49 protein-coding genes (1 of these 49 only partly in view) are annotated in these 56931 nt (G+C 72.1%); 23 read left to right on the top strand and 26 right to left on the bottom strand.

From position 1 onward, the window contains the following. Positions 1 to 90 carry the final stretch of a hypothetical protein gene (locus ACWDLG_RS42400; RefSeq protein WP_449930906.1) on the top strand. The gene continues 879 nt to the left of window position 1, outside the view, so only the last 90 of its 969 coding nucleotides appear in the window; its start codon lies beyond the left edge, outside the window; it ends in the stop codon at positions 88 to 90. Next, the gene (locus ACWDLG_RS42395; RefSeq protein ID WP_354920692.1) at positions 87 to 1256 is read left to right on the top strand and encodes a DUF6716 putative glycosyltransferase; all 1170 of its coding nucleotides are present in this window, start codon (positions 87 to 89) and stop codon (positions 1254 to 1256) included. Before ACWDLG_RS42400 ends, ACWDLG_RS42395 begins: the two co-directional genes overlap by 4 nt. A gap of 82 nt (positions 1257 to 1338) precedes the next feature. Here ACWDLG_RS42395 and ACWDLG_RS42390 read toward each other — a convergent pair whose 3' ends face one another. The 5 genes from ACWDLG_RS42390 to ACWDLG_RS42370 all read right to left on the bottom strand — a co-directional run bounded on the left by ACWDLG_RS42390 (position 1339) and on the right by ACWDLG_RS42370 (position 7991). Then, the gene (locus ACWDLG_RS42390) at positions 1339 to 2607 is read right to left on the bottom strand and encodes an alpha-2,8-polysialyltransferase family protein (protein WP_449930903.1); all 1269 of its coding nucleotides are present in this window, start codon (positions 2605 to 2607) and stop codon (positions 1339 to 1341) included. Continuing rightward, positions 2604 to 3566 (bottom strand): glycosyltransferase family 2 protein, encoded by a 963-nt coding sequence (locus ACWDLG_RS42385; protein ID WP_354920686.1) that lies wholly within the window; start codon positions 3564 to 3566, stop codon positions 2604 to 2606. The genes ACWDLG_RS42390 and ACWDLG_RS42385 overlap by 4 nt, the downstream gene beginning before the upstream one ends. Positions 3567 to 3572: 6 nt before the next feature. Then, positions 3573 to 5636: an N-acetylneuraminate synthase family protein gene (locus ACWDLG_RS42380; RefSeq protein ID WP_449930901.1), complete on the bottom strand. Its 2064-nt coding sequence runs from the start codon at positions 5634 to 5636 to the stop codon at positions 3573 to 3575. Between the two features lie 82 nt (positions 5637 to 5718). Next, positions 5719 to 6384 carry a response regulator gene (locus ACWDLG_RS42375; protein WP_354920680.1) on the bottom strand — a complete coding sequence of 222 codons (666 nt, stop codon included), beginning with the start codon at positions 6382 to 6384 and terminating at the stop codon, positions 5719 to 5721. Beyond that, entirely contained in the window at positions 6381 to 7991 is a 1611-nt protein-coding gene (locus ACWDLG_RS42370; RefSeq protein WP_449930898.1) for a sensor histidine kinase, read from the bottom strand. The genes ACWDLG_RS42375 and ACWDLG_RS42370 overlap by 4 nt, the downstream gene beginning before the upstream one ends. A 105-nt stretch (positions 7992 to 8096) precedes the next feature. On the opposite strand from ACWDLG_RS42370, the gene ACWDLG_RS42365 reads away from it, so the two are divergent. After that, positions 8097 to 9431: a cation:dicarboxylate symporter family transporter gene (locus tag ACWDLG_RS42365; protein WP_449930896.1), complete on the top strand. Its 1335-nt coding sequence runs from the start codon at positions 8097 to 8099 to the stop codon at positions 9429 to 9431. 16 nt (positions 9432 to 9447) lie between these two features. Here ACWDLG_RS42365 and ACWDLG_RS42360 read toward each other — a convergent pair whose 3' ends face one another. From ACWDLG_RS42360 to ACWDLG_RS42350, 3 genes are all read right to left on the bottom strand, one after another. Next, positions 9448 to 10776: a sensor histidine kinase gene (locus ACWDLG_RS42360; RefSeq protein WP_449930952.1), complete on the bottom strand. Its 1329-nt coding sequence runs from the start codon at positions 10774 to 10776 to the stop codon at positions 9448 to 9450. Positions 10777 to 10895: 119 nt separating this feature from the next. Continuing rightward, the gene (locus tag ACWDLG_RS42355) at positions 10896 to 12032 is read right to left on the bottom strand and encodes an FAD-dependent oxidoreductase (protein WP_449930894.1); all 1137 of its coding nucleotides are present in this window, start codon (positions 12030 to 12032) and stop codon (positions 10896 to 10898) included. Between the two features lie 84 nt (positions 12033 to 12116). Further along, complete coding sequence (locus ACWDLG_RS42350) at positions 12117 to 13613, bottom strand: glycoside hydrolase family 13 protein (RefSeq protein WP_449930892.1); 1497 nt, start codon at positions 13611 to 13613, stop codon at positions 12117 to 12119. Between the two features lie 278 nt (positions 13614 to 13891). Between ACWDLG_RS42350 and ACWDLG_RS42345 the strand changes: the two genes are divergently transcribed. The 5 genes from ACWDLG_RS42345 to ACWDLG_RS42325 are packed head-to-tail and all read left to right on the top strand — an operon-like array spanning position 13892 to position 20685. Continuing rightward, the gene (locus ACWDLG_RS42345; RefSeq protein WP_449930890.1) at positions 13892 to 15175 is read left to right on the top strand and encodes a sugar ABC transporter substrate-binding protein; all 1284 of its coding nucleotides are present in this window, start codon (positions 13892 to 13894) and stop codon (positions 15173 to 15175) included. A gap of 3 nt (positions 15176 to 15178) precedes the next feature. Further along, a complete protein-coding gene (locus ACWDLG_RS42340; protein WP_449930888.1) occupies positions 15179 to 16747 on the top strand; it encodes an ABC transporter permease subunit in 1569 nt (522 codons plus the stop codon). After that, positions 16744 to 17583, top strand: coding sequence for a sugar ABC transporter permease (locus tag ACWDLG_RS42335; protein ID WP_449930886.1), 840 nt, complete (start codon positions 16744 to 16746; stop codon positions 17581 to 17583). Before ACWDLG_RS42340 ends, ACWDLG_RS42335 begins: the two co-directional genes overlap by 4 nt. 16 nt (positions 17584 to 17599) lie before the next feature. Then, positions 17600 to 19387 carry a glycoside hydrolase family 13 protein gene (locus ACWDLG_RS42330; RefSeq protein WP_449930884.1) on the top strand — a complete coding sequence of 596 codons (1788 nt, stop codon included), beginning with the start codon at positions 17600 to 17602 and terminating at the stop codon, positions 19385 to 19387. 56 nt (positions 19388 to 19443) lie between these two features. Next, on the top strand, positions 19444 to 20685 hold the full coding sequence (locus ACWDLG_RS42325) for a hypothetical protein (protein ID WP_449930882.1): 1242 nt from the start codon (positions 19444 to 19446) through the stop codon (positions 20683 to 20685). Between the two features lie 137 nt (positions 20686 to 20822). Here the strand turns inward: ACWDLG_RS42325 and ACWDLG_RS42320 are convergent, their stop codons facing one another. Next, the gene (locus ACWDLG_RS42320; RefSeq protein ID WP_449930880.1) at positions 20823 to 21983 is read right to left on the bottom strand and encodes a thiolase family protein; all 1161 of its coding nucleotides are present in this window, start codon (positions 21981 to 21983) and stop codon (positions 20823 to 20825) included. 188 nt (positions 21984 to 22171) lie between these two features. Between ACWDLG_RS42320 and ACWDLG_RS42315 the strand changes: the two genes are divergently transcribed. Then, positions 22172 to 22789, top strand: a complete 618-nt coding sequence (locus ACWDLG_RS42315) for an ACT domain-containing protein (RefSeq protein WP_354920648.1) — start codon at positions 22172 to 22174, stop codon at positions 22787 to 22789. Between the two features lie 225 nt (positions 22790 to 23014). On the opposite strand, the gene ACWDLG_RS42310 is transcribed toward ACWDLG_RS42315, so the two are convergent. Next, positions 23015 to 24298 (bottom strand): ABC transporter ATP-binding protein, encoded by a 1284-nt coding sequence (locus ACWDLG_RS42310; RefSeq protein ID WP_449930878.1) that lies wholly within the window; start codon positions 24296 to 24298, stop codon positions 23015 to 23017. Between the two features lie 385 nt (positions 24299 to 24683). Between ACWDLG_RS42310 and ACWDLG_RS42305 the strand changes: the two genes are divergently transcribed. Genes ACWDLG_RS42305 through ACWDLG_RS42295 form a run of 3 tightly spaced genes read left to right on the top strand, consistent with a single transcriptional unit; the run spans position 24684 to position 28157 of the window. Continuing rightward, complete coding sequence (locus ACWDLG_RS42305; RefSeq protein ID WP_449930877.1) at positions 24684 to 26189, top strand: glycoside hydrolase family 13 protein; 1506 nt, start codon at positions 24684 to 24686, stop codon at positions 26187 to 26189. Positions 26190 to 26199: 10 nt separating this feature from the next. Beyond that, complete coding sequence (locus ACWDLG_RS42300) at positions 26200 to 27225, top strand: LacI family DNA-binding transcriptional regulator (RefSeq protein WP_354920639.1); 1026 nt, start codon at positions 26200 to 26202, stop codon at positions 27223 to 27225. Positions 27226 to 27281: 56 nt separating this feature from the next. Then, positions 27282 to 28157: an adenosine kinase gene (locus ACWDLG_RS42295; protein WP_449930875.1), complete on the top strand. Its 876-nt coding sequence runs from the start codon at positions 27282 to 27284 to the stop codon at positions 28155 to 28157. On the opposite strand, the gene ACWDLG_RS42290 is transcribed toward ACWDLG_RS42295, so the two are convergent. Further along, entirely contained in the window at positions 28147 to 28536 is a 390-nt protein-coding gene (locus tag ACWDLG_RS42290) for a PPOX class F420-dependent oxidoreductase (RefSeq protein ID WP_449930874.1), read from the bottom strand. The two genes, ACWDLG_RS42295 and ACWDLG_RS42290, sit on opposite strands and share 11 nt — an antisense overlap. A gap of 54 nt (positions 28537 to 28590) precedes the next feature. Between ACWDLG_RS42290 and ACWDLG_RS42285 the strand changes: the two genes are divergently transcribed. From ACWDLG_RS42285 to ACWDLG_RS42275, 3 genes are read left to right on the top strand one after another with little or no spacing between them, the layout of a single operon-like run. Then, positions 28591 to 29043: a MarR family winged helix-turn-helix transcriptional regulator gene (locus ACWDLG_RS42285; protein ID WP_449930872.1), complete on the top strand. Its 453-nt coding sequence runs from the start codon at positions 28591 to 28593 to the stop codon at positions 29041 to 29043. Between the two features lie 49 nt (positions 29044 to 29092). Beyond that, the gene (locus ACWDLG_RS42280) at positions 29093 to 29632 is read left to right on the top strand and encodes a hypothetical protein (RefSeq protein WP_449930870.1); all 540 of its coding nucleotides are present in this window, start codon (positions 29093 to 29095) and stop codon (positions 29630 to 29632) included. Continuing rightward, positions 29629 to 31989, top strand: coding sequence for a bifunctional polysaccharide deacetylase/glycosyltransferase family 2 protein (locus ACWDLG_RS42275; protein WP_449930868.1), 2361 nt, complete (start codon positions 29629 to 29631; stop codon positions 31987 to 31989). Before ACWDLG_RS42280 ends, ACWDLG_RS42275 begins: the two co-directional genes overlap by 4 nt. Before the next feature lie 245 nt (positions 31990 to 32234). On the opposite strand, the gene ACWDLG_RS42270 is transcribed toward ACWDLG_RS42275, so the two are convergent. Next, on the bottom strand, positions 32235 to 34154 hold the full coding sequence (locus ACWDLG_RS42270; protein ID WP_449930866.1) for a protein kinase domain-containing protein: 1920 nt from the start codon (positions 34152 to 34154) through the stop codon (positions 32235 to 32237). A 78-nt stretch (positions 34155 to 34232) separates the two neighbouring features. Further along, complete coding sequence (locus ACWDLG_RS42265; RefSeq protein ID WP_449930864.1) at positions 34233 to 34736, bottom strand: winged helix-turn-helix transcriptional regulator; 504 nt, start codon at positions 34734 to 34736, stop codon at positions 34233 to 34235. Positions 34737 to 34851: 115 nt separating this feature from the next. Between ACWDLG_RS42265 and ACWDLG_RS42260 the strand changes: the two genes are divergently transcribed. Beyond that, positions 34852 to 35874 carry a hypothetical protein gene (locus tag ACWDLG_RS42260; RefSeq protein WP_449930862.1) on the top strand — a complete coding sequence of 341 codons (1023 nt, stop codon included), beginning with the start codon at positions 34852 to 34854 and terminating at the stop codon, positions 35872 to 35874. Positions 35875 to 35959: 85 nt separating this feature from the next. On the opposite strand, the gene ACWDLG_RS42255 is transcribed toward ACWDLG_RS42260, so the two are convergent. Then, positions 35960 to 37288 (bottom strand): serine hydrolase, encoded by a 1329-nt coding sequence (locus ACWDLG_RS42255; RefSeq protein WP_449930860.1) that lies wholly within the window; start codon positions 37286 to 37288, stop codon positions 35960 to 35962. A gap of 111 nt (positions 37289 to 37399) precedes the next feature. On the opposite strand from ACWDLG_RS42255, the gene ACWDLG_RS42250 reads away from it, so the two are divergent. Both ACWDLG_RS42250 and ACWDLG_RS42245 read left to right on the top strand, forming a co-directional pair. Then, complete coding sequence (locus ACWDLG_RS42250) at positions 37400 to 39124, top strand: ATP-binding protein (protein ID WP_449930858.1); 1725 nt, start codon at positions 37400 to 37402, stop codon at positions 39122 to 39124. Continuing rightward, on the top strand, positions 39117 to 39785 hold the full coding sequence (locus ACWDLG_RS42245) for a response regulator transcription factor (RefSeq protein ID WP_354920606.1): 669 nt from the start codon (positions 39117 to 39119) through the stop codon (positions 39783 to 39785). Before ACWDLG_RS42250 ends, ACWDLG_RS42245 begins: the two co-directional genes overlap by 8 nt. A 4-nt stretch (positions 39786 to 39789) precedes the next feature. On the opposite strand, the gene lepB is transcribed toward ACWDLG_RS42245, so the two are convergent. The 5 genes from lepB to zwf form a co-directional block, all read right to left on the bottom strand. Then, positions 39790 to 40509, bottom strand: a complete 720-nt coding sequence (lepB, locus tag ACWDLG_RS42240; protein WP_449930950.1) for a signal peptidase I — start codon at positions 40507 to 40509, stop codon at positions 39790 to 39792. Between the two features lie 374 nt (positions 40510 to 40883). After that, positions 40884 to 41495: a bifunctional 4-hydroxy-2-oxoglutarate aldolase/2-dehydro-3-deoxy-phosphogluconate aldolase gene (gene eda, locus ACWDLG_RS42235; RefSeq protein WP_449930856.1), complete on the bottom strand. Its 612-nt coding sequence runs from the start codon at positions 41493 to 41495 to the stop codon at positions 40884 to 40886. Beyond that, positions 41492 to 42457: a glucokinase gene (gene glk, locus ACWDLG_RS42230; protein WP_449930854.1), complete on the bottom strand. Its 966-nt coding sequence runs from the start codon at positions 42455 to 42457 to the stop codon at positions 41492 to 41494. Before glk ends, eda begins: the two co-directional genes overlap by 4 nt. Before the next feature lie 79 nt (positions 42458 to 42536). Continuing rightward, on the bottom strand, positions 42537 to 44438 hold the full coding sequence (gene edd / locus ACWDLG_RS42225) for a phosphogluconate dehydratase (RefSeq protein WP_449930852.1): 1902 nt from the start codon (positions 44436 to 44438) through the stop codon (positions 42537 to 42539). Positions 44439 to 44440: 2 nt separating this feature from the next. Continuing rightward, positions 44441 to 45922, bottom strand: a complete 1482-nt coding sequence (zwf, locus tag ACWDLG_RS42220) for a glucose-6-phosphate dehydrogenase (protein WP_449930850.1) — start codon at positions 45920 to 45922, stop codon at positions 44441 to 44443. Between the two features lie 120 nt (positions 45923 to 46042). Here zwf and ACWDLG_RS42215 point away from each other — a divergent pair, with 120 nt between their 5' ends. Next, the gene (locus tag ACWDLG_RS42215; protein ID WP_354920588.1) at positions 46043 to 47230 is read left to right on the top strand and encodes an ROK family transcriptional regulator; all 1188 of its coding nucleotides are present in this window, start codon (positions 46043 to 46045) and stop codon (positions 47228 to 47230) included. 33 nt (positions 47231 to 47263) lie between these two features. Here the strand turns inward: ACWDLG_RS42215 and ACWDLG_RS42210 are convergent, their stop codons facing one another. Both ACWDLG_RS42210 and ACWDLG_RS42205 read right to left on the bottom strand, forming a co-directional pair. Further along, positions 47264 to 47791: a hypothetical protein gene (locus ACWDLG_RS42210; protein ID WP_449930847.1), complete on the bottom strand. Its 528-nt coding sequence runs from the start codon at positions 47789 to 47791 to the stop codon at positions 47264 to 47266. 59 nt (positions 47792 to 47850) lie between these two features. Beyond that, complete coding sequence (locus ACWDLG_RS42205) at positions 47851 to 48573, bottom strand: DUF2470 domain-containing protein (RefSeq protein ID WP_449930845.1); 723 nt, start codon at positions 48571 to 48573, stop codon at positions 47851 to 47853. 78 nt (positions 48574 to 48651) lie between these two features. Here ACWDLG_RS42205 and rpsD point away from each other — a divergent pair, with 78 nt between their 5' ends. Further along, on the top strand, positions 48652 to 49266 hold the full coding sequence (gene rpsD, locus ACWDLG_RS42200; protein ID WP_354920757.1) for a 30S ribosomal protein S4: 615 nt from the start codon (positions 48652 to 48654) through the stop codon (positions 49264 to 49266). Here the strand turns inward: rpsD and ACWDLG_RS42195 are convergent. Genes ACWDLG_RS42195 through ACWDLG_RS42185 form a run of 3 tightly spaced genes read right to left on the bottom strand, consistent with a single transcriptional unit; the run spans position 49263 to position 51228 of the window. Then, complete coding sequence (locus tag ACWDLG_RS42195; protein WP_449930843.1) at positions 49263 to 50075, bottom strand: ion transporter; 813 nt, start codon at positions 50073 to 50075, stop codon at positions 49263 to 49265. The two genes, rpsD and ACWDLG_RS42195, sit on opposite strands and share 4 nt — an antisense overlap. A 41-nt stretch (positions 50076 to 50116) precedes the next feature. Further along, entirely contained in the window at positions 50117 to 50596 is a 480-nt protein-coding gene (locus ACWDLG_RS42190; RefSeq protein WP_354920577.1) for a nitroreductase family deazaflavin-dependent oxidoreductase, read from the bottom strand. Beyond that, entirely contained in the window at positions 50593 to 51228 is a 636-nt protein-coding gene (locus ACWDLG_RS42185) for a TetR/AcrR family transcriptional regulator (protein ID WP_449930839.1), read from the bottom strand. The genes ACWDLG_RS42190 and ACWDLG_RS42185 overlap by 4 nt, the downstream gene beginning before the upstream one ends. Before the next feature lie 53 nt (positions 51229 to 51281). On the opposite strand from ACWDLG_RS42185, the gene ACWDLG_RS42180 reads away from it, so the two are divergent. Continuing rightward, complete coding sequence (locus ACWDLG_RS42180) at positions 51282 to 51980, top strand: ABC transporter ATP-binding protein (protein WP_354920571.1); 699 nt, start codon at positions 51282 to 51284, stop codon at positions 51978 to 51980. Further along, complete coding sequence (locus ACWDLG_RS42175; RefSeq protein ID WP_449930837.1) at positions 51977 to 52699, top strand: ABC transporter permease; 723 nt, start codon at positions 51977 to 51979, stop codon at positions 52697 to 52699. Before ACWDLG_RS42180 ends, ACWDLG_RS42175 begins: the two co-directional genes overlap by 4 nt. A gap of 97 nt (positions 52700 to 52796) precedes the next feature. On the opposite strand, the gene ACWDLG_RS42170 is transcribed toward ACWDLG_RS42175, so the two are convergent. Next, complete coding sequence (locus ACWDLG_RS42170; RefSeq protein WP_449930835.1) at positions 52797 to 53051, bottom strand: hypothetical protein; 255 nt, start codon at positions 53049 to 53051, stop codon at positions 52797 to 52799. A 4-nt stretch (positions 53052 to 53055) separates the two neighbouring features. Next, positions 53056 to 54414, bottom strand: a complete 1359-nt coding sequence (locus ACWDLG_RS42165; RefSeq protein WP_449930833.1) for a S8 family peptidase — start codon at positions 54412 to 54414, stop codon at positions 53056 to 53058. 175 nt (positions 54415 to 54589) lie between these two features. Between ACWDLG_RS42165 and ACWDLG_RS42160 the strand changes: the two genes are divergently transcribed. After that, a complete protein-coding gene (locus ACWDLG_RS42160) occupies positions 54590 to 56623 on the top strand; it encodes a spermidine synthase (RefSeq protein ID WP_449930832.1) in 2034 nt (677 codons plus the stop codon). Positions 56624 to 56931 lie beyond the last annotated feature (308 nt).

Genomic DNA, 56931 nt, shown 5'->3' with positions numbered 1-56931 from the left:
CCCGTGCACGTGCCCGACGACTGGTGGACCAGCCGCGCGGCGCCATCCCTCCGATCCCACCTGCAGATGTTCTCGGGAGTACCCAGTTGAAGGTCCTGGCTCTGGCCGATTCCGACTCGTACCTGAAGTGGGCGGCCAGTCTCCTGGACGACCTGCCCGCCGACTGCGTGACGGAGCTCGCGGTCGTGCGCACCCCGATCACCCCCTCACCGGAGCAGATCGCCGCCGCGGTCGCCGGGACGCGGTCCTCGGCCGTCCCCGTGCTGTCGGCGCGGGCGCTCAGGCGCGCGGCCGAACGGCTGCGGCCCGACGCGATCCTCGTGGCGTGCACGGGACCGGTCGTCGACGTGCTGGTCGCCGAGGTCCTCGACGGCCTGCGGCCGCGACCCGTCTTCGTCACGGGACTGCCCGGCATCTCGGTCCCCGCCACCGAGAAGGCCTGGCTCTTCCGCAGTGGCTGCGACCTGTTCGTCGTGCACAGCGGCAGGGAGGTCGCCGAGTTCGGCGCGCTGGCCGCCCGGCTCGGCGGGGGCGGCGCGGTGGGGCTGGCCAGGTTGCCGTTCCTGCGTGACGTGCCCCCCGTCGAGGGCGGCAACCGGGTGGTGTTCGCCACCCAGGCCAAGGTGCCGCGGCGGCGCGAGGACCGCGAGACGATCCTGCGCGCGCTGGCCACGCTCGCCGCCGCCCGGCCTGACCTCGATGTCGTGGTCAAGCTGCGGGCGCTGGAGGACGAGCGGCAGACCCACAACGAGCGCTACCACTACCAGCGGCTGTGGCGGGAGCTCGGCCTCGACGGCGACGTCCGCTTCGCGGCCGGCCCGATGCACGAGCACCTCGCGCACGCCGCCGGGTTCGTCACCGTCAGCTCGACCGCGGCGCTGGAGGCGATCGCCCAGCGGGTGCCGCTGCTGGTGCTGTCGGACTTCGGGGTGAGCGCCGAGATGATCAACCTGGTGTTCGAGGGCAGCGACGTCCTCGGCACGCTCGACGAGGTCGCGGAGGGCGCCTTCCGCTCGCCGTCGCCCGCCTGGTGCGCGGAGAACTACTTCCACCCCGCCAACCGCAGCGACTGGGTGGCGCTGCTCACCGCGCTGGTCATCGGGCCGCGCACACCGGCCAGGTCGTTGCTGGACGGGCCGGAGCACGTGGCCGCGCGCCGCCGCGCCCGCCTGCGCGTGGAGGTGCCGCCGCAGGTGCTGCGGGCCGGCTACCGCGCCAAGCGCAGGGTCCGCAGGTACATCAAGTCGTTCACCTGAACGCCACGTGCCCCGAGGGAGGCGGCTCCCTCGGGGCACGGAACACCGGTGGCCCAGTGGGCCTGAGGCCTGGCAGGCGGCCTCAGCCGAGCGTGCGGGACAGGCGGCGGCGGATGCGGCTCAGCGTGCCGGGCCGTTCCCCCTCCGGCAGCAGCCCCAGCGCCTTCAGCCGCTGCCTCTTGAAGTACCGGTCGGCGCCGTGCTCGGCGACGAACGTCTCGGTGCCGGCGCGCAGCTCGGGATGGGCTTCGCTCTGCATGCAGTACCCGACCGCGCCCACCAGGCGCGAGATCTCCACCGGCGGCGCCGCGGTGAGCCTCCCGTCCGCGGCCAGCCGGGGCAGCAGCGCGTCGATGATCGTCACCGGGATCCTGTTGCTGTTCTCGTACGGCGACAGCCGCTCCAGCACCGTCGACGTCCCGTACGAGGCCGCATCGAGCCCGAAGAAGCGGGCGGCCGTGACCAGGCCGGTCGAGAAGCATCCGACGACCAGCGCGGGCCGCAGCGCCGCGAAGCACACCTCGGCCGGCACGCTCTCGCCCGCCACGACCAGCCGCACGCCCAGCTCGTCGGCGCCGGCCCGCAGCAGCTGCGTGTGCCGCCGGCCCGCGGCGGGATGCGGCTTGAACACCACGCTGTCGTGCCCGCGCGCGACGAGCCCGCGCAGCATCGCCATGTGCAGCTCGTGCTCCTCCTCGGGCGTGACGATGTCGAGCGACGACAGGTACTGCCCCAGGATCATCGCCTCGCCGGCCATCATGTCGGGCGCGGTGCCCGCCACCTGACCGACCACCGAGAGGAACGCCTCCTGCGACAGGGTGGCGGCCGGCACGCCGTACTCCGACAGCAGCAGCGGCCGCAGCCCCGGGACCAGGTCCAGATGCAGGAGCCGGGTGACGCGCCGGAAGATCTCGGCCGGCAGCGGGTCGCGGGTCGGGCCGTAGCTCATGAGACCGTCGGAGTAGACGGTGATGGGGCAGTCGCGCACCAGCCCGGCGATCGTGCGCGCCGGCGGCACCGCGATCGACTCGAGCACCAGCTCCTCGACCGTGTCGAGCCCCAGCGACGCCCCGATCAGCCTGCTCATCATCGGCACCTCGATGACGCGCGCCTTCCAGTCGGACGGGTGCAGCGGCGCGATGAGCTCGTTCCACGAGCGCACCTCGTCGAAGCGGGAGCGCAGCGCGGCGAACCCCGGCATCTGGTCCAGCGGCGTGGACACCTCCGGGACGGCCGTGTTCGTGGAGACGATCAACAGCCGGCGCCCGCCCTCGCCGAAGTGGCCCGCGTCGATCGCCGCGGCCAGTGACATCGCCCCGAACAGGGTCGAGGCGTAGAAGACCCGCGTCACAGCTCCTCCCTCCGCACCCGCACGCCGGCGGGGATCTCAGGCAGCAGCGCGCGCAGCGTCTGCTCGCGCTCGACGGACATGCGCGGCACGGCGTCGGCGACCAGCTCGGCCGGCAGCGACCGCACCATCGCCACGCCCCGCGCCTCGAACCGCCGGCGCAGCTCGGGCGTGAACCTGTCGGCCAGCTCCAGGTGGTGGGCCAACAGCGCGCAGAAGTTGCGCACCGCCTTCGGCAGGAACTCCGGCTCCAGGTCCTCGAAGACGAGCTCGAAGGCGTCGAAGAAGTGCAGCTGCCGCTCGTCGCCGATCTGGGTCAGCGAGCCGGTCACGCCCCTGCGGTAGAACAGCCCGGCCAGCGACGCCACCGCGAACGAGGCGGCCTGCCGGTGCAGGCGCCAGATCCACGGCCGGTCCTCGGCCGTGTGCAGCGATCCAGGGAAGCGCAGCAGGTCGCCCAGCGTGCGCCGGTAGATCCCGGCCCAGGCGTAGGGATAGTCGACCATCGTCCTGACATCGGCCGGCAGGATCGCGTCGCGAGGGTCGAGCACCAGGCCCCGGCGCGCCTCCGGAGCCCGGTGCACCACCCTCTTGCGTCCCTCGGCCTGCACGTGGTCGACGCGGACGAAGTCGCAGCCGAGCCCGTCGATCGCGGCGACGAGGTCGGACAGGTAGCCGGGGGCGAGCCAGTCGTCGCCGTCCATGAACGTCACATAGGTGCCCGAGGCGAGCTTCAGCCCTGTGTTGCGCGCGTCGGCCAGCCCGACGGGCGCCGGGTTGCGCACCAGCGACAGGCCCGGCACCTCCGACTCGGCGACGATGGCGGCCGTGTCGTCCACCGAGCCGTCGTCCACGACGATGAACTCGAAGTCACGCCGGGTGTTGCGGGCCAGCGAGGCGAGCGCGTCGGGGATGAAGCGCTCGCCGTCGCGGACCGGTACGACGACGGAGAGGGTGATCACTCGCCGTCACACCGTGACCCTGCGGAGCCTGGCCTTCGGCGCCTCCTCGCCGGGGAAGACGCGCTTGACGCCGTCGCCCATGGCCTGCTCGATGATCCTGATGTCGCGCACCAGGTGCTCGAGGCCGGCCGGCTCCAGCGAGGCGGCGTGGTCGGAGCCCCACATCGTGCGGTCCAGCGTGATGTGGCGCTCGACGGTGACCGCGCCCAGCGTGACCGCGGCCAGCGAGATCTGCAGGCCGCGCTCGTGCCCCGAGTAGCCGACCGGCACGCCGTACCGCTCCTTGAGCGTGGTGATCGTGCGCAGGTTGGCCTCCTCGGGAGGCAGCGGGTAGGTGGACGTGGCGTGCATCATGATCAGTTTGTCGGTGCCGAGGATGTCGACCGCCTGGTCGATCTCCTGCAGCGTGGACATGCCGGTCGACAGGATCAGCGGCTTGCCGGTCGCGGCCAGGGCGCGCAGCAGCTCGTGGTCGGCGACGCTGGCCGAGGCGATCTTGTGGACCAGGACGTCCATCTCCTCGAGGAACTCCACCGACGGCACGTCCCACGGCGAGGCGAACCAGTGCAGGCCACGCTCGTCGCAGTACTTGGCGATCTGGGTGTACTCCTCGCGGCCGAACTCGGTGCGCTCCTTGTACTCCAGGTAGGTCATCTCGCCCCACGGCGTCTGCCTCATCTGGGAGCGCTGCTCGACCGGCACGCAGATCTCGGGCGTGCGCTTCTGGAACTTCACCGCCTGGCAGCCGGCGTCGGCCGCCACGTCGATGAGCCGGCGGGCGATGTCGATGTCGCCGTTGTGGTTGATGCCGATCTCGCCGATCACGTAGACCGGCTCGCCGTCGCCGACCAGCAGGTCGCCGATGGCCACCGGCTTCGGCTGGCCGATCCGCAGCGAGGCCCTGCTGAGGGGCACGGGGGCCGGCGCCGGATCCTGGACGGCGGGCCGGGCGGCGAGCACGCGCTCGCACAGCTCCCTGACCGCGCCGTCGCCGCCGGACCTGGTCAGCACGACCCGCGCGGCGGCCTTGACGCTCGGGTGCGCGTCGGGCACCGTGACCGGCCAGCCGACCAGCGACATCGGGCCCAGGTCGTTGACGTCGTTGCCCACGTAGGCGACGCGCGCGGGGTCGAGGCCCTCGATCGTCAGCCAGTCGCGCAGCACGGTCCGCTTCTCGGCCAGGCCCTGCAGGACCGGCACACCCAGCTTGCGGGCGCGGGCGGCCACGACCGGGTTCTGCTCGGTGGACATCACCAGCAGCTTCACCCCCGAACGGCGCAGCAGCGAGATGCCCATGCCGTCGGAGCGGCTCACCAGGACCATCTCGCGGCCCTCGGAGTCGACGTAGGCGCGGTCGTCGGTGTGCACGCCGTCGAAGTCGGTGATGACCGCGTCGACGTCGATCGGCCCGGGCAGGTCGACGAGCGGCGCGAGCGCCCTGGCCGTCTCCAGGTCCTCGGGCTCGTCGATCTCGATGGCGTGGCGGGTGGGCACCGGCTGCACGGTGACCTCGCCGAAGAAGCGGTGGCCGTGCTCGCGCAGGCCCGCCGTCCGCATGACGTAGAAGGCGCCGGTCTCGCGGAACTCCGCGGGCCGGTCCTGGCGCATCTGCCGGGTGGAGCGGTCGTGGTTGATGCCCGCGCCGTCCGGCGTCCACAGGAAGGCGTGGCTCGGCGCGCCCGACAGGACCGCGTCGGCCTCGCCGTCCAGCACCCTGCGCACCGCCTGCGACAGGTCGGCGGGGTCGATGAAGGCGCTGGTGCACTGCACGAGCACGACGACCTCGGGGTCGCCGCCGAGCGCGTCGAGCGCGTGGAGCACCGCCGACTCGCTCGAGGCCGCGCCGCCGCTCAGCTCGGCGGGCCGCTCGACGACCGTGGCCCCCGCCTCGCGGGCCGCTGCCGCGATCCCCTCATGGTCGGTGCTGACCACCACCTGGTCGACCAGCTCGGCGCCCAGCGCGGCCTTGACGGCGCGGGTCACCAGCGGGACGCCGCCCACCTGGGCGAGGTTCTTCAGGGGAATGCCCGCCGAACCTCCGCGGGCGGGAATGACGGCGAGGACTCGCAACGTGGCTCCTTGGATTGCTTGAGGTGCCAAGGAAGCTAGTCAGGCCATCCGACCGCGCCGGGGATCGCAGCTGAACTCCCTGTTAACGTTGCGTGCGGATCCGGTAGAGGAGTTCGGGCCTGCCCACCCCGCCGTACTGCGGCACCCTGTCGGCCGCCCCGGTCTCCACCAGGTGTTCCAGATACCGTCGCGCGGTCACCCGTGACACGCCGATCGCGGCGCCCACCGCCTGCGCGGTCCTGGCCGCCTTGCGCAGCTCGGCGGCCACCGCGTCCAGCGTGTCCTGCGTCATCCCCTTGGGCAGGGCCGAGGCGCCGCCGCGCAGGGTCGCCAGGGCCCGGTCGACGTCGCCCTGTCCCGTCACCTCGCCCTCGCTGGCCCTGAACGCGGCGTAGCGCGTCAGCTTCTCCCTGAGGGTGGCGAAGGTGAACGGCTTGAGCAGGTACTGCGCGACGCCCAGCGACACCGCGTTGCGCACCACCTGCAGGTCGCGGGCCGAGGTCACCGCGATCACGTCGCACGACAGGCCCGCGGCCCTGACCGCCCGGCACACCTCCAGCCCGTGCATGTCGGGCAGGTAGAGGTCGAGCAGGATCAGGTCGACGGGCGTGGACCCGAGGAAGCGCAGCGCGTCCCGTCCCGACCTGGCCACGCCCGCCACGGTGAAGCCGGGCACCCGCTCCACGTAGACGCGGTTGGCCTCGGCGGTGATCTCCTCGTCCTCGACGACCAGCACCGTGATCGTCATCGCGGCACCCGCACCGTGAACACCGAACCGGCCACCTCGATGGTGCCGCCGAGCTGCCGCACCGCCTGGCCGACCAGGGCCAGGCCCAGGCCGCGGCCGTCGCCCTTGGACGTCCAGCCCTTGCTGAAGGCCGCCGTGTCGGCCAGGCCGGGGCCGTCGTCGGCCACCCTGATGACGAAGCTCTCCGCGTCGGCGTGCAGGTGCACCTCCACCCTGCCCGCCGCGTCGATCGCGTTGTCGATGAGGTTGCCCACGATCGTCACCACCTGCCGGGGGTCGAGGCCCAGGTCGTCCAGTTCGCTGTCGGGGGTGATGACCAGCTCGGCGCCGCGCTCGGCGGCTTCGGCCGACTTGCCGAGCAGGAGGGCGGCCAGCACGGGCTCGCGCACCGCGCCGACCACCCTGTCGGTCAGCTCCTGGGCGGCCTTCAGCTCGGCGGTGCCGAACGCGACGGCCTGCTCGGTCCTGCCCAGCTCCACCAAGGTGACGACGGTGTGCAGCCGGTTGGCCGACTCGTGCGCGGCGGCCCTGAGGGAGTCGGCGAAGCCGCGCTCGGCGTCGAGCTGGCCGGCCAGGGCCTGCAGCTCGGTGTGGTCGCGGAGGGTCACGACGGTGCCGAGCCTGCTGCTGGCGACGTTGACGACGAGCACCCGCTCGCCGACCAGGTGCACCCGGTCCTCCAAGGAGTCCGGGACGCCCGCCTCGGGTGCGGGTCGCGGCTCCTCGGGGTGGGGGAGCGCGGGCGGGCAGGCCGCCCCCGTTCCCTGGAGAGGGCCGGAGCCCGCGGGAACGGGGCGCGGGGCGTGGGGGAGGGGGGCGACGATGTCGGCGATCCCCAGGTCGGCGACGTGGCGGCCCTCGGCGTCGGCCGGCAGGTCCAGCAGCGTGCGGGCGCCGTCGTTGCACAGCGTCAGCGTGCCGTCCCTGGCCACCAGCAGCAGACCCTCCCGCACCGCGTGCAGGATCGCGTCGTGGTGCTCGTGGATGCGGCCCAGCTCGACCGGGCCGAGCCCGTGCGTCTGGCGGCGCAGCCGGTCACCCACCAGCCACGTGCCGCCCGCGCCCACACCCAGCCCCAGCGCGCCGACCAGGCCGGCCCACGAGAGCTGCTCGCGCAGCCGCGCGTCGATCCGCTCGACCGTGATCCCCGCGCTGACCAGCGCCTTGACCGCGCCTGCCGCATCCCGCACCGGCACGACCGCGCGCACCGAAGGGCCGAGCGTGCCGGTGTAGGTCTCGGTGAACGTCTCGCCGCGCAGCGCGCGGTCGATGTGGCCGAGGAACAGTCCGCCGATCTGGGCGGGGTTCGGGTGGGTGTACCGCCTGCCCCTCGTGTCCATGATCGTGACGAAGTCGACGCCGGTGGCGGTCCGCACGCGTTCGGCGTACGGCTGCAGCCGTACGGAAGGGGAGGCGTCCCGCAGCGCCGACAGCACGTCGGGTGAGGTGGCCACGCTCACGGCGACGGCCCGCGCCCTGCCCTCGGCCTCCTCGTCGAGCAGCTCGCGGGTCTGGACCAGCGCCAGCGCCGCCGCCCCCGTCAGGGTCACCACCACCACCGCCAGCTGGAGGACCAGCATCTGCCTGGCCAGACTCCAGTTCTTCACAGACGCCTCCTCTCGTCGGTGAACGAAACTTACGTAATAGTGACCTGCGTCACTCCTGGGCGCATATTCGCACAACCAGCAGCCAAGCGTTCAAGGAGTGTCCCCATGCGTGACCGCACACGGTACCTGTACCTTGCGGTGATCCTCGCCGTGGTGGCCGGAGTCGTCGTCGGGTTCGTCGCACCCGAGGTCGGCAAGGAGCTCAAGCCACTCGGCACCGCCTTCGTCGCGCTGATCAAGATGATGATCAGCCCCATCATCTTCTGCACGATCGTGCTCGGTGTCGGCTCGGTCAGCCGGGCGGCCAAGGTCGGCAAGGTGGGCGGGCTCGCGCTCGGCTACTTCCTGCTCATGTCGACGGTCGCGCTCGCCATCGGCCTGGTCGTCGGCAACCTGCTCGACCCGGGTGCCGGGTTGCAGCTGACCGACGCCGCCAAGCAGGCCGCGGAGGCGGAGGCGGCCAAGGGCGGCGAGTCGAGCACCGTCGACTTCCTGCTCGGCGTCATCCCCACCACGCTGGTGTCGGCCTTCACCGAGGGCCAGGTGCTCCAGACGCTGCTCGTCGCCCTCCTGGTCGGTTTCGCCCTGCAGGCCATGGGGAGCAGGGGCGCGCCGATCCTCAAGGGCATCGAGCACATCCAGCGGCTCGTCTTCCGCGTCCTCGCCATGATCATGTGGGCGGCGCCGGTGGGCGCCTTCGGCGCGATCGCCGCGGTCGTCGGCTCCACCGGCATCAAGGCGCTGCAGTCGCTGGCGGTCATCATGGTCGGCTTCTACGCCACCTGCCTGCTGTTCGTCGCCCTCGTGCTGGGCCCGCTGCTGTGGGTGGTGGCCCGGGTCAACCTCTGGTCGCTGCTGCGCTACCTGGGCAGGGAGTTCCTGCTCATCCTGTCGACGTCGTCGTCGGAGTCGGCGCTGCCCAGGCTCATCGCCAAGATGGAGCACCTCGGCGTCTCCCGTTCGGTGGTGGGCATCACGGTGCCCACCGGCTACTCCTTCAACCTGGACGGCACCGCCATCTACCTGACCATGGCCACGCTCTTCGTCGCCTCGGCCACCGGGTCGCCGCTGATGCTCGGCGAGCAGGTCTCGCTGCTGCTCTTCATGATCATCGCGTCCAAGGGCGCGGCGGGGGTCACCGGCGCGGGACTGGCCACGCTCGCCGGCGGCCTGCAGTCCCACCGGCCCGACCTGGTGGACGGCGTCGGCCTCATCGTGGGCATCGACCGCTTCATGTCGGAGGCCAGGGCGCTGACCAACTTCGCCGGCAACGCGGTCGCGACGGTGCTGGTCGGCACGTGGACGGGCGAGTTCGACAGGGAGCGGGCCGCCGAGGTCCTGGCCGGTCGCGCCCCCTTCGACGAGGCGACGCTGCTCGACGAGCACGAGCCGGAGCCGGAGCAGCCGCCCGCCGCCGAGCGGGAGATGACGGCGGTCTGACCTCATGCCGGGCCCCTCACGCCAGGGGCAGCCTCAGCACGAAGAGCGCGCCGCGTGGACTGTCGTCCACCTTGATGTCCCCGCGGTGCGCGATCGCCACGTCCCGCACGATCGCCAGGCCGAGCCCGGTGCCCCCGGCGTCCCTGCTGCGGGCGGCGTCCAGCCGGGTGAAGCGCTCGAAGACGCGCTCCCGCTCCTCGGGCGAGATCCCCGCCCCGTCGTCCTGGACGGCCAGCACGGCGAATCCGTCCTCCTTGCGCACCGACACCGTCACCGAGCTGTCGGCGTGGCGCTGGGCGTTGTCCAGCAGGTTGGTCAGCGCGCGGCGCAGCTGCATCAGCACGCCCTCGACCACGACGTCCTCGGTCGTCTCCAGCCGGACGGGGATCTTGTCCAGGCGGCAGGCCAGCTCCTCCCGCACCAGTTCCGACAGGTCGATCCGCTCCTTGACCACGTCCACCCGCGACCCGATCCTGGCCAGCAGCAGCAGATCCGACATGATCGCTTCGAGCCGGTCGGTGTCGTGCAGGGCGCTGTCCACCAGCGCGTCCATGTCGGTGTCCTCGGGGTAGAGCTGGGCGCTCTCCAGCTGCGCCCGCAGCCCCGCGATCGGGGTGCGCAGCTCGTGGGAGGCGTCGGAGGCGAACTGCCGTTGCTGCTCGGCCGAGCGTTCGAGCCGGTCGAGGGTGCTGTTGATCGACCTGGCCAGCTGCGCCACCTCGTGCTCCCCGGACGGCACGCTCACGCGCCTGCTGAGGTCGGTGGCGTTGACCATGTCCAGCTCGGTGAGCATCGTGGTCACCGGGCGCAGCGTGCGGCCGGTCACCATCCACGTCACCCATCCCACGAGCGCGACGACGAGGGCCACCTGGGCGGCGATGGCGATCTCGAGGGTGCGGGTGGCCAGCAGGCCGGGCGTCGGCCGTGCCGCGTAGACCACCATGGAGTCGGGGGCCGTCGACAGCCTGACCGCGGTCATGTGGAGGCAGCTGGTCGCGCCGCAGGTGGTGAGGTTGACGACACGCCTGTCGGGCGAGGGCATGAGGTTGGTGAGCGGGGGCATGCCCGCGGCGGCGCTGCTGGAGGCCACCACCCGGCCGCCGCTGGTGACGACCTGCAGCAGGTTCACCTCGTCGGTCGTGACGGGGATCGTGCCGGTGACCAGATGCCCTTCGCGTAGCGAGGCGGCCACGGTGGCGGCGGCGTCCTTGGTGTTCTTCCACGCGCCGGCGTTCACCAGCGATCGTGTCACCAGCACACCGCCGGCTCCGGCTGGAATCAGCACGAAGGTCGCGACGGCCACGGCGATGAGCGTGATCCGTCCGCGGAGGGAGCTCGCCCACATGCGTGACACGCCACGAGGTTACTGAGCCACAACTTTCACAAAAGCCCTAAAGAGGGAAAAATTAGGTCATCCTTCCGCGTGGCTGGCCATACCTTGCGGGGCCCGCGATGCGGCTGATGTCAGGACCGCGGCGCGTGGGCCGCCAGCCCGTAGCCGGCCGGAGCAGCACCCCGCCCCGTGACGAGGGCCGTGAGGTAGTGGCCGACCAGCGGGACGAACTTGAAGCCCTGCCCGCAGAAACCCGTCGCCACGCTGATGGGGCCCTTCCTGTCGATCACGAAGGTGTCGCGCGGGGTGTTGTCGTACAGGCAGCTGATCGGCGTCGAGCCGGCGGGGTCGAGGCCGGGGAGCCAGGTCCTGACGTACTCGAGCAGCTCCCGGTCGGCCCGCGCCTCGGGCGTGAAGTCGCGCAGGTCCGGGTCCACCACGGGACCCGTCCCGTGCAGCCCGACCTTGACGCCGGACCCCTGCTCGAACACCCCGTACGCCCCGGCGGTCGTGAACCGGTCGTCGCCCTCCCGCCAGTGCACGAAGCTCGGCCAGCCATGCGCCGGGTCCCGCGGCACGAAGAACCTGGGCTGTTCCTGGGTCGCCACGATGGCCGGCAGGCCGAGGTGGCCGCCCAGCAGCCGGGGCGCCCACGCCCCCGCGGTCACCACGACCTGGCGGGCGCGCAGCGCCCCGTCGGGCGTGTCCACCTCCACCAGCCCGCCGTCCGGGCCGTCGCCGTGGGTCAGGACGCGCAGCGCCGTCGCCGGGCATCCGGGCCTGAACTCGGCGCCCCGCAGGCGAGCCAGCCGCTGGAGCACGGCGACGGCGCGGTCGGCCAGCAGCCTGCCCGACCCCGGCTGGTACAGCACGGGGGTCTCGAAGCGCATGCCCGGCCAGCGCTCGACGGCCTCGCGGGGGTCGAGGACCTCGTGCGCGACGCCGTGACGGGTGAACAGGGAGCGGAACCTCTCGACCGCCCGCTCGCCGACGCCGTGGTCGAGGCCGCCGGTGAGCTCCAGCAGCCGCTCGCCCGACTCCTCCTCGAGCTCGGCCCACATCCGGCCCGCCCGCCGCACCTCGAGCAGGTAGTGCTCGTCGTCGACGGCCGCTCTGAACAGCCTCGTCCCGCCGTGCGAGCCGCCCCGGTCATGGCCGAGCCCGTACTTCTCGAGTGTCACGACGTCGCGACCGGCGGCGGCCAGGGACCGGCTCGCCGCCGACCCCATGGCGCCCGCGCCGATCACGACGACGTCATGCGTCCGCATGGTCCCGGCCCCCTTCGCTCGCGTACCCGCCCGACGGGCAGTATCGCGCAGCGGGCGGACGGGGCGCTCGCGGGGGCGCGGCGCTCAGTTCTCGCCGGTGGCCACCCACACGGCGGTGTCGGCGGGCACCGACCCGTCGGCCGTCAGCGGCCCGCTCGACAGCAGCACCCGGCCGGTGACCTGGACGGGCTCCTCGCCGAAGTTGACCAGCACCAGCAGGCCGGGCTCGCGCCGGAACGACAGCACGTCCTCGGCCGAGTCGAGCCAGGTCAGCTCGCCGCCGCCGAGCGCCGGATGCTCCTTGCGCAGCCGCAGCGCGGCCCGGTAGAAGGCCAGCGTCGAGTCAGGGTCGCCCTCCTGCGCCGCATGGCTGAGCGGACCCCACGTCGAGGGGATCGGCAGCCACGGGTCGCGCCAGCCGAAGCCGTCGGCGGCGGTCCACGGCAGCGGCACCCGGCACCCGTCGCGGCTCTCGCCGGTGCGCAGGAAGGCGGGATCCTGCTTGAGCTCGTCGGGCAGGTCGAGCACCTCGGGCAGGCCGAGCTCCTCGCCGTTGTAGAGGTAGGCCGAGCCGGGCAGCGACAGCATGAGCTGGGTGGCGGCGCGGGCGCGGGCCAGGCCGCCGTGCCTGGTGACGTGGCGCGGCTTGTCGTGGTTGGACAGCACCCACGTCGTCGGCGCGCCCACCAGCTCGGCCTCCGCCAGCGCCTTGTCGATGACCTCGCGGAAGGACTTGGCCCCGTAGGCGGCCATCATGAACTCGAAGTTGAACGCCTGGTGCAGCTCGTCCGGCCCGACGTAGCGGGCCAGCCGGGCGGGCGAGGACACCCACGCCTCGGCGACCGCCATCCGGCCGCCGGGGTAGGCGTCGAGGATGGGCCGCCACTCCCGGTAGATCTCGTGCACGCCGTCCTGGTCGAAGTACGGCACGCTCTCGTCGCCGAGCATCTCGGCCTGGCGCCCCTCCTTGGGCCCCACGGACGGCAGCCCGGGCGCCTTGACCATGCCGTGCGCCACGTCGATCCGGAACCCGTCGACGCCGCGGTCGAGCCAGAAGCGCAGGATCGAGCGGAACTCCTCGCGGACGGCGGGGTGCTCCCAGTTCAGGTCGGGCTGGGTGGGGTCGAACAGGTGCAGGTACCACTGACCGTCCTCGACCTGCGTCCAGGCCGGGCCGCCGAAGATCGACTCCCAGTCGTTGGGCTCGTCGCGGAAGATGTAGCGCTCGCGCAGCCCGGCCTTGAACCACGGGTGCTCGGAGGAGGTGTGGTTGGGCACGATGTCGACGATCACCCTGAGGCCCAGCGCGTGGGCGTCGGCGATCATCGCGTCGAAGTCGGCGAGCGTGCCGAAGCGGGGGTCGACGTCGCGGTAGTCGGCCACGTCGTAGCCGCCGTCGTTGAGCGGGGAGGTGTAGAAGGGGCTCAGCCAGACGGCGTCCACGCCCAGGTCCGACAGGTAGCCCAGGCGCTCGCGGAGCCCGATCAGATCGCCGGTCCCGTCTCCGTTGCCGTCGGCGAAGCTGCGGGGGTACACCTGGTACACGACGGCGTCCCGCCACCAGTCGTCGTTGCCGTGCATGAAGCCGTCCTTCCCCGATGTCCACGATGTCGGCAAGAAGGATCCCGTGTGAAGATGGTCAAGCGCAAGTTTCGGAAAGTTGCAGTCATGTCGATCGTCCGCACGGTTGTTCAAAGACGCTTCATGGCAGGTAGCGGTGAGGTAACTCTCCTGCGCAAGTTCTTCCAATTCTTGCAAAGACTCGCTAACGTCCCCGAAACATAAGCCGCAAAGGCGGCTGTTTCAGGATCTTTCAGCGGCGCTCCCCCACATGCGCCGCTTGACCTCAGGAGGGTCCCATGCGCATCCGGGCACTGGGTGTGGCCGCCCTGACGACCGTGGCGTTCGGCGCCACGGCATGCGGTGGTTCGGAGCCGGCGCCGTCAGCGGCGCCGAGCTCGGCCGCGCCGTCCGCCACGGCGTCGGCTTCCGCCGACAAGGGCAGCGGCAAGCTCGTGATCTGGGCCGACCCCAACCGCACCAAGGCGCTCAAGCCCTTCGCCGACCAGTTCGGCACCGAGAACGGTGTCACGGTGGAGGTGAAGGAGATCAGCAAGGACAACCAGCAGACCTTCCTCACCGCCTCCCAGCAGGGCAGCGGCCCCGACGTGATGATCGGCGCGCACGACTGGATCGGCAACCTCGTGCAGAACGGCGCCATCGACCCGGTCAACCTGACCGAGGAGCAGAAGGCGAGCTTCTCGCCGATCGCGCTCAAGGCCGTCACCTTCAACGGCCAGGTGTACGGCGCGCCGTACGCCGTGGAGAACGTCGCGCTCATCCGCAACACCAAGCTCGCCCCCGACGCCCCCGCCACCTTCGACGACGTGCTCGCCAAGGGCAAGGAGCTCAAGAAGGCCGGCAAGGTCGACGAGGTGCTCTGCCTGCCCGTCACCGCCAAGGGCGACGCCTACCACGTCTACCCGCTCTTCTCCTCCGCCGGCGGCGCCATCTTCGGCACCACCTCCAGCGGCGACCCCGACCCCAAGAAGGTGCTGGTCGGCTCCAAGGACTCGCAGGCCGCCTTCAAGAAGCTGGCCGAGCTCGGCGAGAAGGGCGACGCGGCGCTGAAGACCTCGCTCACCAACGAGAACAGCATCCCGACCTTCGCCGGCGGCAAGTGCGCCTTCCTCGTCTCCGGTCCGTGGGCGATGGCCGACGTGAAGAAGAGCGGCCTGTCCTACGACATCAGCCCCGTCCCCGGCTTCAAGGACGGCAAGCCCGCCACGCCGTTCGTGGGCGTGCAGAGCTTCTTCGTCGCCGCCAAGGGCGCCAGCAAGACCCTCGCCCAGGAGTTCGTCACCAACTACGTGACCAACGCCGACGTCGCCAAGGCCCTCTACGACGCCGACCCGCGTCCGCCGGCCCTGACCTCCGCCCTGGAGGCCGTCAAGGCGAGCGACCCCGACGCAGGCAAGTTCCTCGAGGCGGGCGCCGGCGGCATCCCCATGCCCGCCATCCCCGAGATGTCGGCCATCTGGGAGCCGTTCGGCATCGCCGAGGCCGCCGTCGTCAAGGGCAGCGACCCGGTGAAGGCCGCCGAGTCGGCGCAGAAGACCATCGACGGCTCGCTGAAGAACTAGCCGATGTCCCTGGACGTGCGTGAGGCCGCGGAGGTCAGGTCCACTCCGCGGCCCCGTCGCGAACTGACCACCGCGTTCGTGGTGAGCAGGATCGCCGTGCTGGCCGTGGCCGCCGCGATCCTGCTCTACGCCGTGCCGCCGCTGGTCGCCGCCGAGTCATGGGTCTCGCTGACCGTGCTCGGCCTGGCCAGCGCGATCATCGGATACCTCTACCTGACCCGCCGCTTCGTGCCCGCGAAGTATCTCGTCCCCGGCACCGTCTTCCTCATCGCCTTCCAGGTGTTCCCGGTCCTCTACACCGTGAGCACCGCCTTCACCAACTTCGGTGACGGCCACCGCGGTGACAAGGCCGCCGCGATCACCGCGATCGAGACCGGGTCGGTACGGCAGGCGCCGGGCTCGCCCGAGTACGGCCTGAGCGCCGCCCTCAAGGGGGACACGCTGGTGTTCCTGCTGGTCGACCCCAAGACCAAGCAGGTCCAGGAGGGCACGGCCGCGGGGCTCGCCCCCGTCCAGGGCGCCCGGCTGGGCGTGACCGGCAAGGTCATCGAGGCGCCCGGCTACACCGTGCTCAAGGCGCCGGAGGCGGCCGCCCGCGCCGGCCAGATCGCCGGGCTGGCGGTCCCCACGCGGGGCGGCCTGATCAAGGCCAACGGCCTGAGCCGCGCGGTGGAGGGCAGGGCGGCCCTCGCCTACGACGCCGGCTGCGACTGCGTGCGCGGCGAAGGCGACACCTGGACGGCCGACGAGTCGCAGGGCTACTTCGTCAACGCCAGGGGCGAGCACCTCGCGCAGGGCTGGCAGGTCAACGTGGGCCTGGCCAACTTCGCCCGCGTCGTCACCGACCCCACGCTCTCGGCCCACTTCCTCGGCATGTTCAGCTGGAACGTCGCCTTCGCGCTGCTGTCGGTGCTGGGCACGTTCGCGCTCGGCATGTCCGTGGCGCTGGCCCTGCACCACCCGAAGATGCGCGGCACCAGGATCTACCGGATCGCGCTGATCCTGCCGTACGCCATGCCCGCGTTCGCGATGCTGCTGGTCTGGCGCGACATGTTCAACCGCGACTTCGGCCTGATCAACAACCTGTTCGGGCTCGACGTCGACTGGCTGGGCGGGGCGGTGTCGGCCAAGGCCGCCGTGCTCCTGGTCAACCTGTGGCTGGGCTTCCCCTACATGTTCCTGGTCACCACCGGCGCGCTGCAGGCGATCCCGCGCGAGCTGAACGAGGCGGCCTCGATCGACGGCGCGCCGCCGTCCTACGCCTTCCGCAAGGTCACGCTGCCGCTGCTGCTGGTGTCGCTCAGCCCGCTGCTGATCTCCTCGTTCGCCTTCAACTTCAACAACTACAACGCGATCGCGCTGACCACCGACGGCGGGCCGTTCCCCGCCGACAGCCCGACGGTCGGCGCCACCGACCTGCTGATCAGCTACACGGTCAGGCTCGCCTTCGGCCAGGGGGCGGCGCAGTTCGGCCTGGCGGCCACCATGTCGGTGTTCATCTTCGCGATCGTGGCGACCATCTCGGCGATCACGTTCAGGCGGACCCGCAAGCTGGAGGACGTCTACGCATGAAGCTGATGCTGCGGCACGCCTACGTGCTGCTGGTGTGCGCGTTCGCGCTGTTCCCGATCCTGTTCGTGGTCTCGGCGGCGATCAACCCGCTGGGCACGCTGGCCTCCTCCGACCTGCTGCCCACCGGCGCGAGCCTCGACAACTTCGCCAAGTTGTTCAGCTCGGACGTCTACCCGTTCGGCCGCTGGTTCTTCAACTCGGTGTTCATCGCGCTGGCCTCCTCGTCGGCGAGCCTGCTGCTGTCGATGTTCGCCGCCTACGCCTTCAGCCGCATGCGCTTCGCCGGCCGCCGGGTCGGCCTGCTGTCGCTGCTGCTGATCCAGATGTTCCCGCAGTTCCTGGCCATCGTGACGATCTTCATGATCTTCACCAGGGTCACCGAGCTCTACCCCGCCTTCGGCTTCAACACCACGTGGGGCATCCTGCTGCTCTACCTGGGCGGCGCGCTCGGCGTGAACACCTGGCTGATGAAGGGTTTCCTCGACACCATCCCGAAGGAGCTCGACGAGTCGGCCACCGTCGACGGCGCCACCCACGCGCAGATCTTCTGGAAGATCATCCTGCCGCTGGTCACGCCGATCCTCGCGGTCACCGCGCTGCTGGCCTTCATCGGCACGATGAGCGAGTTCCTCATGGCCAACATTTTCCTTCGCGACCCGGAGAGCAAGACGCTCGCCGTGGGCATGTACGGCATGATCGCCGGCGACGGCCGCAACGCCAACTTCGGCATGTTCGCCGCGGCCACGCTCCTCACCGCGATCCCCACGGTCAGCGTGTTCCTCTGGCTGCAGAAGTTCATCGTTTCCGGTCTGACCGCGGGCGCGGTCAAGGGCTGAGGAAGGCAGACGGCACGTGCACCACCTCGACCAGCCGCACCACGACGGCTCGTCCCTCTACATCTCCACCCCCGCTCCCGCGCTGGGGGAGGAGGTGACCGTGTGGCTGCGCGTCCCGCCCGCCTTCGCGCTGGACGCGGTCCATGTGCGCGCCGTCCACGACGGCGAGCCGCGCTACATGCCGGCCGCGCAGGACCCGTCGAGGCGGGGCGCGGGCGGGTACGGCGCCGCCGACACCTGGTGGAAGGCGACGGTCACGGCGGTCAACCCGGTCGTGCCGTACCGTTTCCTGCTGCTGACGCCGGGCGGGCAGCAATGGCTGACCGCCCGGGGCCTGGTCGGGCACGACGTGACCGACGCCACCGACTTCCGGCTCGTCGCCCACGAGCCGCCGCCGGACTGGATGGCCGACGCGATCGTCTACCAGATCTTCCCCGACCGGTTCGCCCGCTCGGGCGCCGGCGGCGAGCCGCCCGCGTGGGCGCTGCCCGCCGAGTGGGACACCGACGAGGTCATCGGCGAGGGGCCGGGCACGCCCGAGCAGTTCTACGGCGGCGACCTCGACGGCATCGTCGAGCATCTCGACCACATCCAGGAGCTCGGCGCCGACACCGTCTACCTGACGCCGATCTTCCCCGGCCGGTCCAACCACCGCTACGACGCCGCCCGGTTCGACGCCGTCGACCCGCTGCTGGGCGGTGACGAGGCGCTGGAGCGGCTGTCGGCGGCGGTGCACGCGCGCGGGATGCGGCTGCTCGGTGACATCACCACCAACCACACCGGCGACTCGCACGAGTGGTTCACCGCCGCCGTCTCCGACGTCCACGCGCCGGAGCGGGAGATGTACTACTTCGACGACGACACCGGCGACTACGAGTCGTGGTGGGGCGTGAAGACGCTGCCCAAGCTCAACTGGGGCAGCCCGCTGGTCCGCGCCAGGATGGGGGAGGCCATCACCAGGTGGCTCGGCCGGCTGGACGGCTGGCGCGTCGACGTGGCCAACATGACCGGCAGGCGCGGCGGCGACGACCACAACCACGAGGTGGCCAGGCTGCTCAGGCCGCGGGGCGCCGCCTTCATCGCCGAGCACAACCACGACGCCTCCGCCGACCTCGACGCCGGCGGCTGGCACGGCACCATGAACTACGGCGGCTTCACCCGGCCCGTGTGGGCGTGGCTGCGCGGCGAGTCGCTCGAGCTCGCCCACTTCCTCGGCGTGCCGGGCGGCGTGCCCTCCCGCGACGGCGCCGCCACGGTCGCCACCTTCAAGGAGTTCGCCGCGCACATGTCGTGGCGCTCGCTGGTCCACTCCTGGCAGCTGCTCGACTCCCACGACTCGCCGCGCATCCGCACCGTCACCGGCTCGCGCGAGCGGCACCTGGTCGCGCTCGGCCTGCAGGCCACGCTGCCCGGCACGCCGATGGTGTTCGCCGGCAGCGAGTTCGGGCTGACCGGCGACAACGGCGAGTACTCCCGCACCCCGATGCCGTGGAACCGGCCCGAGGACCGCGACGAGGAGACCCACGCCGCCTACCGGCGGCTGCTGGGCCTGCGCAGGGCCGAGCCGGCGCTGCGCAGGGGCGGCCTGCGCTGGGTGCACGCCTCGGCCGACTGCCTGGTGTTCCTGCGGGAGAGCGCGAGCGAGTCGCTGCTGGTGTGCGCGCGCAGGGCGCCGGGCGAGCCGCTGGCGCTGCCCCTGGACGGCACGCTGACCGGCGTCCACGACGCCGACGATCTTGACTCGCCGGTCCTACCGGGAGAAGGGCCGTCGTTCAAGGTTTGGCGTCTCGCCGCACGCGGCTGATCACGCTACGGTATGCACCTGACGATTCGTTCTTCAACTAGATGAGTGGTGCGCCGATGAAGTCGCTGGTCGTGGCCGTTCTGCTGTTGCCCGCCGGCCATCTGGAGAGCAACGTGGCGGGGACGACGTACTACGTCGACTCCAAGGCGGGCGACGACGCGGCGGCCGGCACCAGCGCCGCCACCGCGTGGAAGAGCCTGGCGACGGTCAACGCCGCCACGCTGCGGCCCGGCGACACGGTCAACCTCAAGCGTGGCAGCAGCTGGAGCGAGACGCTGACCCTCGCCGCCAAGGGCAGCGCCGCCAGGCCGATCGTGGTCCAGCCGTACGGCACGGGCGCCGCGCCCAAGCTGAGCGGCCAGGACCAGCCCTGCGTCGTGATCACCGGCAACCACTGGCGCGTCTCGGGCATCAGGGCGAGCAACTGCCAGTGGTCGGGCTTCGAGATCAGCGGTGACGGAAACGAGCTGACCGGCGTGACGGCCGACGGCAACATCGCCGGCGTCCACGTCGGCACCGACGGCAGCCGCAACACCATCAGGAACAGCACGCTGACCGGCAACAACCGGATGAGCGTCAACGACGACGGCGGCGACAACGACTCCGGCGCCTTCGGCGTCCTGCTCAACGGCGACGACAACCTCGTCACCGGCAACACGATCACCGGCAGCTTCGCCACCAGCAAGGACTACGGTTTCGACGGCGCGGCCGTCGAGATCTTCAACGGCGACCGCAACAGGATCACGCACAACCGCTCCCACGACAACGTCACCTTCACCGAACTGGGCGCGCAGAAGGGCAAGACGGCGACCGGCAACGTCTTCGCCTTCAACGTCGTGACCTCCGGCCGCAAGCTCGCCTCGTTCCTCGTCACCCGCGGGCCCCGGCACGTCGTCGGGCCGGTGAAGGGGACAGTCGCCGTGCACAACTCGGTGTACCTGCCCGCCGCCAAGACCATCGGCTGGTCCTGCCACGACGGGTGCGCTCCCGACATCCTCAAGCTGCGCAACAACGTGATCGCGGTCGGCGGCGAGATGGGCTGGGAGGACGGCAAGGGCGCCGACGAGGCCGGCAGCGTCTACATGGGCCGCAAGAAGCGCTTCACGCTCGGTCCCGGATCGGTGATCGCCGACCCGCGCTTCGTCTCCAGGACCGACCTGCGCCTGCGGCCCGGCTCGCCGGCGCTGGGGCGCGGCGCCGTGCTGAGCCCCGTGTGGTTCGGCGGCTCGGCCGTCACCAAGGACTTCACGGGTAAGCCCCTCGGCGCCGCGCGCGACGCCGGGGCCTACCAGCGCTGAGCGGGAGCGGCCTCGACCACGGCGCCGGTGACCGGGGCCCGACGAGCTGAGCCCCGACGAGCTGGGCCCCGGCGAGTTGGGCCCCGGCACGGCGGCGCCTTACGGGATCCGCTCCAGCACGCCGGCACGGTGGCGCCTTACGGGATCCGCTCCAGCACGGTCGCGTTGGCCAGGCCGCCCGCCTCGCACATCGTCTGCAGCGCGTAGCGGGCACCCCGCTGCCGCATGGCGTTGACCAGGGTGGTCATGATGCGGACGCCGCTGGCGCCGAGCGGATGGCCGAGCGCGACGGCGCCGCCGTTGACGTTGACCTTCGCCGGGTCGGCCCCGGTCTCCCGCAGCCAGGCCAGCACCACGCTGGCGAAGGCCTCGTTGACCTCGAACAGGTCGATGTCGGCCAGGCTCAGCCCCGCCTTCCTCAGTACCTTCTCCGTGGCGGGGATGACGCCCGTCAGCATGAGCAGCGGGTCGGAGCCCGTCACGGCGAAGGAGTGCAGCCTGGCCAGCGGGCGCAGGCCGAGCCTGGCCGCCGTGTCGGCGCCGGCGATCAGCACGGCCGCGGCGCCGTCGTTGGTGGGGCTCGCGTTGCCCGCCGTGACCGACCAGTCGATCTGCGGGAAGCGCTCGGCGTAGCCGGGGTCGGCGAAGGCGGGCTTCAGCCCCGCGAGCACCTCCATCGTCGTGCCGGGCCGTACGGACTCGTCCCTGTCGAGCCCGGCGATCGGGGCGAGCTCGGCGGAGAAGTCGGCGGCGGCCGCCTTGCGGTGCGAGCCCATCGCGAAGGCGTCCATCTCCTCACGGCTCAGGCTCCACTTGGCGGCGATCAGCTCCGCGCTGACTCCCTGCGGGACCAGGCCCTCGGGGAAGCGGGCGGCGACGCCGGGACCGAAGGGGTCGGCGCCGGGCGGCACGTTCGACCACATGGGCACCCTGCTCATCGACTCGACCCCGCAGGCCACGACCAGGTCGTAGGCGCCCGACATGACGCCCTGGGCCGCGAAGTGCACCGCCTGCTGGGAGGAGCCGCACTGCCGGTCCACGGTCACGGCCGGCACCTCGTCGGGGAAGCCCGCCGACAGCCACGCGTAACGGGTGGTGTTCATCGCCTGCTCGCCGACCTGGTCGACGCAGCCGCCGATCACGTCGTCCACGAGCGCGGGGTCCACGCCGCTGCGCTCGATCAGCGCGCGCAGCGTGTGCGCGAGCAGTTCCACCGGGTGGACCTGGGCCAGCGCGCCGCTGGGCTTGCCCTTGCCGATGGGGGTTCGTACGGCCTGCACGATCACGGCGTCGCGCATCGCGCCTCCTGGTTCGTTGGAAAACTGGACTGTCTTCACGCTACAACGTCCGGTTTTCCAACGCGCTACGGGTGGGGGGTAGGGGTCATCGACAAATGCCCTATCGGGCATCATTCTGGACATAGCCCGGAAACGCGCGCGAAATCTCCCTGCGGCACTGTTTGGAGCCTTCGGAAGGGGGAGATGCGATGTTGCTGAGACTCAGGGTCTCGTTGCCGGACCGCCCCGGCGGTCTGGGTCAGGTCGCCCGGGTGCTGGGTGTGCTCGGGGCCGACATCTTGCAGGTCACCGTGCTCGAACGCGAGGCGGGCAGGGCCGTGGACGACTTCGTCATCTCGTGGCCGGGCGCCACCACTCCCGCCTCGGTCCGCGACAGGCTGTCGGCCGTCCCGGGCGTCAAGGTCGAAGGCGTCTGGCCCACCCGTGAGGTCCCAGGCTCCGCGCCCGACTACGATCTCCTCCTGCACGTCGCCGCCGACCCCGCACGCGGCCTCGCCACACTGGTCGACGCGCTGCCCTCGCTGTGCGGGGGAGAGTGGGCGCTCGCCCTGGGCGAGGGCGTCGTACGGCACGCCAGCCCCGCCGCCCCACCCACCTTCCAGCTGCTCGAGCTGCCGCCCAGGGCGCTGTCCCACGAGGCCGGCGAACACCGCCTGATGGTGCTCCCCGTGACCAGCCCGGCCGTGCACGTCATCGTCGCCCGCGCCGAGGGCCCGCCCTTCCACCGGGCCGAGCTGGAGCGCGCGGCCCGCATCGTCGAGATCGTCTCCCGCATGGCCACCCGCTTCGAGCCGGTCGCCGACTGACCGTCAGCCGCCCGCGCGGGTCCCAGGGCAGCGGCCACCACCCGCGCGGGCCCCATCGACCGTCCCGTCTCGCGCGTCCCGTCTCAGCGTGGCCCGTCTCGCGCGGGCCCCATCGACCGTCCCTCTCGCGCGTCCCGTCTCAGCGTGGCCCGTCTCACGCGTCCCTATCGACTGTCCGGTCTCAGCGTGGCCCCGTCGAACGTCCCGTCATCCCGTCGCGGGGAGTCAGCGGCGCGGCGGGTCGATCCGCGCGCCGTCCATCGTGAACAGCATCAGGCGGCTGACATCCACGCCGATCTTGGCGGCGTCCCCGGTCCGCCACGCCGGCCGCACGCCCAGCCGGACGATCAGGTCCGCCCTGCGGTGGCTGCCGTCGCGCATGGTGTGGCCGACCTGTTCCTGGTCGGCGTGGTCCTCCTCGACCGGCCCGAGGAGCCGCCGCATCATCCCGCGCAGCCCGCCGCCCCCCTGGTCGCGGCCGTTGGCGTTGCGCCGGGGATCGGGCGGCTCCGGGACGGCCACCCCCGGCACCCCGCACTCGACGTAGGCCAGCCACTCGTGGCCGTGGTACTCCAGCGCCCTGACCCTGCCGTAGAAGCTCGGCCCCTCGTACGACTCCGGGACCGGCGCGAGCCCGTCGGGGCGCAGCCCCACGATGATCTGGCCGCCGGTGTGCTGGGAGATGGCGTACGCCCGGGGGTCGCTCCACGGGATCACCAGCTGGTGGGGGCCGAAGTCGAGCAGCACGTACTGGTTCTGCGGCGTCCGCACGGTCGCGGCCAGCAGGTTGAGCTGCTGGGAGCTCAGGAAGGCCGCCACGAAGGCGGTCGCCGGGTCGTTGTAGATCTGGGCGGGGGTTCCGACGTCCTGCAGCACGCCCCTGTTCATGATGGCGATGCGGTCGGCCAGCGTGAGCGCCTCGACCTGGTCGTGGGTGACGTAGACGGTGGTGACGCCGAGCGAGCGGACCAGGGAGGAGATCTCCATGCGCAGCTCGGTGCGCATGCCGGCGTCGAGGTTGGACAGCGGCTCGTCCATCAGGAAGATCTTCGGCTGGCGGACGATGGCGCGGCCCATGGCCACGCGCTGGCGTTGGCCGCCCGACAGGGTGCCGGGCCTACGGTCGAGGGTCTCGTCGATGTGTAACGCCTTGGACAGCTCGGTCACGCGTTCCCTGACCACGGCGGGGTCGGCCTTGGCGATCTCCAGGGGGAAGGCCATGTTGCCGCGCACCGTGCGGTGCGGGTAGAGGGCGCCGTTCTGGAAGACCATCGCGACGTCGCGGTCGCGCGGGGCCACGTGGTTGGCGAGCTTGCCGTCGAGCCACAGGTCGCCGGAGGTGACCTCTTCCAGCCCGGCGATCATCCGCAGCAGCGTCGACTTGCCGCATCCCGACGGTCCGAGCAGGACGAGGAACTCCCCGTCGGCGGCGCGCAGGCTCAGCCGGTCGACCGCCAGGTATCCCCCGGGGTAGACCTTGGTTACCTTGTCCAGGACGACCGTGCTCATGGGTCTGCTCCACCCTCGTCGACGCGCATCAGACTCCCGAGCGCGAGGGAGTCATCGCTGCTTGGCGGGCACGAGACGTCACCTGTGACGGGGCTGATTGATGAGGTAGTACATCGCGTGTTCACCCCGGTGTCCAGACTTGACATGAAAAATCTGTAACCGTGCGTGGCTGATTCAAGACGGCGGCCCGCGACGCGCCCGAATCCCCGCTCCCGCCCACGTATCCGGTCGGCTTCGGTATGCCGGCAACCATCCCCAGCCTCGACTTATTGCGAAAAATCCCACTTTGGAAAGGCTTGCGTAAACTTGCGGCAAGCCCTTTCATATGAAGTGGTCCCGTCGCGTTGGCGGGACCTGCTTGTTGTCGGTTCGCGGGGGACATCACATGACCCACTCGTCGGCACCGGCCCGCTGGTGGCGGGACGCGGTGATCTACCAGGTGTACGTGCGCAGCTTCGCCGACGGCGACGGTGACGGCGTCGGCGACCTGATGGGCGTGCGCGACCGCCTCGGCTACCTCGCCGACCTCGGCGTCGACGCCGTCTGGCTGACGCCCTTCTACTCGTCGCCGATGGCCGACTTCGGCTACGACGTGGCCGACTACCGCGACGTCGACCCGCTGTTCGGCACGCTGGCCGACGCCAAGGCGCTCATCGACGAGGCGCACGGCCTGGGCATCAGGGTGATCGTCGACATCGTGCCCAACCACACCTCCTCCGCCCACCCCTGGTTCCAGGAGGCGCTGCGCGGCGTCAACCGCGACCGCTACATCTTCCGCGACCAGCCCAACGACTGGGAGTCGATCTTCGGCGGCCCCGCGTGGACCCAGGTCGAGGACGGCCAGTGGTACCTGCACCTGTTCGACTCCTCGCAGCCGGACCTCAACTGGGACCACCCCGAGGTCCGCGCGGAGTTCGAGTCGATCCTGCGCTTCTGGCTCGACCTGGGCGTCGACGGCTTCCGCGTCGACGTCGCCCACGGCATGGTCAAGCCCGAGGGGCTGCCCGACATCGGCCACGCCGACCAGGTCCGCCTCATCGGCAACGACGTCGTGCCGTACTTCGACAACGACGCCGTGCACGACATCCACCGCGCCTGGCGCAGGATCCTCGACTCCTACCCCGGCGAGCGCATCGGCGTGGCCGAGGCGTGGGCGCCCACGCCGGCCAGGCTCGCCCGCTACGTCCGCGAGGACGAGCTGCACCAGGCCTTCAACTTCCACTACCTCAACGCCCGGTGGGACGCCGACGCGCTGCGCGAGGTCATCACCGAGTCGCTGCAGACCGCCGACTCCGTCGGCGCCCCGTCCACGTGGGTGCTGTCCAACCACGACGTCAAGCGGCACGTCACCCGCTTCGGCGGCCTCGGCAGGGCGCGCGCCGCCGCGCTCCTCATGCTCGCGCTGCCCGGCTCGGCCTACGTCTACAACGGCGAGGAGCTCGGCCTGCCCGAGGTGCTCGACCTGCCCCCCGAGGTGTGCCTGGACCCCCAGCGGCTGCGCGACCCCGACAGCGGCCGCGACGGCTGCCGGGTGCCGCTGCCGTGGACCGCCGCCGACGGGTACGGCTGGCGCGACCCGTGGCTGCCGATCCCCGCCGACTGGGCGCACATGTCGGTCGAGGCCCAGGCCGACGATCCCGGCTCGATGCTGTCGCTGTACCGGCAGGCGCTGCGGCTGCGCCGTACCGTGGCGGGGGAGCTGCGCTGGCACGACTCGCCCGCCGGCACGCTCGTCTTCAGCCGGGACGACGGCTTCGTCTGCACGGTCAACCTGACCGGACAGGAGATCGGCTACCTGATCGACGGCACGCCGATCCTGTCCAGTGGCCCCGTCGTGCAGGGACGTCTGGCTCCCGATTCCACCACGTGGTGGCGGGCAAAGGTTGCGTAAAGTGTCCATCATGAACGGTCACGCCCGTCTCGCCGACATCGCCGCCCAGGCAGGGGTGAGCGAAGCCACGGTCAGCCGGGTGCTCAACGGCAAGCCAGGCGTCTCCTCGGCGACCCGCCAGGCCGTCATGACCGCGCTCGACCTCATGGGGTACGAGCGCCCGCCGCGGCTGCGCCAGCGCAGCAACGGGCTCATCGGGCTGGTCACGCCCGAGCTGGACAACCCGATCTTCCCGGCTTTCGCGCAAGCCATCGAGAAGGCGCTCACCCACCACGGCTACACGCCCGTGCTGTGCACCCAGCTGCCCGGCGGCGCGCCCGAGGACGAGTTCACCGAGCTGCTGGTCGACAGAGGGGTCAGCGGCATCGTCTTCGTCTCGGGGTTGCACGCCGACACCACCGCCCGCATGGACCGCTACACCAGGCTGACCGACCGCGGGCTGCCGATCGTGCTGGTCGACGGCTACAACGAGAACATCGACGCGCCCTTCATCTCGCCCGACGACCGGCTGGCCTCGCGCCTGGCCGTCCAGCACCTGGTCGACCTCGGCCACGAGCGCATCGGCCTGGCGCTGGGGCCGCGCAGGTTCGTCCCGGTGATCAGGAAGATCGAGGGCTACCGGCAGGCGATGGCGCAGCTGCTGGGCGCCGACGACGTCGACGATCTGATCGCCCACTCGCTGTTCTCGGTCGAGGGCGGGCAGGCCGCCGCGGCCCAGCTGCTGGCCAAGGGCTGCACCGGCATCGTGTGCGCCAGCGACCTGATGGCGCTGGGCGCGATCAGGGCCTGCCGGGAGCGGGGCAGGTCGGTGCCGGGCGAGGTCTCCGTGGTCGGCTTCGACGACTCGCCGCTGATCGCCTTCACCGACCCGCCGCTGACCACCGTCCGCAAGCCGATCGGGGCGATGGCCTCGGCGGCGGTGCAGACGCTGCTGGAAGAGGTCAACGGGACCCCTGGGCGGCACCTCGAGCTGATCTTCCAGCCCGAGCTGGTGGTGCGCGGCTCGACGGGCTCGGGGCCGCTCGTCAACCGCTGATCCTCGTCATCGGCCGGCCCTGAGGCGAGGCCGGCCAGTCCCTGGAGGGGTGCGAGATGTACGACGTGCTGGTCATCGGCGGCGCGGGGGTCGACACCACCGCCTACGTGCCCGAGCTGCCCCTGCCGTACGCCGACACCTACGCGGTGCCGCCGGTCGTCGACCGCATCGGCAACACCGGCTCGGGCGTCGCGCTCGGCTGCGCCGCGCTGGGACTGCGGACCAGGTTCGCCGACCTGATCGGCGACGACCCCCAGGGCAGGCTGATCAGGGAGCACCTGGCCGCCAGGGGCGTCGACTTCGCGTGGGCGCCGTCGGCCGCGGGCACCAGGCGCAGCATCCTGCTCGTCGGCCCGGACGGCCGCAGGACCTCGCTGTTCGATCCGCGCGGGGTGCCGGGCGAGCGGCTGCCGCGCGAGCTGTACCTGCACCCGGCCCGCCACGTGCACGTCTCGATCACCGACTTCTCCCGCCACGTCTACGCCGACTTCCCCGACGTGCCCACCTCCACCGACCTGCACGACTGGGACGGCGTCTCCGACTACCACAAGGACTTCGCCTACCGCTCCGACCTGGTCTTCCTGTCGGCCACCGCGCTCGCCGACCCGCCCGCGACCATGCGCCACATCAGGCGGCACGGCCGCGCCCACACCGTCGTCTGCACCGACGGCGCGCGGGGCTGCCTCGTGCTGAGCGGCGACGGCGAGGTGACGGCCTTCCCTGCCGTGCCCCTGCCCGCGCCGATCGCCGACTCCAACGGCGCGGGCGACGCGTTCGTCTCCGGCTTCCTGTACGGCCTGCTGCGCGGCGAGCCGGTGGCCACGTGCGCGCGCCTGGGTGCCATCGCGGGCGCCCACGCGTGCGTCTCCGAGGGCACGCACGAGGACCCGATCACCGAGGCCGCGCTGCTGGCCCGCGCGGCTACTGCCTAGTGCATCTGGTGGGCCGCACGACCAGCACGACCCGCCGCTCGGCGTCGCCCACGGGCGCCTCGTAGTCCAGCCCGTAGCGCCTGGCCAGCACGTCGAAGAACGCCCCTTCCGGATCGGGGTCGATGCGCTCCACCACGCCGCGCACCTCCAGGTAGCGGTACGGCGCGTCGGGGTCGTTGATCGACAGGGCGACAGAGGGGCGCTCGGCCGCGTTCCTGCCCTTGCGCCGGTCCGTGGTGGTGGTGAAGCGGAGGAACTCCCCGTCCCAGATCGTCCACACCGGCGTCACCTGGGGTGTCCCGTCCGGCATCAACGTCGCCAGGTGGGCGAACAGCGGCCGGGTCAGCAGATCGAGATGGCTGCCTGGAATAACGCTCATGGCCCGGCACACTATCAAAGCTTTGATAGATGTCCATGCTTGTATAGTTTGGCCATGCGCATGCCCGCGGAGGAGCGACTCGGTCTCGACGTGAAGCGGGCCGAGCACCTGCTGATGGCGGCCAAGCACGCCGCCGTGAAGCAGGCCGGCCTGACGGTGCCGCAGTACGCGGCCCTGCTCGTGCTGGCCGACGCGCCGGGCATCTCCAACGCGGCCCTGGCCAGGCAGTGCCTGGTGACCCCGCAGGCCTCCAGCGTCGTGGTCAGGAACCTCATGGAGCGCGGGCTCGTCGAGCGCCGCCCGCACCCCTGGCACCGGCAGATGCTCGAGACCCACCTCACCGAGGAGGGCAGGCGCGCGCTCGAGACGGCGGACGCCGCCGCCGTGGCGATCGAGCGGAAGATCGCCGACGCCTTCACCCCGCGGGAGCGCGACCAGCTCCGCGACCTGCTCGCCCGCTTCGGGCAGGCGCTGTCGCGGCCCGACGCCCCGTCAGATCCGCAATGACGTCGCACGATTTCCTCCCTGTGATGCAAGGTCGCTACGATCGCTCGGCGTGTCCTCTCAGCGCCGTCGTCCCGACTCCCCGCCGCAGGCCGTGTTCGTCGACCAGAGCGGCCGCCGCAGGCGGCTGGTCATGGCAGGGTCCATCGCCGCGAGCACGCTGGCGTTCGTGCTGCTCGCCGTCGTCCTCGGCGGCATGTTCACCGGCACGACGCTGTCGGTGAGCGGCTGGCCGGGTGACGGCTCACCGGCGAAGGGCACGGCTTCGCCCACGCGGTCCAGGAGCGCGTCGCCGTCGGCAACGCCGACCGCGTCACGCAGCCTGCCCGTGTTCAGGCCCACACCCGCCTCCAGCGCCACGCGGCAGGCCCCGCCGTCACGCGCACCCCGCGCCACGCCGAGCGCCCGGGCGGTACCACCCGCGGACAGCGCCGAAACCCCCGAGGCGCCCACCCGGGCCCCGAGCGCCGAGCCGGACCCGGTCACCGACCCTCCCGCCACCGCCGAGCCGACCGGCGAGCTGCCGCCGGGTCTGGACGGCAAGACGCCGCCGGGCCACGACCCCGACAGGCCGAAGGGGCCGAAGGGATGACGCTTCCCACCGACCGGCACCCGCCCGCCGACGGCCACCCGCCCGCCCAGGGGCAGCCGCCCGCCGGACGCCGGCCGCTCGCCGCCTGGCAGTCGCTCGACGGACACCGGCCGCCCGCCGTGCCGCAACCGCCCGCCGCGCCGGAAACGCCCGCCGTGCTGCACACGCCCGCTGTGCCGCACACGCCCGCCGTGCCGCAGCCGCCCGCTGCCGGTCCGATCACCGCGCCGCTCCCGCGGACGAAGGCGGCCGACCCTCGCGGCCACTGGTTCCTGCTGGCCGTCGGCATGCTGCTGCTCGCCTGCGCGCTGGCGCTGAACGGCTACGTGACCAACGTCGCGGGGGAGACCCAGGCGCCCGCGCCGGCGACCGACGAGTCCACCCCGGAGCTCGACAAGCTGCGCGGGGGCGGACCCGTGCTCAACCTCACGGCCGGAACGGTCGCCAGCGCCGCGCCGGCCGCCAGGAAGGTGGCGCTGACCTTCGACGACGGACCCGATCCCCGGTGGACGCCGCTCGTGCTCGACGTGCTGCGCCGGCACGGCGCCAAGGCGACCTTCTTCACCGTCGGCTCGAAGGTCGCCCAGTACCCGGAGCTGGCGCGGCGGATCGTCGCCGAGGGACACGAGATCGGCAACCACACCTACGCCCACGCCGACCTGACGAACGTGCCGGAATGGCGGCTGCGGCTCGAACTGTCCCTGACGCAGAAGGCGCTGGCCGGGGCGACGGGGCAGCACACCACGCTGGCCCGCCCGCCGTACTCGTCGACCCCCGCCGCAGTCACCCTGCCGCAGTGGCGGAGCCTGCGTGCCGTCGCCGCCGAGGGCTACCTGATCGCGCTGACCGACCTGGACACCAAGGACTGGAGCCGGGTGACGGCGGACAGCATCGCCAAGAGCGCGCTGCCCGCCAGAGGACGCGGCGCGATCGTCATGATGCACGACTCCGGCGGTGACCGGAGCCGGACGGTCCAGGGCCTGGAGACGGCGCTGAAGGAGCTCGACCGCCGGGGATACCGAGCGGTCACCGTGACCGCCGCCCTCGGCATGCCGTCCGCGCACCAACCGGCCGGACCGGTCGAGCGCTTCACCGGCTGGGCGCTCGCCCTGGCGCAGCGCGCCTCCGGCGCCTTCACCGGCGCGCTGGCGTGGGTCCTGGTCGCGGCGGGCGTGCTCACCCTGGCCAGGCTCCTCCTCTTCGCGGTGCTGGCCTGGGTGCACGCGCGCCGCAACCGGGGCGGCAGGCGCCGCAGAGGCCGGGCGCGCTGGGACACGCCGCCGCCGGTGACCGTGATCGTGCCCGCCTACAACGAGGAGGCCGGCATCAGGGCGACCATCATGTCGCTCGTCCGCACCTCCTACGAGGGTCCGCTCGAGGTGATCGTGGTCGACGACGGCTCCACCGACGCCACCGCCGACCTGGCCATGTCGCTCGGCCTGCCCAACGTCAGGGTCCTGCGCCAGTCCAACGGCGGCAAGCCCGCCGCGCTCAACACCGGCATCGCGCACGCCGCCCACGAGGTGCTGGTCATGGTCGACGGTGACACGGTCTTCGAGCCCGACACCATCGGCCATCTGGTGCGCCAGCTCGCCGATCCCGAGGTCGGCGCCGTCAGCGGCAACACCAAGGTCGGCAACCGGCGGGGCATGATCGGGCGCTGGCAGCACATCGAGTACGTCATCGGCTTCAACCTCGACCGGCGCGCCTTCGAGCTGCTCGACTGCATGGCGACGGTGCCCGGCGCGATCGGGGCCTTCCGCAGGTCCGCCCTGGTCGCGCTCGGCGGCGTCAGCGTCGACACCCTCGCCGAGGACACCGACCTGACGATGGCGCTGTGCAGGGCGGGCTGGCGGGTGGTCTACGAGGAGAAGGCGCTGGCATGGACCGAGGCGCCGACCTCGCTGGGCCAGCTCTGGAAGCAGCGCTACCGGTGGTGCTACGGCACCCTCCAGGCGATGTGGAAACACCGGCGCGCGGTGATCGAACCAGGCCCGTTCGGGCGCCGCTGCCTGGGCTACCTGACCCTGTTCCAGGTGGTGCTCCCGTTGCTGGCGCCGGTCGTCGACCTCATGGCCCTCTACAACACCGCCGTCGGCGATCCGCTGCCCGTCGTCGCGGTGTGGGCCGCGTTCGTCGTCGTGCAGGCGCTCACCGGCTGGTACGCGTTGCGGCTGGACGGCGAGCGGGCCTCCGCCCTGTGGGTGCTGCCCCTGCAGCAGTTCGTCTACCGGCAGCTGATGTACCTCGTGGTGATCCAGTCGGTGGCCACCGCGATCCTCGGCGTACGGCTGCGCTGGCACACGGTGCGCCGGCAGGGCACCTTCGGCGAGACGCTTCCGCAACAGGCCGGCTGACTGACCGGCGCCCCGGCCGAGCGGCACCCCGGCCCCGCCTTGAGCCGTCGCGCGGCTCAGGCGGGCGGCGCCCCGGCTCCGCCTTGAGCCGTCGCGCGGCTCGGCCGAGCGGCAGTTTGACACTGCGGGTCGGCCGGGCGGCAGTTTGACGCCGCGGCTCAGCCGGGCGGCAGTTTGACGCCGCGGGTCGGCCGAGTGGCAGTTTGACGCTGCGGGTCGGCCGGGCGGCACTCTGACGCCGCAGGTCAGTCGAGCGGCACTCTGACGCCGCGGCTCAGCCCCGAGTCGTGCAGCTCGACCTCGGCCGGGTCGGCCGCCTTCGGCAGCTCGAACACCAGCCCGCCGGTGAACGACTCGCCAGGCCCGATCCTGATCGGCTGGATCTGCTCGCCCGCCTTGTCCAGCAGCGTGGTCGCGCCGTGCGAGACGGCGTCGTCGTCGAGCAGCTTCTGCTGGCCGGGGTAGAGCACCCGGCCCTCCTGGCCGATGTTGCTCACCTTCAGCGTGACCTTGCACCGCCGAACCGCCGCCGACCTGGCCGCCTTCACGCACGTGTGGCCGGCCACGGTGAAGCGCAGCTTGCCGTCCTGCACCGGCCCCTCCGCCCCGATGGCGGGCGGCTTGAAGATCCACGCGATGAGCGCGATCAGCAGCAGCGCCAGCCCCACGACGACGGCCGCCGCCACCAGGCAACCGGTGAGCACTCCGCCCCTGCGCGCCTGCGGGCGCGGCAGCGGCCCCTGCCCCGTCGTGTGGTACGGCGGGCGCGGCCCCTGTCCCGTGCCGTGGTAGGCCGCCAGGGAGCCGGGCCCGGTCGTCTCGGCGGGATTGGCGCCGTGCGGGATCGGGCCGCGCCGCGTCGGCGGGATGGTCGTCTCCGCCGGCGGCACCGGCGGCACCGGCGACCCGGCTCGCCGATGGTCGACGGGCGGCCCGGACCGGCGGTCATCGACAGGTGGCCCAGGCGGCCCGGGCGGACCAGGTGGCCCGGACCGGCGGTCATCGACGGGCGGCCCAGGTGGCCCGGGCGGCCCGGGCCGGCGGTCATCGAGAGGTGGCCCGGACGGACCAGGCGGACCGGGCGGCACCGGTGCTCCGGGTCGCCGGTCGTCGACGGGCGGCCCCGGCGGACGGAGCCGCGGATCGTCGCCCTGCGGCGCGGGCGGCCGCGGCTGCCGTTCCGGACCGGCCGGGTGCGGAGCGCGGGCGTGCGGGCCTTGCGGAGACCTGCCGCCCGGTGGCACGCCCGCCCCGGGCGGGGGCGCCCAGCCGGGCGGCGGCTGGTGCACGCCGACATCGGCCGGGTTCCACGAGTTCGTCAGGTGCCGGGTGGCGGCCAGTTGCGCCCCCGCCACGTCGGGCGCCCCCACCAGCTCCAGCAGCAGGTCCCTGGCCTGCGGACGGCGCGCCGGATCGGGGTGGATGGCGGCGGCCACCAGCCGGTCGAGCGGCGCGGGCAGCCCCCGCAGGTCGGGGGGAGCGGTGCGGGCACGCGCCGCCATCACGTAGGCGTCGCCCGAGCCGAACGGGTGCCCGCCCAGACCCGCGTAGGCGATCAGCGAGCCCCAGGCGAACACGTCGGCCGCCGGGCTGGTGCGGCCCTCGAAGACCTGCTCGGGGGCGATCCACCCGGGTGTGCCCATGACCAGGCCGACGTTGGTGTGCCGGGAACCCATCTGGGTGGAACGCGCCAGACCGAAGTCGATCACCCGGGGACCGGCGAGCGTCAGCATCACGTTGGCGGGCTTGAGATCGCGGTGGACGAGACCGGCGGCGTGGATCGCGGTGAGCGCCGCGGCGACGCCGACCGCCGCCGAGTGCAGCACCGACGGCGACAGCGCCCCGTGCTGGATGAGATGGTCCTCCAGCGAGACGCCGTCGATGTACTCGGTGACGAGATAGAGCAGCCCGTCGTCGTCGCCGTGGTCGAGCACGCGCGCCGTGCAGAAGGAGGCCACGCGCCTGGCGTTGGACACCTCTTCGTGGAAGCGCGCCCGGTAGACGGGGTCGGCGGCGAAGTCGCGCCTGATCGCCTTGACCGCGACCTTGGCCCCGTCGGGCGCCTGCGCGAAGTAGACCGTGCCCATGCCGCCCGATCCCAGGCGGCTCTCGAGCCGGTAGGGCCCGATCGAGACCGGGTCGTCAGAGGTCAGCGGCGATCCCACCGTCGCTGCCCCCTCGCCTTCGTGCTCCCGTCCCAACCGACCGTCCTTCGCCCGGCATGACCGTATTCACCCGGAACTCTAACCGAGAACGGCCTGCGAGGGGCTCGACTGCGCCTCAGCCGTCTCGTCGGCGGGCCGCCGGCCGCCCATCCCCCAGCCCTCCACCTGGAAGTGCGCGGTCTGCGACCCGGGCTCGACCGCCTGGCCGCAGGACGCGCACGTCACCACCGCCTCGAGCGGCGCGCCGCACGCGTGGTCGAAGACCACCGGCGGCGTGCCGGTGAGGTGCCTGTCGCCCCACTGGCGCAGCAGGTGCAGCACGCCCTGCAGTTCGAGGCCCGCGGCCGTGGGCCGGTACTCGTGCCTGAGCGGCCGCCGGCTGTAGGCGACCTTCTCCAGCACGCCGGCCTCGACCAGCCTGCGCAGCCTGGCCGCCAGGATGTCGCGGGGTGCCCCGATGTTGCGCACCATCGCCTCGAAGCGGCGCACTCCGAAGAACACCTCTCGCAGCACCAGCAGGGAGTACTTCTCGCCCACGACGGCGAGTGCGTCCGCGATCGAGCAGGGGCGGGCTTCGGCCATGACCTCAGCCTACTGCGTTGGATATCCGGACCGACCTGGCTTTCCCTCCGCAGGGGGAGCGCGCCGCCTCTGGGGAGGGAGGCGGGGCGGGCCTCTCCCTCGACACCCTGGGCGCATGAACGTGTTGATGGTGTGGGCCTGCGTGTACGCGGCCGTCCAGGTGGGCTGGGTCGTGACGGGAACATCGGTGGGGTGGGTGGGGCCGCTGAGCTCTTCGCCCGCGCTCCAGCTGGCGGCGGCGGGTCTGGCCGTCGCCGCGGCCTGGGCGGGACGAGTGGCACGGGTGGCCGGGATAGCGGGGGTGGCCGGGCGCGGCGGCGTGGTGGTGGCGGCGACGCTGTGGGTGGCCGTCGCCGTCTTCGCGGCGGGCACGGCGGGCGCGCCGATGATCTTCGTCACGTTGATGTCGTTCGCCGGGGTGGACAGCGTGCCCGGCCTGGTGCAGGTGGCGCTGCACGCGGTGGGCGTCGTCCTGCTGCTCGGGGCGGCGGTGCCGGCCACGAGGCGGCTGCGCGGGCGCTGCCCGAGGTGCGGCGGCCGCCACGCGGGAGAGGGGCGGCCGACCCGCCCCGAGCCGACACGCGCGTCCACGCGGACGCGCGTGGCGGTCTACGCGCTGACGTGCGGGCTGCTGCCGTGGGCGGGGGTCAAGACGATCTGGCTGCTGGGCGGCGACGCGCTCGGCGTGTCCGGCGCGGCCTGGCAGCGGCTGATGGCGGTGCAGGGCGAGGGCCTGGCGGCGGCTCTGGCGTCGGTGGGCGTCGACCTCACCGTGGTGGCCGCGCTGCTCGGCGTCCTGCTGCTGACCGGCCTGATGTACCGGTGGGGCCAGGTGTTCCCGCGCTGGACGCTGCCGCTGGCCGGACGGCGGGTGCCGCGCCTGCTGCCGCTGATCCCCGCGTGGCTGACCGCCGGCACCCTGACGGTGTACGGCGTGCTGCTCCTGGCCTACACCGCGCTCGCCGTGGCCGGCGTCGTGCCCGGGATGCGGGCCACCCCGCCCTTCAGCGTCGCGGGCATCACCTGGATGACGCTGTTCGGCGGTCTGGCCTTCGCCGGCCTCGGCATCGGCCTCGTCGTGGCCGCCCTGTCCTACCAGGCCCGCTCACGCCCGTTCTGCGTGCCGGCCGAGATCTGATCGGGTACGCCGGACACCGCCGGACACCGCCGCCGCCCCGGGGACGGCCTCCCGCTCACCGAGGTGAGCCGGAGCGACGCGGCCGTCACCCCTTCTCCATGAGCGTGAACGCCCCCCTGGCCAGCGCGACCAGCTCGGACCCCACGTTGCCCTCGTCGAGCGGCGCGGCGGGGTCGGAGGCCATGGCCGTGACGAAGAACGTCCGCCCGTCCCTGGTCCTGGCCGAGAAGCCGAGGTCGAGGAGTCCCGACTCCGATCCACCCTTGAACCACACCGACCGCCACGTCTTCGGGTCGAGGCCGAGCCCGGCGTCGTTCTGGGTCATGACCTCCTCGACCCGCCGGTCCTTCAACCCGCGCAGCCTGGCGTGGGCGGCGCAGACGTCGGCCGGCGAGCCGAACCACTCGATGGTGTCCAGCTCGCGCGGCTGGAGCCAGGCCTTGACGGCGCTGAGCGGCACCTTGGCGACCACCTCGGCCAGGTACTTCTCGCGCTGCTTCGTCCCTAGCGACAGGTACCGCCTGGCATGGGCGGGATAGTCGGCGCCCTTCAGCACGAACATCTCGCGCGTGGTGAGGAAGGGGACGTCGCGCGACCGGGTGGTCTCGACCGCCTTCCTGCCCACCCGGTGGATGAGCAGGTCGGCGGCGGTGTTGTCGCTGATGGCGATCATCAGCTTGGCCGCCTCCAGCACCGAGACCTCGCTGTTGTCCGGCCGGGTCTGCAGCTCGCCGCTCGGTAGGCTCTTCAGCTCGGGCCGGATGACGAGCGTGCTGTTCCAGTCGGGGATCTTCCTGGCGACGGCCTGCAGGACGTACAGCTTGAACATCGAGCCGAGCGGCCGGGCCGTACGGGGGGCGAGGCCGCGCACCGGGCGGCAGGAGCCGTCCCTGGTGATCTCGGCGGCCATGAACCCCATCCTGGCCGCCGCCTTGCGGGCGCGCCGGTCGATCTCCTTCCAGCTCGCCGGGGTCGGTTTCGGCGTGATGGGGTTCATCAGGCGCGCCATGGCGATCCTGCCGGACGCGTCGACCGACAGCTCCATCCACTGCTTCCTGCCTCCCGCCGTCACCTCCACGAGGATCGCGGCCGGCTCGGCCTGGAGAATCCTGTCCAGACGCAGGTCCCCGATGGTGGCGAAGTACTCGTTGAGCTGGGCGGGCGGCAGCAGGCGCAGCATCTCCTCGGTGAAGTGCTCGGTGAGCTGGTCTTCCGGGATCGGCGCGTCCGGCACGGCCGCGAGCAGCCAGCGCAGCTGCCTGCCCGCCGGGGTGTCGGGGATGGGGACGTCGAGCCCGGCCACAGCCCCGGAAGCGAACACCGGAGCGGGGACGGCGGCGGCCGGCACGGCGGTGGCGGCGCCTGCAGCCAGGAGGAGTGACGAGGTGGTCAGTGCGACGGCGACGGTTCTCATGCCGTCCAGCCAACCGATCGGGGCGGTGGAAACCCACCAGGCCCGCCTCACCATCAGGTGTGCGGACAACCTCATAGACGCCGCCGGGCCGGCTGGTGACGATGGGTGCCTATGCGTTCGAGGCTGACTGCCGGGCTCCTCGCGGCGATCGCGGCCGCGGGGATCATCACGGGCAGCTTGGTGGAGACGGGGTTGCCGGTTCCGCTCTCCCAATGGCTCTTCATCGCCATCGCCCTGCCCTTCCCGGCGCTGGGCTGGCTGCTGGCCGTCCGGCGGCCCCTCGTCCCGTACGGCTGGCTGCTGCTGACCACGGCGGTGTGCCTGGGCCTCGGCGCCCTCGCCGCCGGCGCCGCGTTCGGACTGGCGCCCGCGATGGGCTGGGCCGCCGTGCCGGGCGCGATGCTGTTCGCCGTCTACTACGGGCTCAACTCGATCTTCATTCCGCTGCTGTTCCCCGAGGGGCGGCCGCCGTCCAGGCGCTGGCGGCCGGTCGCCTGGCTGGGGGCCGCCGCGATCGCCGTCCACGCGGGCGGCCTCGCGCTCCTCGGCCCCCTGCCGTGGCGGGAGGACGCGCCGCCCCCTGTCGCCGCGGCCATGACGGCACTCGGGCAGTCGGTCGCGTGGCTGGTCGCCCTGATCGTGCTGGTGGGGCTGGTCGTGCGCTGGCGGCGCAGCGGGCAGGCCGAACGCGGGCAGTACGCCTGGATGGTCGCCGGTGCCTCGGCCAATCTGGCGGCCTTCGTCGCGCTCACCGTCTTCCTGATCGGCGGGCACATCGGATGGGGCGTCGCAGGGCTGGCCGTCGGCATCGGCTCGCTGCCCGCGGCGGTGGCCGTCGCCATCGCCCGGCACCGGCTTCTCGACATCAGGATCGGCATCCGCGGCTCCCGGCTGCTCCTGGTCTTCGACATGCGGCCCACGGTCGGCGAGGTGCTGTCCAGCCTCGGCTCCGCCCTCGACGACAGCCCCGAACCGGTGGAGCTGCTCGGCAGGCTGGCCGCGGCCGTGCGCACGGCGCTGAACACCACCTGGGCGGCGGTACGGCTGGCCGACGGCACCCGCGTCGTGGCCGGGAACGAGGAAGGCCCGGCGGCCCTGGTCGTCCCCGTCAGGGGCGGGCTCGGGCAGCTGGAGTGCGGCCCGCGCGACCACGGCGGGCTCACCGCGGAGGACCGCCGCCTCGTCGAGGCGCTCGCCGTCCCGGCGGGCCTCGCCATCCAGAGCGAACGGCTGGCCGCGCGCCTGGTCAACGCCCAGGAGGCCGAACGGCGGCGCATCGAGCGCAACATCCACGACGGTGTCCAGCAGCAGCTCGTCGCCCTCATCGCGGGCCTGGAGCTGGCCAGGGCCACCGGCGGCGGTCCGCAGCTGCTCGCCGAGCTGCGCGAGCAGGCCCGCCAGACGCTCGCCGACCTGCGCGAGCTGGCCGCCGGCATCCACCCGTCCGCGCTCGGCCAGGGCGGTCTCGTCGAGGCCGTCGAGGAGCGCTGCGCCAGGCTGCCCGTGCCCACCAAGGTGAGCGCCGGTGAGGGCATGCGCGCGGCCCGCTTCCCCGACGAGGTCGAGGGCGCGATGTACTTCACCGTCAGCGAGGCGGTGGCCAACGCGCTCAAGCACGCCCGTGCCACGAGGATAGAGGTGCGGCTGGCCCGCGAGGACGGCCGCCTGCACGCCACCGTCGCCGACGACGGCGGCGGGTTCGACCCGGAGGCGACGGCCAGGAGGGGCCTGGCCACCCTGTCGGACCGGCTCGACGCCCTCGGCGGCAGGCTCGAGGTCACCAGCGAGAAGGGGAAGGGAACGCGCATGGCGGCGTGGGTGCCGGTCGATGGCTGACCCGATCAGGACAGTCGTGGCCGACGACCACTACCTGGTGCGGGAGGGCACCAGGCGGCTGCTGGAGCTGTCGGGCGAGGTCGTCGTCGTGGGCGCCGTCGGCACCGCCGGCGAGCTGGTCGACGCGGTCCGCCGGCTCGGCCCCGACGTGGTCGTGACCGACATCAGGATGCCGGGCGGCGACTGGCGGGAGGGCCTGGAGGGCATCGACGCCGCCCACCGTGTCCACGCCGACCACCCGGGCCTCGGCGTGGTGGTGCTGTCGCAGTACTCCGACGCGCTGTTCGCCTTCGAGCTGTTCAAGCACGGCACCGAGGGGTTCGCCTACCTGCTGAAGGACCGGGTGGGCGACCTGGAGGAGCTGCTCGGCGCGATCAGGGCCGTGGCCGCGGGCGGCTCGGTCATCGACCCCAAGGTGGTGGAGGGGCTGCTGGCCCGCAGGGACGTGCGGCAGGGGCAGGAGGAGCTGACGCCGCGCGAGCGCGACGTGCTGCGCGAGATGGCCCGCGGGCGGTCGAACGGCGGCATCGCGCGCGCACTGCACCTGTCGATCTCGTCGGTGGAGAAGAACGTCAACGCCATCTTCACCAAGCTGGGGCTGGAGAACAGCGCCGACGTCCACCGCCGTGTCGCCGCCGTTCTCGCCTACCTCGGCCCCTGACCTGCTACTTCTTCAGCGCCGGTTGGGAGAAAGTCTCGGGGATGTCGAGCGAGCTCCACCGCGCCACCGGCCACATGATCACGAAGGCTCTGCCCAGCACGTTGTCCACCGAGATCGTGCCGCCGCCGGGGTCGCCGATGTGGCCCCGCGAGTCGTAGGAGACGGACCTGTGGTCGCCCATGACCCAGAGCCTGCCCTCCGGCACCGTGACCTTGAACTCCTTCTCCGACGGCGCGTCACCCGGATACAGGTAGCTCGACTCGTCGAGCGGCACCCCGTTGACCGTGACGCGTCCCTTGGAGTCGCAGCACTCGACCGTGTCGCCCTCGACGCCGATGACGCGCTTGATGTAGTCCTTCTCGCCCGGCACCAGCCCGAACAGCTCGCCCACCCAGTGCAGCGCGCCGGTCACCGGGTTGCTCGGCTCCTCGGTCACCACCTCGGGATCCCAGGAGTCCTCGCCGTTGAAGACGATGACGTCTCCGCGTTCGATCTCGCGCGTGTGGTAGACGAGCTTGTTCACCAGCACTCTGTCGTTGATCAGCAGGGTGTTCTCCATCGACTCCGAGGGGATGTAGAACGGCTGCACGATGAAGGTCTTGATGAGCAAGGCGAGGCCGAGCGCCACAACGATGAGGATCGGCAACTCCTTCCATGAGGAGCCCTTCTTCTTGCTCTTGCCGTCATCGGCGCGGCGCTGCGCGTCTTTGGCCGTCACGTCCACCTCGTCCCCCCCGAAAGGCGCCTTCGGCGCCGCGGTTGCTGGCTCCATCCTCACTGATGGGACAGCTCAGCTTCCTGATCTCTCGCCCAACAGTCAATTCGTATCCTCTCGCGTCCCGCGTCAAGCGGACATACAGGCCGCTGAATCATGAGCCAATGCTCAGGGACCGGAGAAAAGGCATGGGAAAGGCCCGTGGGCGCGGGTTCGCCCCCACGGGCCCGTTCCATGAGCTCGGCGCCGGGTCACGGCTCACCCATGGCCGCGGCGGGCGAGGGAGGTTGTCCCGCCGGCGAGTCTGCGGTTGTCCGCTCTGCGGTTGTCGGCTCGGTGGCCGTCGGCTGGGAGGCTGACGGGTCCGCGCTCGGCCGCGCCGTTCAGCGCAGCGCCGCCGCCTCGGCGGCGAGCTTCTCCACGCGCCCCCAGTCGCCGGCGGCCAGCGCGTCGGCCGGGGTGAGCCAGGTGCCCCCGACGCAGCCGACGTTCGGCAGCGCCAGGTAGTCGCGGGCGGTCTGCGGCCTGATCCCGCCCGTCGGGCAGAACCTGACGTCGGGCAGCGGCCCGGCCAGCGACTTCAGGTACGGCAGGCCGCCCGCGGCCTCGGCAGGGAAGAACTTGAGCTCCCGGATCCCGCGCTCGGCCAGCGCCATCGCCTCCGAAGCGGTCGCCGCGCCCGGCAGGAAGGGTATCCCGGCGGCGCCGAGGGCGTCCACCAGCGCCGGCGTCGTGCCGGGCGAGACCAGGAACTTCGCGCCTGCCTCCACCGAGGCCGTGACGTCGGCGGGCGTCCTGACCGTGCCGGCGCCGATCACCGCGTCGGGGACCTCGGCCGCGACGCGCGCGATGGCCTCGAGGCCGGCGGCCGTGCGCAGCGTCACCTCGATGACCGGCAGCCCGCCCGCCACCAGGGCACGCGCCATCGGCACGGCGGTCTCCGCGTCGTCGACGACGACGACGGGGATCACGGGGGCCAGGTCGAGCAGACTCATGGGACGAGCTCCTTCAGCGATTGCTGCGCCAGCCAGGCGGCGGCGCCGACGAGCGCCGGCTGCGGCGCGACGATCAGGGTGGTGGCGATGGCGGACAGGTAGTCGACCAGGTGCGGCGTGGCCTCGAACCGGCGGCGGAAGTCGCTGGCGCGAACCCTGTCCACGATACGGGGCAGCACGCCGCCGCCGAGGTAGACCCCGCCCCTCGCGCCGAGCGTGAGAGCGACGTTGCCGGCGAAGCTGCCCAGCATCCCGCAGAACACCTCGACGGTCTCCGCGCACAGCGAGTCGTCGAGGCGGGCGACGATGTCGGAGGCGCCCAGGCGGGGGGCCCGCACGCCGTTCACCACGGCGAGCGCGCCGTGCAGGCGGGTCAGGCCGGGGCCCGACAGCAGGTGCTCGGCCACCACGTGCGCCATGCCGCTCGCGCGCAGCACGCGGACGATCTCCAGCTCGCGGTCGTCGAGGATGGGCACGGTGACGTGGCCGCCCTCGCCGGGGACCGGCACCCAGCCGCGATCGGCGGGCACCAGCCCGGCCACGCCGAGCCCGGTGCCGGGGCCGAGGACGGCCTTGACGCCGTCCGCCGGCGCCGGGCCGCCCAGCGAGGCCAGGTCGTCGCCGGCCAGATGCGGCAGCGACACCGCCAGCGCCTCGAAGTCGTTCAGCAGCGTGGCGTACGGCAGGCCGAGGTCGCGCACCGAGCCCGCCCATGGCAGGTTGGTCAGGCGGTAGGTGTCACCGTCGATCGGGCCCGCCACCGCCAGGCACGCGGCTCCCGGCCGCACTCCGCCCGCGTGGTCGGCGAGGTATGCGGCTACGGCGTCGGGAAGCGTGGCATGGTCGGCCCCGGCCAGCACGGCGACCTCGGTGGGCGCGCCGCCATGCTCGGTGATCAGGCCGAACCTGGCGTTGGTCCCGCCGATGTCGGCGACCAGCCAGGGCAGCTCGAACGTGCTCACCCGGCGCTCCCGGGCACGGCCGGGCCCGGCGGCGAGCACGCCGGTCGGGCGCCGGGCGGCCGGTGCGCGGTGGCGCCGATCACTGGGCGACCTCCGTGTGGGCGAACCCGGCGGGCGCCGCGAAGCCGATGCCGGGCCCGTGCGTGGCCGACTCGGCCCCGTTGACGCCGAAGAGGCCGGCCCCGTGCTCGGCGTGCCCCGTCATCCGGCGGAACGCCGAGAACAGCTCGCGCCCCGTGCCGACCCACTCGGCGTCGCTGAGCGCCCGCCCCTCCGGCGTGCGCCCCGACAGGTCGGCCAGCACGTCGAGGGTCCCGGCCGCCGAGTCGAGCCTGATCAGGTCACCGTCGCGGACCAGCGCGATGGGCCCGCCGTCGGCCGCCTCGGGCGACAGGTGGATCGCCGCCGGCACCTTGCCCGACGCGCCCGACATCCGGCCGTCGGTCACGATCGCCACCCGCTGCCCGCGGTCGAGCAGCACGGCCAGCGGCGGGGTCAGCTTGTGCAGCTCGGGCATGCCGTTCGCGCTCGGCCCCTGGTAGCGGATGACCGCCACGAAGTCCTGCCCGTCCAGCTCGCCCGCCTCGAAGGCGCGCAGCAGCTGCAGCTGGTCGTCGAAGACGCGCGCGGGCGCCTCGATCACCAGGTGCTCGGGCTTGACCGAGGAGACCTTGCTGACCGCGCAGCCCAGGTTGCCGTCGAGCATGTGGATGCCGCCGTCGGCCGAGAACGGCGCGGAGACGGGCCGCAGCACGTCGAGGTCGGCGCTGCCGGCGGTGACCTCCTCCCAGACCAGTGCGTCCTCCTTGAGGGCGGGAGCCGACCGGTAGTGGTCCAGGCCCCTGCCCGCGATGGTCAGCACGTCACCGTGCAGCAGGCCGTTGTCCAGCAGGTCGCCGATCAGGACCTGCATGCCGCCCGCGTCACGGAAGTGGTTCACGTCGGCCTGGCCGTTGGGGTACATCTTGGTCAGCGAGGGCACGACCTTGGACAGCGCGGCCAGGTCGTCCCAGGTCAGCACGATGCCCGCGGCGGCCGCGATGGCGACCAGGTGCAGCGTGTGGTTGGTCGAGCCGCCGGTGGCCAGCAGCGCGACGCAGGCGTTGACGATCGCCTTCTCGTCGACGACCTCGCCCACGGGGGTGTACTCGGGGCCGTGGGCGGTGATCTCGACCGCCCGCGCGCCGGCCGCCTCGGTGAGGGCGTGCCGCAGCGGGGTGTGCGGGTTGACGAAGGTCGAGCCAGGCAGGTGCAGGCCCATGACCTCGACCATCACCTGGTTGGAGTTCGCGGTGCCGTAGAAGGTGCAGGTGCCGGGGGAGTGGTAGGACTTCGACTCCGCGTCCAGCAGCTCGTCCCTGCCGACCTTGCCCTCGGCGAACAGCTGGCGGGTGCGCGCCTTGACCTTGTTCGGCAGCCCCGATGTCATCGGCCCGGCGGGCACGAAGACGGCGGGCAGGTGGCCGAAGTGCAGGGCGCCGATCAGCAGGCCGGGCACGATCTTGTCGCAGACGCCCAGCATGAGGGAGGCGTCGAACATGTCGTGCGACAGCGCGATCGCCGTCGCCATCGCGATCACGTCGCGGCTGTAGAGGGACAGCTCCATGCCGGCGCGGCCCTGGGTGATGCCGTCGCACATGGCCGGCACGCCGCCGGCCACCTGCGCGACGCCGCCTGCCCTGCGCACGGCGGTCTTCAGCTCACCGGGGTAGGTCTCGTACGGCTGGTGCGCGCTCAGCATGTCGTTGTAGCTGGTCACGATCGCCACGCCGGGCTTGGCCGTCCCCCTCAGCAGGGGCTTGTCCTCCGGACCCGCGGCGGCGAAGCCGTGGGCCAGGTTCGCGCACCCGAGGTGGGCGCGGGCCGGACCGCGCGAGCGGGCCAGCTCGCCCTCGCGCCTGACGCGCTCCAGATAGACGGTACGGCTGGCGAGGGAGCGCGCGGCCACCCGCTCGGTCACCTGCTGGATGATCGGATTCACTACTACGCCTCCTCTTCGTGCCAGGCCCGGCCGCTGCGGCCGAGCAGTTCGTGCGCGCCGGCCGGGCCGGTCGTCCCCGCGGGGTAGGGCTCGGGCAGCTCGGCCGACGACTCCCACGCCGCGAGGATCGGGTCGATCCAGCGCCAGGCGGCCTCGACCTCGTCGCGCCGCATGAACAACGTCGGGTTGCCGGCGAGCACGTCGGACAGCAGCCGCTCGTAGGCCTCGGGCACCCGGGCGGTGAACGTCTTGCCGAAGCTGAGCGACAGCGGCACCGGCTTCAGCAGGGTCTCGCCCGCGCCCGGCTCCTTGGCCATGATGTGCAGCTCGATGCCCTCCTCGGGCTGCAGCCGCAGCACCAGGCGGTTGGGCGTGCCGCCGGGGAAGATCGAGTGCGGCACGTCCTTGAACTGGATGACGATCTCCGAGCGCCGGTACGGCATGCGCTTGCCGGTGCGCAGGTAGAACGGCACGCCCGCCCACCGCCAGTTCTTGACCTCGGCCCGGATCGCGGTGAACGTCTCGACCCTGCGCGAGGCCTCGGTCGGCGGCGTGGAGGCGGGCTCGTCGAGGTAGGACGGCATGTCGCCGGTGCCGGTGTACTGGCCGCGCACGGTGAAACGGTCCACCTCGGTGCCGACGATGGGCCGCAGCGACTGCAGCACCTTGACCTTCTCGTCGCGGATCGCCTCGCGGTCGTTGCGGGCCGGCGGCTCCATGGCGACCAGGGTGAGCAGCTGCAGCAGGTGGTTCTGCACCATGTCGCGCAGCGCGCCCGCGTGGTCGTAGTAGCCCCGGCGGCCCGGGGTGCCGACGGTCTCGGCGGCGGTGATCTGCACGTGGTCGATCCAGAGGGAGTTCCAGATCGGCTCGAGGAAGGCGTTGGCGAAGCGCAGGACCAGCAGGTTCTGCACCGTCTCCTTGCCGAGGTAGTGGTCGATGCGGAAGACCTGCTGCTCGTCGAAGATCTCGCCGACCTCGTCGTTGATGCGCTGGGCGCTCACCAGGTCGCGTCCGAGCGGCTTCTCCAGCACCACGCGCGAGCGGGGCGTGACCAGCCCCGCCTGCTGCAGCTCGCGGCAGAAGGGGCCGAACGTCATGGGCGGGCTGGCCAGGTAGAAGACCCGGTCCCTGTCCTCGTGCCCGGCCAGCATCTTCACCAGGTCGGACCAGCCGCTGCCGTCGTCACCGCCCACGTCGACCGACACGTGGTACAGGCGGCCGAGGAAACGCTGCCACGCCTCCGCGTCGTCCGGTACGGCCGAGCGCACCTCGGCGTCGACCTTGCCGCGGAAGTCGGCGTCCGTCAGCCCGCCGCGCGACATCGCGATGACGCGCGTCTCGGGGGCGAGCCTGCCTTCCAGGTCGGAGTGGAACAACGCGGGCAGCAGCTTGCGCATCGACAGGTCGCCGGTGCCGCCGAAGACGACCAGATCGGCGATGTGACAGGTGGGGGAGAGCACGGCTGGGACTCCGGTGATCAACCAAGCAAGGACAGAACGGACACTAGCCAGAGTTCGGGGAGGACACAAGCGGGCTTTTGCTATTTGAGATGAGAAAGTCTGGAGTTTTCATTACGTAACCGGCTGTGATTCACTTAGCCGATGCCCAGACGTACCGCAGCCTCGCTCGCCACCAGCGGGGAGGTCCTCGACCTCATCCGCACGGGTGAGGCCGTCACGCGCGCGGACCTCGGACGGGTGACCGGCCTGTCCCGGCCGGCGGTGTCGCTGCGGGTCGGCGAGCTGCTGGAACGCGGCCTGGTCGTCGAGCGGACCGACGCGCCGTCGACGGGCGGACGCCCTCCGGTGCGGCTGGAGTTCAACGCCTCGGGCGGTGTGGTGCTGGTCGCCGCGCTCGGCGCGAGCCGTACCAGGGTGGCCGTGTGCGACCTGGCGGGCCGCGAGCTGGCGGGCCGCGAGTTCGTCATCGACGTGGAGCAGGGGCCGGACGTGGTGCTGCCGCTGCTCATGGACACCTGGGACGAACTGCTCGACGGCACCGCCCGCGACCGGGTCAAGGGCGTGGGGATGGGCGTGCCCGCGACCGTCGAGTTCGCCGCGGGCCGGACGGAGTCGGCCAGGGTGATGGCCAGTTGGACGGGCGTGGTGATCCCGCCGTTGATCCACGAGCGCTTCCCCGTCCCGGTCTTCGTCGACAACGACGTCAACGTCCTGGCCATCGGCGAGCACCGCGGCGCCTACGCCGAGGAGACCGGCGACCTGGTGTTCGTGAAGATCTCCACCAGGATCGGCGCGGGCGTGATCGCGGGCGGCGAGATCCTGCGTGGCGCGCTCGGCGCGGCCGGCGAGATCGGGCACATCCCCGTGCGCGACGGCGGCGGCGTGCTGTGCAGGTGCGGCAACGTCGACTGCGTCGACTCGGTGGCCAGCGGCACCGCGCTGCTGCGCGAGCTGCGCGCGGCGGGCCGCGACGTGAAGACCATCGCGGACGTGACCGCGCTGGTGCGCGCGGGCGACGCCGAGACGATGGCGATCGTGCGCGCGGCGGGCCGCCGGATCGGCGAGGTGATCGCCGGGGCGGTCAACATCCTCAACCCCGCCGTGGTCGTCCTCGGCGGCGACGTGGCCGAGGCGTTCGGGCCGCTCGTCTCGAGCATCCGCGAGGTGGTCTACCGGCGTTCGACCGCGCTGGCCACCCGCAGGCTGCGGATCGAGACCAGCCGGATGGGCGCGGCCGCCGGCATCACCGGGTGCGCGGTGATGGTGCTCGACCACGTCCTGTCACCCGACGCCGTGGACGAGACCCTGACCCAGCGCCACCAGCGCTGACCGGGCGCACGGGAGGCGCAGGGGCTCAGGGGCTCAGGAACCGTCGCTCCGCTCACCGCCTGGCTCGGCGACGTCCTTGAGCTCCGTGCCCTGCTGCAGGCGCTTCTTCGGCTTCTTCGGCGGCTTCCTGGTACGGCGCGGCGGCTCGGGCGTGGTCGAGGTGGCCTCGATCAGCCCCGGCGCGGGCGGCCTGGCCGCCGCCGGCATCTCGGGATCCTCGCTGGGCGTGTCGGGAGCGACCAGGCCGGGGCTGCGCCGCGGCTCGGCCCTGACGGGCGTCGGCTCGGCGGAGGCGGAGGAGCGGCTCGGGTGGGTCGCGATCGGCTCGGGCGCCTCCTGGCGGGCGAAGGGACGTTCGCTCGCGCGCGGGGTGCTGCTCGCCGCGTGCGTCTGCGTCGTGCGCTCGGCGGGGGTGGGCGGCTCGACCTCCCCCCTGGCTCCCCACGGCCCCGGCGACGGCAGGGACCCGCCGATGAGGATCGCCGAGAACGCCAGCATCGCCGTGCCGGCCAGAGCCGCGATGGTCATCATGGCGCGCTCGCGCCGCCCGGTATCGCTCACCTGATGCATGGTAGGTGAGGCGTCGAGCGGATGGATCAAGCACGCCCGCCGGTCCCGGCTCAGCAGGTGCAGAGAATGGCCCGGAGCGCCGTCTCCAGGCACAGCCCCGATCCGGCGGGCACCGGCCAGGGGAAGCGCACCAGCGCGGGGTCGTCGTCGCCGATCCTGACCGTCGCGCCGTACCTGTCGAGCTCCCACAGCCAGGCCTGCTCGGCGGGCAGCCCGAGCAGGCGCTCGACGCCCGCGGCCAGCTGCGGCCGGTGCGAGCCGTTGACGTGCGCGAGCACCCGTTCGGCCACCTCGGCCAGCGGGTCGGGCGCCGCGTCCAGGTACTCGTCGGCGTCCAGCACCCCGGACTGCTCGCCCGTCAGGTAGACCACCTGGCCGACGTCGAGCCGCAGCAGGCGGGGCGCGTCCGGCGCGCCGTACCGCTCCAGCGCCTCGAACAGCCCCTCGTCGGCCGCGTGCGCCGAGATCGCCACCGCCGCCTCCCTGGCCTCGTCCTCGGGCACGGCCTCGGCCCAGCCCTGCACCTCGATCAGCCCGCGGGGGTGCTCCACCTCGCCCAGCAGCCGCGTCGCCGACAGGTTCACCGAGACGACCGCGTCGCCCCGCAGCCCGTGCAGCGGCTCGCCCGGGCGGACGAGCAGGACGGGACGGCCGCGCGAGTCGACGGCGCCGCTCACCGGGCACCGCGTGCCGTCGACGATCAGCTGCGCCGCGCGCGATGAGGCGGCCAGGGTGCGGACGAGCTCGGGCAGCGGAGGGGCGGCCAGGGGCATTGGCGTCTCCTTGAGGTCGACAACAAATATAGGTTAGGCTTCCCTTAGTAAGGATTACCTAATCACATTGAGGTGAACGTGCGCTACACCGGCCCCAAGGTGCGACTGTCCCGACGCGCGGGCGTCCCGCTGACCAGGAAAGCCGTCCGCTACTTCGAGCAGCGCCCCTATCCGCCGGGCGAGCACGGCCGCAAGACCAACCGCCGCACCACCGGCGACTACGGGCTGCGGCTGATGGAGAAGCAGAAGCTGCGCTGGTACTACGACGTGTCCGAGCGCCAGCTGCGCCGCTATTGGGACCTGGCCGTGCGCAGGTCCGGCGCCTCGGGCGCCGAGCTGGTCGTGCTGCTGGAGAGCCGCCTGGCCTCCCTCGTGCTGCGGGCCGGCCTGGCCCCGTCCATCTACGCCGCCAGGCAGTACGTCGCCCACGGCCACATCACCGTCGACGGCCGCAAGGTCGACATCCCCAGCTACCTGGTCAAGCCGGGGCAGGTCGTCGCGGTCCGCGAGCGGTCGCGGAAGATGCAGCCGTTCGTGGCGGCGGCCGAGGGCCTGTACGCCGACGAGCGGACCGCGGGCTACCTGAGCGTCGACCACGCCGGCCTGACCTTCACGCTCACCGCCAGGCCCGAGCGCGAGCAGATCGTGGTGCCCGTCGACGAGCAGCTCGTGGTCGAGTTCTACTCGCGCTAGCGGGGCGAGCCGACGCTCATCTCCTCGCGCAGCTGCCTGACCTCCGCCCGCAGGGCGGCGAGCTCGGCCATGATCGCGCCGGTCGCCTGGGCCGAGGTCGTCTCCACGACCTCGGCCAGCGTCTCCTCCTCGGCGTGTTTCTCGTCGTCCATGGCGCTCACCACGACCGCCATGAACAGGTTCAGCACCACGAAGCTGCAGAGGAGGATGAAGACGACGAAGAAGATCCACGCCGAGGGGTGCGTGACCATGACCTCGCGGGCGATGTCCGGCCACGCCTCGCCCGTCATGGTCTGGAACAGCGTGAACAGCGAGACCGGCAGCGAGCCGAAGTGCTCCGGCGCGGTGCCCCCGTAGAGCTTGGTCGCCATCACGCCGCCGACGTACAGCACCAGCGTGAGCAGCACCACGATCGAGCTCATCCCCGGCATCGCGGCCAGGAGCGCGTTGACCACCCGGCGCAGGCTCGGCACGACCGACACCAGCCGCAGCACCCGCAGGATGCGCAGCGCCCTCAGGACCGACAGCCCTCCGGTGGCCGGCAGGACGGCGACGGCGACGATGAGGGTGTCGAAGATGTTCCACGGGTCGCGGACGAAGCCCGAGCGGTGGACGTAGACCTTGGCGAGCAGTTCGGCGACGAAGATGTACAGCGCCACGTGGTCCACGAGGTTCAGGACCGGCCCGGCGCGTTCCATCACCCACGGGAAGGTCTCCAGGCCCAGGGTGGCGGCGTTGATCAGGATGACGGCGACGACGAATCGCTGGAAGCGGGGGCTCTCGATGATCAGACGAGCGCGCTCGCGCACAGAGGAACTCCTTGCGGGGTGGTACAAGATCCCGTGGACGGTCAGCCGACGGGTGTCAGTCGGAAGACGCGCAGGTGCCTGCCTGACTTGACGGTGTAGCGGTCGTAGACGGGCCACTGCGCTACCAGGCCGGGCCAGGCTCGCTCGCGCTCCTCGCCCTCCAGCAGCCTGGCGACGACGGCGATCCGCCTGCCCCGGAAGCTGACCGCGGCCTCGGGGGTCTTGAGCAGGTTGCCGCTCCAGGCAGGGTGGTGGTCCCTTCCGAAGTTGCTGCCCACGATCAGGAAGGCGCCGTCCGGCTCCGGCAGGCAGGCCAGCGGCGTCTCCCGTGCCTGCCCGGTCTTGGCCCCGGTCGTGGTGAGCACCAGCGTGGGGATCATCTTGTCGCTGATCGGCCGCCCTCCGGTGACCTTGTGGACGAGACGGTCCATCGCGGGAACGATCTTCGGGCCGACCTTCATGAACGCGTCAGTGCCCGCCAGCCACTGGAAGAACGGCTTTAAGCGCTCGATGATCGTCACATTCGCACACAGTATCCCGAGATCCCGCTTTCCAGAAGATCGAAGGCCTGTTCGGTCTGCCTCTGGAGCTGAGGCAGGATCTCCGCCCAGCTCTCGCCCGCGAGCTTGCGCGCGACCGCGTGCCGCGACAGCAACCTGGTGGTCTCGAGGATCTGCGCCGCCACCATGCGGGGCGTCAGGTCGTCGGGGTCGGCGTCCGTCTCCTCCGCCAGGGTGGCGGCCAGGTGCTGGATCTGCTCGTATTCCAGCTCCCTGAAACGCGCCGTCAGCGAGGGGCTCGCGACCACGATGGCCTCGAACAGGTCGGCGCCGTCGTTGAGGCCGTAGCGCCAGTCGCGCGTCTCGATCGCGTCGAGGAAGTCGCGGCGGAAGGCGGCCACGACGCTCTCGCCCGGTCGCCGCTCCCTGACCACCCTGCTCTGCAGGTCCTCGACCTCCTCGCGGCGGTCGAGGAACAGGTCCTCCTTGGTGCCGAAGTAGTTGAAGACGGTGTTGACGGACACGTCGGCCGCCCGTGCCACGTCGGCGACCGTCACCTGCTCGAACCCGCGCGCCATGAACAGGCCCATCGCCATGTCGGCGATCCGCGTCCTGGTCTCCCGCTTCTTGCGCTCCCGCAGCCCCTCTTCCATGTGGACATGCTACAAGCTTGCAGTCACTCCAAAATTGTGGCTACTCTAAAAATGTGATCGATGTACACGGTCTGACCAAGACCTTCGGCAACGGCGTGCACGCCGTGAACGGCGTTGACTTCTCCGTCGCGCCCGGCGAGATCGTCGGCTTCCTCGGCGCCAACGGCGCCGGCAAGACCACCACCATGCGCATGCTGACCACCCTGCTCACCCCGACCTCGGGCACGGCCGCCATCGCCGGGCACGACCTGCTGTCCGACCCCCGCGGCGTACGGCGCAGCATCGGCTACGTCTCGCAGAGCGGCGGGATCAACCCGGTCAACCCCCTCGGCGACGAGCTCGAACTGCAGGCCATGCTGTACGGCATGCGCCGCCGCGAGGCCCGCGCGCGCATCACCGAGACGCTGGAGACGCTGCGGCTGACCGGCATGGAGAACCTGCCAGGCGGCGCGCTGTCCGGCGGGCAACGGCGCCGCTTCGACATCGCCTTCAGCCTGCTGCACCGCCCTCCGGTGCTCTTCCTCGACGAGCCGACCACCGGTCTCGACCCGCAGAGCAGGGCGGAGCTGTGGGAGCACATCCGCTCCCTCGGCCTGACGGTGTTCCTGTCCACCCACTACCTGGAGGAGGCCGAGGCGCTCTGCGACCGGCTGCTGGTCATCGACAGCGGCCGGATCGCCGCCCAGGGCACGCCCGCCGAGATCAAGGGCGAGCGCACGCTGACGGAGGCGTTCATGGAGATCGCGTCATGAGGGACACCTGGCTGATCTTCCGGCACGACGCGCGCATCATGCTGCGCCACAAGTTCGGCATCCTCATCTCGGCCGCCCAGCCGCTGTTCTTCCTGGTGCTGTTCGGCCCGATCTTCGCGACCATCGGCACGTGGGAGACCCTGGTCCCCGGCCTGATCATCCAGCTCGGGCTGCTCAGCGCGGGCCTGGCCGGGTTCGGCGTCGTCTTCGACTGGCGCTCGGGCGTGCTCGAACGCCTCAGGGTCACCCCCGCGGGCCGGCTGTCGCTGCTGCTCGGACGGGTGCTCACCAACGCGTTCACCCTGGTGATCCAGACCGTGCTGCTGGTCGCCGTCGCCTACGCCATCGGCCTGCGCGCCCCCGTCGCCGGGGTGGTCGCCGGGCTGCTCCTGGTGATCGTGCTCGGCGTCAGCCTGGCCGCGCTGTCCTACGCGGCGGCGATGCGGCTGAACGAGCACCTGTTCGCGCCCGTCATGATGACCGCGGTGTGGCCGCTGATGCTGCTGTCCGGCACCTTCCTGCCGATGTCGATGGCGCCGGCCTGGCTCAACACGCTGTCGTACGCCAGCCCGTTCCGCTACGTGCTCGAGGCGATGCGCGAGCTGTTCGCCGGACATTACGCGACCGGCACGGTCGGGATCGGCGTGCTGGTCGTGGCGCTCTTCGCGGCGATCAGCCTGACGATCGGCAACCGGGTCTTCAGCCGCGCGAACGCCTAGACGGACCGGCTCCACCGGCCCGCCCGGGCGCGGCGGAGGGCGGATCGGCCCTGCCCGCCCGGGCGCGGCGGAGGGCGGATCGGCCCTCCCCACCCTCCTACGTCGGTGGGCCGTAGGGCTCGATCCGGGGGTCGGCGAAGGGCGGACCGGCCCTGCGGCCCGCCTCCTCCGTCACCCGCAGCCCGTACAACCCCTCGTCGGGGTCGATGAGGACCAGGCCGTAGGCGGTGTCCACGTCCTCCTCCGACAGGCCGAGCCGCGCCGTCGCGTCGGCGAGCGTCGCGCCTCGCGGCAGCCGTACCGTCACCAGCACGAGGCGGCGGCCCTGGCCGGCGGATCCACGCTCCTCCATGGGGTCAGGCTACGCGCTTGGCCCTGCGGCGCAGCGCGGCCAGGATGCCCGCGGCGTCCACGACGCCGTAGCCGTAGTCGAAGTCGTAGCCGACCTCGCTGCGGTCCTCGGCGGTACGGCGCAGCAGCGAGCGCAGCTGGCTCGGCGACAGGCGCGCGGCCGGCCAGTGGGTGCGGATCGCCGCCACCAGGCCGGCCGCCACCGGGCAGGCCGCCGAGGTGCCCGAGTCCGGCTCCTCGTCGCCGAACGCCTTCGACCCGGAGAAGTGGGTGTAGGCGCACAGGTCGGGCTTGCGCGCGGTCAGCCGGCCGGGGCCCTGGGAGGAGTAGCCGACGCGCTCGCCGCTGACGTCGACGCCGCCGATCGACAGCACCTTCGGATGGGAGTTGGCACCCACGATCGGCCGGTCGGGGTAGGCGCACCTGCCGTCCTTGCACTCGCGCCCGCAGTTGCCCGCCGCGAACAGCACGTCCGCCCCCGCCCGCTCGAGGGAGGCGACGATCAGGTTGAACGGGTGGGCGGCGTTGTCGGAGTAGTTGCCCGGATGGCCCGGCGGGAAGTCCCACCGCGGGGAGAACGACCCCCACGAGTTGCTGATCACCAGCGCCCTGGTCTCGGCGGGCTGCGCCTCCAGGACCGTCCGCAGGTGCGCGAAGGCGGCCACCGCGTCCGACAGCAGCCCGTCCAGCGCCGACCCGCCAGGACGGGTGGACAGCAGCACGGGGATGTCGATCAGCGACGCCTGCGGCGCGCCGATGAGCGTGTCGAACGCGCACATCGTGCCGTGGTCCACCTCGAACTCGCCGGGACGGCCGGACACGCCGGCGGGGTTCCAGCTGCGCTCGGCGTCGAGGTTGACGCCCCGGCCCAGGTGCCTGGCCACGTGGGCGGCGTTGATGCCGGTGTCGAGGACGGCCAGCGCCACCCCCGTGCCGTCGAGCCCCTCGGCGTGCAGCGCCGCGGTGCTCAGCAGCCGCTCGACGTCGTGCCAGTCGCCGACCGGCGCGTCGCCGCCGCAGGTCAGGCTCGACTCGATGACCGGGTCGGCGTAGACCCCGACCACGTCGGAGCGCAGCGTGGGCAGCAGCGCCACCCTGGCGGCCAGCTCGTCGTCGGCGATCTCCCCGCGCACGAGCACCGTGGCGTCGTCGGCGGCCAGCGAGAAGTCGAGCGGCTGGTCGAGCGAGAGCGGGTCGCCGCCGGGCCCGGGCACCGGACGCGGAACGGCGACGGGAACGAACGACGGGTCCAGCGCCACGCCCGGCAGGCCGTCGGCCACGTCGGCGGTGGTGGCCTGCCGTCCGGGGTCGGCGACCGCCGCGACGAGGTCAGGGGAGGGGCGAAGCTGGATCAGGACTCGCATGGGGGCATCACCGATTCTGCCGGAGGGAATGGACCACCCCCACATTCCTTCAACATCACCGCCGCGTCCAGCGACTCTTGAGGGTTGTGACCTGCAATAACACGGCAAATCGCCCGTACCGGGACGCTGGGTGGGGGCTTCCCTGCCGACCGCCGGTTCACTAGCGTGTGACGGCATGACCGCACAGGTGCAGGCCACCTCTCCAGACCGTGAAAGTGATCACTGGATGGCCGTGCGGCCCCGGCTGATCCTGGCGAGCGGATTCATGCTCTTCCTGGAGCTCGCGCTGATCCGCTGGACCGGCTCGAACATCGTGCACCTGAGCTACTTCACCAACTTCGTCCTGCTCGGCTCCTTCCTCGGGATCGGTCTCGGGTTCCTGCGGGTCGGCCGGAGCCGGCGGCAGCCGTACTACTCGCCCATCGTGCTGGCCGCGCTGGTGCTGGTCGTGCTGATGTTCCCGGTGACCGTCGACCAGCAGGCCGACGGCGTCCTGTACTGGACGAGCCTGGAGACCACGGGCCCGCCCGCCTGGGTGATCCTGCCGATCGTCTTCGCGGCGGCCGCGACCGTGCTCATGGGGCCCGCCGAGCTCGTCGGGCGCTGCTTCCCCGAGCTGCCGCGCCTGGAGGCCTACCGCTACGACCTCATCGGCTCGCTCAGCGGGATCGCGCTGTTCACGGCGCTGTCGTTCCTGAGCGCCCCGCCGGTCTTCTGGGGCGTGCTGGTGGCCGTCGCCTACGCGCTGCTGCTGGTTCCGCGGCCGCCGGTGCCGTATCTGCTGCTGGTCGTGACGCCCTCCCTCGTGGTCGTCGGGCTGCTGCTGGCCGAGACGCTCACCGCGGGCGCGCTGTGGTCGCCCTACTACAAGGTCACCTACCGGCAGCTCGAACGGGCGGGCGAGAAGGTGATGAACATCCAGGTCAACGGCATTCCGCACCAGGAGGCCGTGCCCGCAGCCGCCCGCCTGCAGTGGGAGGCGCAGTACGGCCTGCCGTACGAGAGGGCGGTGAGCACCCCCAAGGACGTGCTGATCGTCGGCGCGGGCAGCGGCACCGACGTCGCCATCGCCCTGTCCAAGGGGGCCCAGCGGGTCGACGCGGTCGAGATCGACCCCAAGCTGCGCGAGCTGGGCGGCACCTACCACCCCGACCATCCCTACAGCGACCCGCGCGTCACCACCACCATCACCGACGGCCGCGCCTACCTGGAGCAGACCGACAAGAAGTACGACCTCATCCTGTTCGCCCTGCCCGACTCGCTGACGCTGGTGTCGGGGGCCTCGTCGCTGCGCCTGGAGAGCTATCTGTTCACCGAGGAGGCCATGCGGGCCGCCCGCGACCACCTCAAGCCCGGCGGGGCGTTCTCGATGTACAACTACTACCGCGAGAGCTGGCTGGTCGACCGGCTGGCGGCCACCATGGGTGAGGCCTTCGGCCACAAGCCGTGCGTCGACGTGGTCAGCCAGGCGGGCCAGCAGGCCGTCATCACCGCGGGGCTCACCCTCGCCGACCAGCGCTGCGGCGGCCAGTGGGCGGGCGCGGCGGCCGGCACGCCCCCGCCGACCGGCGACGACCGGCCCTTCCTGTACCTGAAGGACTCCACGATCCCGTCGCTGTACGTCATCACGCTCAGCCTCATCCTCATCGTCTCCTTGCTGGCGGTGCGGGTGGTGGCGGGCCCCTTCGCCAGGATGCGCCCCTACGCCGACCTGTTCCTGCTGGGCGTGGGCTTCATGCTGCTGGAGACCAAGAGCGTCACCGGCTTCGCCCTGCTGTTCGGCACCACCTGGGTGGTCAACGCCATCGTGTTCGCCGGGGTGCTGGTGGCCGTGCTCGCCGCCGTCGAGGTCACCCGCCGCTTCCGCACCCCTCCGCTTCCCGTCATGTACGGCGTGCTGTTCGCGGGGCTCGCGCTGTCCTGGCTGGTGCCGAACTCGTGGCTGCTGAGCCTGCCGGTGCCGCTGCGCGCGGTGGCCGCGGTGACGGTGGCGTTCCTGCCGATCTTCGCGGCGAACGTCGTCTTCGCCAAGCGCTTCGCCGACACCGCCGACGCGACCACCTCCTTCGGCGCGAACCTGCTCGGGGCGATGGTGGGCGGCTGCCTGGAGTACCTCGCCCTGGTCATCGGCTACAAGGGGCTGCTGCTGGTGGCCGCCGTCCTGTACCTGGGCGCCTTCGCCCTGTTGCCCCGCCGGGCGGCGGCATGACGGGATGACCTGGAGAGCGCGGAACCCATGACACACCGGATTGGGGGTTGACAAGCGGCCTCGCGTACGGCATTCTGAAGATGCGACCGGGAACATGGGTCTGCGTTAGCGTGGACAAATTCAGGCAGGGCGAGTACGCTCGTGCTTCCACGCTGCCTTTCTGACGACCTTCACGTGGCGAGGTCGTCCGGCGTGCCTCTGGTCAGTCCGCCTTCGGAAGGACATCTGTTGGCAGCCTCGCGCAACGCCTCCGCCGTACCCGCCGGTCCCCGTCGCGTTTCCTTTTCGCGCATCCAGGAGCCCCTCGA

Source organism: Nonomuraea sp. NPDC003727, assembly GCF_053586935.1.
Note: the sequence above shows the minus strand (reverse complement) of the source record. Positions and strands in the feature narration are given on the sequence as shown.

Bases quoted from the DNA above. Each gene is read 5' to 3' on its own strand.
- ACWDLG_RS42345 (WP_449930890.1), top strand. From the start codon at position 13,892: ATGCGCATCCGGGCACTGGGTGTGGCCGCCCTGACGACCGTGGCGTTC.
- ACWDLG_RS42295 (WP_449930875.1), top strand. From the start codon at position 27,282: ATGTACGACGTGCTGGTCATCGGCGGCGCGGGGGTCGACACCACCGCC.
- ACWDLG_RS42290 (WP_449930874.1), bottom strand. From the start codon at position 28,536: ATGAGCGTTATTCCAGGCAGCCATCTCGATCTGCTGACCCGGCCGCTG.
- ACWDLG_RS42300 (WP_354920639.1), top strand. From the start codon at position 26,200: ATGAACGGTCACGCCCGTCTCGCCGACATCGCCGCCCAGGCAGGGGTG.
- ACWDLG_RS42285 (WP_449930872.1), top strand. From the start codon at position 28,591: ATGCGCATGCCCGCGGAGGAGCGACTCGGTCTCGACGTGAAGCGGGCC.
- ACWDLG_RS42170 (WP_449930835.1), bottom strand. From the start codon at position 53,051: ATGGAGGAGCGTGGATCCGCCGGCCAGGGCCGCCGCCTCGTGCTGGTG.
- ACWDLG_RS42245 (WP_354920606.1), top strand. From the start codon at position 39,117: ATGGCTGACCCGATCAGGACAGTCGTGGCCGACGACCACTACCTGGTG.
- eda (WP_449930856.1), bottom strand. From the start codon at position 41,495: ATGAGTCTGCTCGACCTGGCCCCCGTGATCCCCGTCGTCGTCGTCGAC.
- ACWDLG_RS42335 (WP_449930886.1), top strand. From the start codon at position 16,744: ATGAAGCTGATGCTGCGGCACGCCTACGTGCTGCTGGTGTGCGCGTTC.
- ACWDLG_RS42315 (WP_354920648.1), top strand. From the start codon at position 22,172: ATGTTGCTGAGACTCAGGGTCTCGTTGCCGGACCGCCCCGGCGGTCTG.
- ACWDLG_RS42375 (WP_354920680.1), bottom strand. From the start codon at position 6,384: ATGACGATCACGGTGCTGGTCGTCGAGGACGAGGAGATCACCGCCGAG.
- ACWDLG_RS42215 (WP_354920588.1), top strand. From the start codon at position 46,043: ATGCCCAGACGTACCGCAGCCTCGCTCGCCACCAGCGGGGAGGTCCTC.
- ACWDLG_RS42185 (WP_449930839.1), bottom strand. From the start codon at position 51,228: ATGGAAGAGGGGCTGCGGGAGCGCAAGAAGCGGGAGACCAGGACGCGG.
- ACWDLG_RS42360 (WP_449930952.1), bottom strand. From the start codon at position 10,776: ATGTGGGCGAGCTCCCTCCGCGGACGGATCACGCTCATCGCCGTGGCC.
- ACWDLG_RS42175 (WP_449930837.1), top strand. From the start codon at position 51,977: ATGAGGGACACCTGGCTGATCTTCCGGCACGACGCGCGCATCATGCTG.
- ACWDLG_RS42320 (WP_449930880.1), bottom strand. From the start codon at position 21,983: ATGCGCGACGCCGTGATCGTGCAGGCCGTACGAACCCCCATCGGCAAG.
- ACWDLG_RS42250 (WP_449930858.1), top strand. From the start codon at position 37,400: ATGCGTTCGAGGCTGACTGCCGGGCTCCTCGCGGCGATCGCGGCCGCG.
- ACWDLG_RS42350 (WP_449930892.1), bottom strand. From the start codon at position 13,613: ATGCACGGCAACGACGACTGGTGGCGGGACGCCGTCGTGTACCAGGTG.
- ACWDLG_RS42305 (WP_449930877.1), top strand. From the start codon at position 24,684: ATGACCCACTCGTCGGCACCGGCCCGCTGGTGGCGGGACGCGGTGATC.
- ACWDLG_RS42255 (WP_449930860.1), bottom strand. From the start codon at position 37,288: ATGAGAACCGTCGCCGTCGCACTGACCACCTCGTCACTCCTCCTGGCT.
- ACWDLG_RS42275 (WP_449930868.1), top strand. From the start codon at position 29,629: ATGACGCTTCCCACCGACCGGCACCCGCCCGCCGACGGCCACCCGCCC.
- ACWDLG_RS42260 (WP_449930862.1), top strand. From the start codon at position 34,852: ATGAACGTGTTGATGGTGTGGGCCTGCGTGTACGCGGCCGTCCAGGTG.
- ACWDLG_RS42355 (WP_449930894.1), bottom strand. From the start codon at position 12,032: ATGCGGACGCATGACGTCGTCGTGATCGGCGCGGGCGCCATGGGGTCG.
- ACWDLG_RS42265 (WP_449930864.1), bottom strand. From the start codon at position 34,736: ATGGCCGAAGCCCGCCCCTGCTCGATCGCGGACGCACTCGCCGTCGTG.
- ACWDLG_RS42160 (WP_449930832.1), top strand. From the start codon at position 54,590: ATGACCGCACAGGTGCAGGCCACCTCTCCAGACCGTGAAAGTGATCAC.
- ACWDLG_RS42165 (WP_449930833.1), bottom strand. From the start codon at position 54,414: ATGCGAGTCCTGATCCAGCTTCGCCCCTCCCCTGACCTCGTCGCGGCG.
- ACWDLG_RS42310 (WP_449930878.1), bottom strand. From the start codon at position 24,298: ATGAGCACGGTCGTCCTGGACAAGGTAACCAAGGTCTACCCCGGGGGA.
- ACWDLG_RS42340 (WP_449930888.1), top strand. From the start codon at position 15,179: ATGTCCCTGGACGTGCGTGAGGCCGCGGAGGTCAGGTCCACTCCGCGG.
- ACWDLG_RS42325 (WP_449930882.1), top strand. From the start codon at position 19,444: ATGAAGTCGCTGGTCGTGGCCGTTCTGCTGTTGCCCGCCGGCCATCTG.
- ACWDLG_RS42205 (WP_449930845.1), bottom strand. From the start codon at position 48,573: ATGCCCCTGGCCGCCCCTCCGCTGCCCGAGCTCGTCCGCACCCTGGCC.
- ACWDLG_RS42365 (WP_449930896.1), top strand. From the start codon at position 8,097: ATGCGTGACCGCACACGGTACCTGTACCTTGCGGTGATCCTCGCCGTG.